Origin of the sequence: Bacillus cereus group sp. TH152-1LC, from assembly GCF_027710505.1 — a bacterium.
Taxonomy (GTDB): Bacteria; Bacillota; Bacilli; order Bacillales; family Bacillaceae_G; genus Bacillus_A; species Bacillus_A mobilis.
Map to the genome: position 1 here is coordinate 1 of NZ_JAQFNK010000020.1, position 57,671 is coordinate 57,671.

Genomic DNA, 57,671 nt, shown 5'->3' on the forward strand with positions numbered 1-57,671 from the left:
GAAATTCATGTAAAACCAGAAGAAGAGCAAGTTGAAGAAGAAATAACAGAAGAAATCAAAGAAGAAAAACCGGAAGAGCCAAAGGTGACAGAAGAGCCGAAAGAGCTAGAGAAGCCAGAAGTTACGGAGAAACCGGAAATTCATGTAAAACCAGAAGAAGAGCAAGTTGAAGAAGAAATAACAGAAGAAATCAAAGAAGAAAAACCGGAAGAACCAAAGGTGACAGAAGAGCCAAATGTACTAGAGAAACCAGAGGTAAAAGAGAAGCCGGAAATTTTAGTAACACCAAAAGAAGAAAAAACTAAAGAAGAAACAACAGAAGAAATCAAAGAAGAAAAACCGGAAGAGCCAAAGGTGACAGAAGAACCAAACGTGTTGGAGAAACCAGAGGTAAAAGAGAAGCCGGAAATTTTAGTAACGCCAAAAGAAGAAAAAACTAAAGAAGAAACAACAGAAGTATTAAACAAACAAAGTGTACAAGAAAAAGTAGAAGTAGAAGTACAAAAAAAACAAAATGTACAAGAACAAGTACAAAATAAATCTGAAGTATCATCAAGTGAAGAAAATAATAAGAAATCAAAACTTCTTCCTCAAACAGGTGGAGCATCAACAGAAGCTACTTCTGTTATGACAGGTATGTTCTTATTACTTTTCGGAGCAATGTTGTTTAGACGTCAGAAAAACTAATGAACATGAGAGTTTGTTTGGAAACAAAATGTATGTAAAAAAGCGGAGACTATAGATCTCCGCTTTTTTATTTTCGTACGTAGCTAATCCGAACTTTACTTATTAAGTGTTGTTTTAATTGATACGTTTTAAAATCATATGCTTTATGTTTTTACGAAATCGGGTGATTAGCGTAATGATAATTATACCGAAGAGAATTTTCCATATGTGTTGCCCGAGTATTTGGAAGATCACATCTAAATTTTCACCTAACCAATAACCGCCGATCAAGAAGAAGGATACCCAAAATAGAGCCCCTGAGTAAATTGTCATCGCAAAGCGACGAAATGGTAAGTTGATAATGCCTGCAAAGTACCCTGTGAAATGACGGACACCTGGGATGAAAAAGGCGATAAAGATTAGAAAGTAGCCGTATTTATTGAACCACATTTTTGTTAAATTAATTTTCTTTTGAGTTAAAAATACATATTTCCCGTACTTCTGAATGAAGGGCATGCCTAGTTTATTTCCTACAAAGTATTGGAATGTCATACCAGCGCTTGTCCCGATAAAAGATAACACAATTAAAATTGGTAGACTCAAATCACCTTGGTGCGATAAAAATCCTGCATAGGCTAATGTAGGCTCCCCTGGAAATGGAAGCGCAATATATTCTAAAAGTAAACCGACAAGTACTACATAATACCCGTATTGCTGAAATAATTCATGAATCCATTCCATATTGTGCGCTCCTTTTTAAGTGAGTTCTCTCTATTTGAATCGACTTGAGGCCATACTCAATATAGCTCTTTGCTAAGTAGCAAAGAGCATTGAAGTGTACATGTTACTATGAGTTAAAGTTATAGCGGTACAAAAATACGTTGAAATCTTCTTCTGTTGGTCCGAAATTAACGGCCTTTTCTTGTATGCGCTCGAAGTTTTGTCTGTCATAAAATTCATAGTTACATTCGTTATCTGTATATAAATATAAAGATGTTACGTCTTCTTTTTTCATGTATTGGAATAGATGACTTAGTAAAGACTTTCCAACCCCAAGACCTCTTGATTCTTCGGATACGATGAATAATTGTATACAGCCTTGAAATTGCTCTTCTTTTCCTTGAATGAGTTCTTTATATGTTTTTTGTACTCGTATAAATGCTTTTAAAAATTCTCTATTCTCTTTATTCGTTATGAATAGCTTTAGCGTGTTAAAGGCAAAGCTAATCGTATTATGGAATCTTTTTAAACGGTTTTTATCTTTTTCAGAATCGCCTAAAATGACACCAATCACTTTATTATCTTTTTCAGCTACTTTACTGAAGGAACTCCCTAAAATACAACTGTGTAAATAAAAGTTTAATACGGAGTTTAAGAAGTTTTTATCGGAAATGAATTCATTAAATCCAAATGCTTCACCGATTAAATGTTTTATAGGCTCATAGTCTTCCTTAACAAGACTTCTATATTTTACTGTGTTCATAATTGTATACTCCCTTTATTAATGTAAATGACTTATTATAAATAGTAAGGTCTCCTCTAAGGGGAGAGTCAATGGTTGCATACGAAAAAATATAAGGGAAGAGATGCAAATGAAAAAGTTATTTTCTATTGGAGAAGTTGCAAAAATAAAGGATATTACGATAAAAGCGCTAAGATACTATCATAAGATGGGGATTCTTATTCCAAAACATGTTGAGGAATCAACGGGGTATAGATATTATTCGATAGATCAATTTATTCACATTGATATTATAAAAAGCTGTAGAGAGTTGAACACGAGCATAGTAGAGATGCAAGAGATTTTTTAAGGAATGTAATACGGATAAATTGCTACGATTTTTACAAGTGAAGAGAGAAGAAGCAGAAGAGCATATAAAGAAAATGAAAGAGGTAATGGAAACGATTGATGACTTACATGAGAAAGTAGGGAGTTCACAGGAAATATTAAAGAATGATGGAATCTCTATTAAATTTTTTGAACAGCGTTATGTCGTCGTTGCGCCTTGTAAAGAAGTAGGGAGTTTACAGGAGTTACTGTATTATTCCGATTTAGAGAAAATCGTGCAAGATTATGAAGAGAAGATGGAAATGGAGATGGGGATTCTCTACAATGTAAATGCAAATTGGGATGTAGAACCGAAGTATGTTTTTAATAAAGTACGAGATGGTGTACATATGGAGGATATGCAAAATATAAAAGTATTACCAGGCGGGGAATATATAACGTTAGCGTATAGCAAAGAAAATGAGGAAGAACGTCGAAATACCATAATGAAATACATAAAAGAAAATAATATAGATGTAGAGAGTTTTATTGAAGTGGAGCTAGTTAGTGATATTTTTAATGCGGAGACGTATAGTTGTCAAATTCAAATTTTGATAGGGGATAGTGAGAATAAGAAGTTTTGATGCTATACATGCCTACTTATTAATAAGAAAGACCATCCCCAAAAAAATGGGATGGCCTCCTTAAATCGTATTATTTACGTGAAAATCCTTCTTCATCAAGGTATTCCGCAGCTTCTGGATAAGAGTTGAATGTACCGTCTAAGTTTACACCAGCGTACACGTTCCACATGTCATCCTCTTGAATAAGAGTTAGGATATGACCGTCTTCGTTCTTCCATTCTTCTTCAGCAGCAGGTTCCATTGGTGCTACAATTTCCTCTGGCTCCTGTGATAGACGTTCAATTACTTTTTCAATTAATGAACGTAGTTCTTCTTCTGAAAACTCACGGATGTTAATCATACCTTTATCATCTGTTTTATAACCTTTAATGAAGTTTGCATATACAAATCCGTTTCCATTTGGGTGTAAATGATATACAACGTTCTTTTTATCTAAACGACTTTCTTCAAAGTGAAAGTTTACGCGTTTTAGTGATACGTTCTTTCTTTCTAATTCTGGGAAAGATTCAATAATCGATAATTTTTCTTCAAAAGTTAGCATAGTGCCTCCAAATATATAATAAAAGATTTAATTTATCTATTATAGCATAGTTATAATGGTTTCCAAAGGTAAGGAGGGGCTTATAATTGAATGCGTTTACGTCACGATACTGTAAAAAGTGGACTAACGAATATATTCTTTTAGGTGTACAATGGAAAATGGACTTTATACGAAGGTGGTTATTATATGTTTCAAAAAATAGCAAAGGAATGTTTAGCAGGTTTTACTGTTGCGATTGTTGCGTTGCCACTTGCCATTGCATTTGGTATTGCTGCAACAGGAACGTCTGAGGGAGCACTAGTCGGATTGTATGGTGCGATTTTTGCAGGTTTATTTGCGGCTGTATTTGGCGGGACACCTGGGCAAGTAACGGGGCCAACTGGACCGATTACGGTTATTGCAACAGGAGTTATTGCGACGCACGGATTAGAGGCGAGTTTTATAGCCTTTATGATGGCGGGACTGTTTCAAATTTTATTCGGTGTATGTAAGCTTGGTTCTTACGTTCGATATATTCCGTATCCTGTCGTTTCAGATTTATGAACGGAATCGCATTAATTATTATTTTAGGTGAAATGAAGCATGTGCAAAATAGTTTTCTACTTGTAGTATTAACGATTATTGTAATGATTGTTTCTGGAAAATGGATTAAGGCTATTCCATCTAGTTTAGTTGCATTAGTCGGTGTGACTGCATTGCTTCCTTTATTTTCTTCTGCGTTAGAAGGGCTTACAGTGAAGTTACCGATTATCGGAAACTTGTCATTAAATAAGATGATTGAAAAGATCGGGACGATTCCAGAAGCGATGCCGACGCTTCATATTCCATCTTTAAGTGGAACAGGCATCGCAGAACTTATTTTACCAGCGCTTAGTATTGCTTTATTAGGATCGATTGACTCGTTGTTAACATCGGTTGTAATGGATAATGTGACGGGTACACGTCATAAAAGTAATAAAGAACTGGTCGGACAAGGTATCGGTAATATGATGAGCGGATTGTTTGGCGGATTAGCAGGGGCAGGAGCGACTGTACGGTCTATCGTTAATATAAGAAGTGGCGGTAAAACGGCGCTTTCAGCAAGTATGCATAGTGTTATATTATTTATTTTCATTATGGGACTTGGATCAGTCGTGCAATACATTCCACTTGCTGTATTGTCAGGTATTTTAATTTTAACTGGTATTGGCATGTTTGATTGGGAAAGCATGAAAAAGATGCATGTAGCACCAAAAGGTGATGTCATTGTTATGCTCGTAACGATGGTTGTCACGGTGAAGTTTGATTTAATGATCGCTGTTGCGTTCGGAATTATTCTTTCGTTCATTATATATATGGTGAAATGTAAAGAACGTAAAGCTTCTATTGTAAAAGAAAAGGGAGCAACGTATAAAATTAAAGGCCCACTTTCTTTTTTAACAGTGGATCGTATTTTTTATGCTTTACAAGACGTAAAGTCTCCGGTTGTTTTACGTATGAAAGATGTGCGCTATATGGATGTATCAGGAGCGATGGCGTTGTTAAACTTTGTTGAGCAGTCGGATAAAGTGGGCGCGAGTGTGACGCTAGAACATGTACATCCGCACGTTGAAAAGACGATAGTGACGTTGGCGAGTGATGAGCAAAAAGAGAAATTAAAATTCTTGGGAACTGAAGCTGTGTAATAATAAAAAACTTTCACACGGAATGTTTTGTAGAGTGTGAAAGTTTTTTATTATTTTTCCTGTGTTTTTAATATGTGAAATTTGTATATCCAGATGTAGCACGTTTGTTGATAATTGATTTTCTACACAATATAGTAACATCTTAGATTAGCAATGTGCTATTATAAAAAGGTATTTGAATTTTGAGATTCCTTTATATTCAGAAGGAAGAGCTTTAAGCTGGAGGGAATATTTGATGTACAAACAGTTACCACATGGAGTGAAGATCGGGATTACGCGATCAATTGTTGTTTCTTTTGAGAAGTATATGAAAGAAATTGAATGGAATGAAGAGAAATTTGATATGCAGCAATTTGTTGAACAGTGGAAACAATATTTATACACAAAATCAACTTGGATTAATAAAGTAGACGAAGAGTTGAAAGGACATCCAGATTTCCATCAAGCATTAGCGATGAAAGTGAATGAAAAAATTAACGAATTTATTAATGAAAAACCGAGCGAAGAGCAAGTAGAGCAATTAAAGAGGCATGAAATGAAACACGCAGATGAAATGTGCAAATTAGAAGCTGAATATCATATTGAACGTTTATTAGTAACGAAGTAAATTTTACATAAAGAATAGGCCTGTCCAAGGAGATGTGATGACCATCTTTTTGAACAGGCTTTTTGTATGAAAAAGAATAAGAGAGGCTGCTTTGGAAGCAGCTTCTCTTATTAGTCTTGTGGTACAAACGCTTTCCAAGAAGATAAATCCATATCTCCTTTTAATATAGATGAAGCAGGGAAGACAAATGACCACGGTTTTGTAGTGTTCGCTTTAATCTCAAGATTTGGTAATGTGAAAGCTCCTTTCACAACAACTGCACCTGAAGCATCTTCAATATGCAGAGGAAGCTGCTCTAGTTGAATAGTGTCTTTGCAACCGTTACGAATAAGAAGCGTTGCATGTAAATCACCGTTTTCTTTTCTTGCAGCTTGCAGACCTAGGAAGTTAATTTCACCATCATTTGGAGGTGTTAAATTGTCTACAAAATTACGTAAAGCTTCTTTGCTTGCTTCAGGTAACTGAGCTTCCCAAGATGGATCTAAATCTAATGCGTGCTTACTTTCAAGTTCAAATGCTAATTCCCAATCTGTTTGTGATAATTCAGTATCTGTAATTGTTTCTTGCTCAAATGTAAAGATGAATGGCATATTTACATTTGCAGGAATATCTCCTAATGCAGAAAGGTTAAATGTTTTGCGGGCACACAGTTTCTTCTCTTTATTTAGAAGGACTAATGTAACCTCTTCGAAAGAAATTGGTTTTGGAACAGTGCTGCGAATAAATACAGCTACGTCATAACCATTATCACGTTTTTCAATCTCAATTCCAGATAAAGAAATTTGATATTCTTGTAAACGTGTTAGTTCTTTATGTAAAAATTGATAAATGTATTTTTGTTCTTGTGCTACTGCACCCCAGCTGGGGTGGAAGTAAAGCGTTGGTTTTATAGTTTTATTTTCAGTGTTTGTTTCTTCTTGTCCGAATAATTGATTACTAGAGACAGTCGTATCTTTTCCGCTTTTCTTAGCTCTTTTTAGGAATGATAACATTATCTTTCACCTCGTTATTGTACGTTTTCAGGAACACCTAAATGTCTTGCAACATAGCGGCACATTTCTTTTTCGAAATTACCATATGTGTATAAAAAGATATCTAAACCTTCTTTTTGATAAAGACGAGTAGGGTCTTCTTGTTGATATTGTCTTAGCCCGATGCCTTCTTTTAAGTGGGTCATCGCATCTAAGTGATTTACCCAGTTCTGATCTAGGAAATGAATGGCAACATATCGTAGCGACTGCTGTAAATCAGTATGGCTATTTAGTTCATGTACGCGCTCTTTATAAAGAGATAATGTTTCTTTCAAAACGGATTGTAAATCTTCTGGTGAATGTACATTATTCGCTGATAGTGATGGCATGTTTGTTACTGGTAAAATTTCGTTTATGTTTTCTGTTAAACGAGTGAAATCCCATTCTTCCGGAAGCATACCTTCTAAAAGATATTGCTTAGAAATGGCTTCTACAGCATGATCAATCATTGGAATAATAATTTCAATCATATTTATATCTTCTTGTAACAAGTTATTACGTAAATTATAAATAACGTTACGTTGGTCATTTATTACATCATCTAACTTTAAATTGTACTCACGCATTGAGAAATGGCTACCTTCACAAATTAATTGTGTACGGTTCACGAAATCATGGACTTTAGAAGTTAGAATAAGTCCTGTTTCATCTGGTTTCAGTGATTTATTTAATTTCTCGACTTCTTCTTGTGCGAAACGTTTTAGCATTTCATCTTCTAAAGAAAGGAAGAACTGAGAGCTACCTGGATCTCCTTGACGACCAGCACGACCTTTTAGCTGATTGTCAACGCGTCTTGATTCATGGCGTTCTGTTCCAATTACATGTAATCCACCAATTTCATGGACACCCTCACCTAGTAAAATATCAGTACCTCGTCCAGCCATATTCGTCGCAATTGTAATTTGTCCTTTTTGTCCAGCTGTTGCGATTAAATCGGCCTCTTGTTCTGCACTTTTTGCATTTAATAATTGATATGTAATATGCGCTTCATCTAAGTAACGAGCAACAGTTTCTGATTGTAAAATTGACATTGTCCCAATTAAAATCGGGCGTCCTTGTTTATTGTGTTTTAGAACATCTTCACGTACGGCTTTATATTTAGCATCGGCTGATACGTACACGACGTCATTTTTGTCTTCACGAATGATAGGACGATTTGTCGGAATCGGCATAACTTCCATGTTATATACACGGTTAAATTCTTTTTCTTCCGTTTTTGCTGTACCTGTCATACCAGATAATGCTGGATACATACGGAAGAAGTTTTGAATTGTAATGGACGCTTGTGTTTGGTTTTCTTCTGTGACTTCTAAACCTTCTTTCGCTTCAAGAGCTTGGTGTAAGCCGTCACTTAAAGAGCGACCATCCATAACGCGGCCAGTGAAAATATCTACAAGTAGAATTTTTTCATCATGTACAATATAGTCAACATCACATTGGAAAGCGACATGAGCTCGTAATGCTTGAATCATATAATGATATAAAGTTTGATGTTCTAAATCATATAGGTTATCGATATCAAATAAATCTTCTATTTTTGTAATACCGTCTTCTGTAAAACTAGCAGATTTCGTTTCTGCATCGTACGTGTAATGAAGAGTATCTTGGAATGACTTAATAACTTTTGCACATAAATAGTGTAAATCAGAGCTGCTTGATTTCTTACCAGCGATAATAAGAGGTGTCTTCGCTTCATCAATTAAAACGCTATCAATTTCATCGATAATAGCAAAATGATAGGGACGTTGTACCTGCTCATTTTTTGAAGAGGCCATATTATCACGTAGATAGTCAAAGCCAAATTCTGTTCCAATACCATATGTAATATCAGCTTCGTAAGCAAGTTTCTTTTCGGAAGGATCGATTTGAGGAATATTCAATCCAACCTTTAAACCTAGAAATTCATGAACTTGGCCAATTAATTCTTTATCTCGTTTTGCTAAATAGTCGTTTACAGTAATAACGTGAACACCTTTTCCTTCAAGAGCACGTACGTATGTTGGAAGAGAAGAAACTAATGTTTTTCCTTCACCAGTTGGCATCTCTGCAATATTACCTTCTAATAGTACAAGGCCACCAATTAACTGCACATCGTAGTGACGTAATCCAAGTACACGCTTTGCAGCTTCACGTACAACAGCGAACGCCTCTACTTTTATATCATCGACTGTTTTTCCATCGTTTAGCATGTTTTGAAATGTGATAGTTTTATGGCGTAAGGATTCATCAGATAAATCAGATATTTTTTCTTCTAGATTATTAATTTCTTGAACAAGTTGTTCATATTTTTTTAGTTTTCTCTTTTGAGAATCTCCTAACAGCTTTTTTACCGAATTCAGCATGTTGTAAACACTCCTCTTACTGACAATAGCTACATTATAGCACATGTTTATCCGGAATAAGTAGAAGTAGTAAATTGAAGAAAAAACTGGATATAAATAAGGTGTTATTACATATGATATATTTAAAAGCCATAAAGAAAGAGAGTATTCAATGTATAATAAATTTGGTATGATAACTAAATGAGATAAAGTGAAATTTTTCAAAAAAGAGAAGAATATAGATATCTCGTTTTATGATGTAATAGGTATGAAAATTATATATTGAAAGAAAAGAGCAAGAAGATGAATAATAAGTTTGTGAAAGGCGCTGCGATTTTAACGATTACAACGTTTCTATCGAAAGTGTTGGGAAGTTTTTTTCAAATCCCATTACAAAATATAGCAGGAGATGAAGTGCTTGGGATCTTTCGCCTTGTTTTTCCTGTATATATGATAGCTTTAACTTTATCAGTAGCGGGAGTACCGCTAGCTATATCACAGTTAATCGCTGAACTTCATGAGAAGAATGATAAAGATGGGATTGCCAAACTATTTACGTCAGCATCTATTATTGGAGTAATATTTGGGGTACTTGGATTTTCGGTTATTATGATTGGATCAAGTATGTTTGCAAATATGCTTGGTGGACAAGATACGAGACTCCCATTAATTGTTACTTCGTTTGCTTTATTAATTGCACCATATATGGCGGTATATCGAGGGTATTTCCAAGGTTTTGGAGATATGATTCCTACCGGGGTGTCACAAGTAATTGAGCAGTTCATTCGTGTTTTCTTTATGTTAGCAATTGCATTCTTATTTGTATCTTGGAATAAAGATAGTGATGTTGTAACAGGTGGTGCAATGATTGGTTCTTGCCTTGGGGTAATTACGTCACTTATCTATTTGAGATTGAAGTATGTAAAAAGTATATATCGTTATAAAAGTAATACATATTCACTGCAAGACTTTAAATATAATGCAAAAAAAATACTTCGGGTTTCGATTCCAATTGCGATTGGAGCATTATCGATGCCGTTGTTAAATTTAGTTGATTCTGTAACGATTCCACATATGCTACATGAATCCACTACAACGATTCAAGAACAATTTGGTATATATAGTCGTGGTTTTGCCTTTACGCAATTAATTGTCGTATTTGCAAGCGCGATGGTATTTCCATTAATCCCGTTGTTAACTGCTGCATTAACCAAGAAAGATATAGCGTTAGCAAAACACACAATTGAACGAACAAATGAGCTTGCTCATGTTTTAACAACGCCGATAACAATCTGGCTCATGGCACTTACAGTCCCGTTAAATGTTGGATTGTTTACAGATGCTAAAGGGAGCGGCATGTTAGCTATTTTAATTGGTAGTTCGTATTTCACATCACTTATGGTATTATCAATAGGAATTTTGCAAGGAATTAACCGTTCTCAGCAAGCGGCGTGGATAGTTGTTGGAGCGAGTTTTGTAAAAGTCATATTAAATATAGTACTCGTAAGTCAATTTGGCATAACTGGTGCGGCTTATAGTACACTTATCATATATATCATGATTTGTATCGTAAATTATATATACATTCGAAAAGAATTGGCTTATTCGATTCGAATGGGTAGATTTTTTGCTGTAATTGGAGTATCTAGTATAGTAGGTATAGGATTATATTTCACATCTACTGTAATAAATGTGGCAGATTCTAGACTTATTGCAGTAATATATAGTGGTTTAGCATTTTGTGTGGCCTTGTTCATATATGGCATATGCGCATTAAAGTTGAACTGGATATCCAAAAAGCAAATTCCATTTTTGCGTAAGTAAATTTGTCTATAAATGAGTATGGTTATGTATATGTTTGTGAAAGAAATCAATTTGAAGTTATCCAACTTTTCTTATTAAAGAGTTGATAGCAATTTGTTGAATGACAAAAAGTTGATTGCGAAATGTTGGAGGAGATTAAGAGTGCGGTTAGTTTTATCAGGATATTATGGTTTTTATAATGTTGGGGACGAAGCAATTTTGCAATCAATTATTAAAGCGCTACATGCAGAGAATCCTACTCTTGAGCTTGTTGTACTTTCGAATGACCCCGACTATACAAGAAAAATGTACGGTGTAGAGGCAGTAAATCGCTGGGATATAAGAGCAATTTATAAGGAAATAAAGAAAAGTAATGGTTTAATTAGCGGAGGGGGAAGTCTCCTTCAAGATAAAACGAGTATTAAAAGCATTTTGTACTATACAGGTATTATGCGGATTGCGCGTTTTTTGAAGAAGCCGTATTATATTTATGCGCAAGGAATTGGTCCAATTACGAAAAGGCAAAATCGTTTATTAGTGAAATGGCAAGTATCAAAAGCGGCATATATATCAGTTCGTGATGAAGATTCATTTTTGTATTTAAAAGAAATGGGTATTAAGAAAGATATCGAACTAGTTCCAGATCCAGTATTGGCATGTCAACCAGAAGGAATAAAATCGGAGTGGCTGCAAAAACATTCGATTCAAGGGAAAGTAATCGCAGTTAGTGTGAGGTATTGGGACGCGAAAGAAGATTATATGAAAAAGCTAGCAGATACGCTGAAAAAATTTAAGCGTGAGGGATATCATATTTTATTCGTACCAATGCATGGACCATTTGATCAAAATGCATCACGCGATATTATTAACTTAATGGGAGAAGAAGCTCATATGCTTCCGTATAAGCTGGATATCCATGAGAAAATTGCAATTTTGTCGGAATGTTCGCTTTTAATAGGTATGAGACTTCATGCGCTCATACTATCTGCGGTTGCTAATATTCCTATGGTCGGTATTTCATATGATCCAAAGATCGATTCATTTTTACAACAAATAAATCAGCCAATTATCGGAAACGTAGATGGTGACTGGACGGCTGAAACTTTGTATAATGTGGCAACGAAGCAACTAGAACAAAAAGAATATGTACAAGCAACATTGGAACAAAGAGTAGAAGAATTGCGAGAACAAATTTCAACAGCGTCTCGCTACATCATAAGTGACTTGAATACAAAAGAGTTTGAAAAAAGGGGAATGGAATCTTAATTTAAGAGGACATCCTCTTTTTTATTTTTGGAAAAAAGAAAATGTCGAAAGTAAATAAATATTTGTAGAAAAACGTCGAACTGTATGAATTATTTAAAATATATGCTCATAAAAAGAAGTTTGAGAGATAAGATGTATGTTTGGTAATTCTAACATTAATATATATATATTATGTTAAGATTTTACGTTTTAGTTAGTGAATTATAAGAAAATAGGTATGGTAATTTCGGAAAATTGGACGGAAGGAAAACTGTCGATTAATGTCGCAATATCTTTATAAACGGATATTGAAATTGCAAACGTTTTTCTGCTATAGTTGTAAATGGTTATGGAAAATTATTTGAAATGCAATTCTGACGCGTTTTTCTGTTCGTTTAAAATATTCTGATTTTATAATCTGGATTTTTAAAATAAAAGTCGAAAAAACGAACAGTCAGAATTTCGAAAATTCACTTTTTTGTCGAATTTCAGATTTTTGATTGGATAAAAATGGTGTGTAATTTCTTTGTGATTCTATACAAAGAATACTTTAACCACATTTATAGCTACTAGTTTCAAAAATAAATAGAATATCTATTTAAAAACTTATGGAACTAGTATTACATTCCTAAGGAGGAAATATATAAAATGGCAAAGACTAACTCTTACAAAAAAGTAATCGCTGGTACAATGACAGCAGCAATGGTAGCAGGTGTTGTCTCTCCAGTAGCAGCAGCAGGAAAATCATTCCCAGACGTTCAACCTGGTTCTTGGAGTGCAGAGTACATTGATTATTTAGTAGCAAAAAAAGCAATCGAAGGTAAACCAGACGGAACATTCGCTCCAACTGAAGCAATTGACCGTGCTTCTGCAGCGAAAATTATGGCAATTACATTAGGCTTAGAAGTTAAAGAAGGTGCAAAACCATCTTTCAAAGATGCTCAAGATTCATGGGCTGCTAAATATATCGCAGCTGTTGAACAAGCTGGTGTAATTCAAGGGGATGAAACTGGTAAGTTTAATCCAAACAACCAAATTAATCGTGCTTCTATGGCAACAATGATCGTAAAAGCATACAAATTAGAAGGTAAAGTAAACGGGAAATTAGAAACTACATTCCCTGATTTAAAAGATCACTGGGGTGAAAAAGCTGCAAACATTTTAGTTACTTTAGGAATCACTAATGGTACTGGAAATGGTTGGGAGCCAGATAAATCTGTGACTCGTGCAGAAGCTGCTAAATTTATTGCTAAGACTGATAAAGAGTTCGGTAAAGAAGCAGCAACAGTTGAATCTGCTAAAGCAGTTACAACTCAAAAAGTAGAAGTTAAATTCAGCAAAGCTGTTGAAAAATTAACTAAAGAAGACGTTAAAGTAGCTAACAAAGCTAACAACGATAAAGTATTAGTTAAAGATGTAAAATTATCAGATGATAAAAAATCTGCTACAGTTGAATTATATAGCAACTTAGCTGCTAAACAAACTTACACTGTAGATGTAAACAAAGTTGGTAAAGCAGAAGTAGCTGTAGGTTCATTAGAAGCAAAAACAATCGAAATGGCTGACCAAACAGTTGTAGCTGGCGTAGACAGCGAATTAAAATACACAGTTAAAGATGAAAACGGTACTGAAGTTGTTTCACCAGCTGGTATTGAATTTGTATCTCCAGCTAAAATTACAGATGGTAAAATCAAGTTAGAAAACGGTACTTCAACTACTGTAAAAGCTGTTTACAAAAAAGACGGTAAAGTAGTAGCTGAAAGTAAAGAAGTAAAAGTTTCTGCTGAAGGTACTGCAGTATCTACAATCTCTAACTGGACAGTCGTTTCTAATGAAACAGATCCTAAATTTGATGCAACTGACTTCAAACAGAATAATAAAGTATATGAAAATGATGACGCTGTGTTAAAAGTTCAATTAAAAGACCAATTTGGTACTGTAGTAACTGACTTAAATAAACTAAAAGTTGAATTTGAATCTTTAAATACAGAAGCGGTAGTAGTGGATAAAGCTACTGGTAAAATCACTGTATTAGGTACAAGCGGAACAGCTCCAGTAAAAGTAACTGTTAAAGATGAAAATGGTAAAGAACTTGCTACAAAAACAGTTACTATTGAAGCATTTGCTAAAAAAGCAATGAAAGAAATTAAATTAGAAAAAACTAACGTAGAACTTTCTACACAAGATGTAACAAAGTTAAAAGTAAAAGCTCCAGTTCTAGATCAATACGGTAAAGAGTTCACAGCTTCTGAAAATGCTCCTTTAACTGTAGATGTGAAAGTACTTGATAAAGATGGCAAAGCAGTTGCAAACAAAGACTTTGCTAAATATGAGAATAAAGAATTAGTTTTAGATACAAAAGGACAAGCTGCTGGTAAATACACAGTAGAATTAACTGCAACATCTGGTAAAAAAGAAGCTAAAGCTACATTAGCTTTAGAATTAAAAGCTCCAGGTGCATTCTCTAAATTTGAAGTTCGTGGTTTAGAAAAAGAATTAGATAAATATATTACTGATGAAAACAAAAAGAATGCAATGACAGTTTCTGTTCTTCCAGTTGATACAAACGGTTTAGTACTAAAAGGTGCAGAAAAAGCAACTTTCGAATTAAAAGCAACAGATAAAGATGGTAAAGAAATTAAAGATTTAACTAACCGTGTTTCTGTAAGCACTAATGTTGAAAATGAAAACACAATCACTTTAGGAGCAGAAGCGAAAGCTGGAGATACTTACACTGTATCTATTTCAACTGGTGGCAAACTAATCACAACTCACTCATTCAAAGTTGTTGATACAGCACCAGCTGCTAAAGAATTAGCAGTAGAATTTACAAGTACATCTCTTAAAGAAGTAGCTCCAAGTGCTAATTTACAAGCTGCACTTTTAAATATCTTATCTGTTGATGGTGTACCTGCAACTACAGCAAAAGCAACAGTTTCTAATGTAGAATTCGTTTCAGCTGATACAAATGTTGTAACTGAAACTGGTACATTCGGTGCAAAAGGCACAACATCTATCTACGTGAAAAGCATGACAGTTGTAAAAGATGGAAAAACACAAGAAGTAAAATTTGATAAAGCTGTACAAGTTACAGTTTCTATTAAAGAAGCAGCACCTGTAGCAAACTAATTTAAAATCATTTGATACATGAAATGATTAAGAGAAGCCTATGAGAAAATAGACAAAAGTCTATGAGTATCATAGGCTTTTTGTTTGGATTTTATTTCATGTGTATTTGAGGTTGAAAAGGAATAGTTTTATTGAGAAATAAATAGAGAACGCTTTCAAAAATAGAAGAATACTCCATCGATATGTAAATTATTTGTAAATTAACACCTTTTTTTGTTAAAAAAACATTCGAAAAGAAGAATAAAATGTCGAAATGCAATATTTTCAGTCGAATGTAGTCTGAAAATTGCATTTATTGTAAAAAATATTTAAATGATGAAGTGGAAATATGTGCTATAATTCCAATTGTGTATTCGATATGAAAAATATACGAAGCGCAGTGAGAGTGGTTTATAGGAAAACAGTTTGTTCATTTCTATATTTGAGTATTATTGATATGCTAATAATGCGATTGAAAGACTGAATTATCAGAATGTGTCGAATCTTCTTTTGAGAAAGTTCTTGATAACGAATAGTTTTGTATAGTATGATGAACTTGTTTCAAAAAATGGTATTTAAACCTTATATTTACATCTAACGGTTTGTATCATTTTATTATGTGAACTACTTTTCATTATATATAAGCTCCGATAGAGTTTTTAACATTGGTTTATGGAACTGAATTAACCGGATTGTTTTAATTAAAGAAAAACATATTCGAATCCAATTTTTGGTGGTGTTAATGCATTAAACGGAACATATATAGTATTTTTGTTTGTGTTTTTATTGTTTTATGGCTTTTCTAACTAGCTAGTTTTTAAATTTAATAAGATATGAAACTAGTAGCATATTCCTGAAGGAGGAAATTTATAAAATGGCAAAGACTAACTCTTACAAAAAAGTAATCGCAGGTACAATGACAGCAGCAATGGTAGCAGGTGTTGTTTCTCCAGTAGCAGCAGCAGGTAAATCGTTCCCAGACGTTCCAGCTGGTCATTGGGGATTAGATTCTATCAATTACTTAGTAGATAAAGGTGCAATCGAAGGTAAACCAGATGGTACATACGCTCCAGCTGAAGAAATTGACCGTGCTTCTGCTGCGAAAATTATGGCAATTACATTAGGTTTAAAAGTTGAAGAGGGTGCACAACCATCTTTCAAAGATGCTAAAAATCATTGGGCTTCTAAATACATTGCAGCTGTTGAAAAAGCGGGTGTTGTTAGAGGTGATGGTAAAGAAAACTTCTCTCCAGATAAAAAGATTGACCGTGCTTCTTTCGCTTCTATGATAGTAGGTGCTTATAACTTAAAAGATAAAGTTAACGGCGAGTTAGTTACAAAATTTGAAGATTTATTAGATCATTGGGGTGAAGAAAAAGCAAACATCCTAATCAATCTTGGACTTTCTGAAGGAACAGGCGGAAACAAATGGGAGCCAAATAAATCTGTATCTCGTGCAGAAGCAGCTAAATTTATCGCAGTAGCAGATAAAAAATATGGCAAAAAAGATAATGCACAAGCATATGTAACTGATGTGAAAGTTTCTGAACCAGCGAAATTAACATTAACAGGAACTGGTTTAGATAAGCTTGCTGCTGAAGATGTAACTCTTGAAGGAGACAAAGCTGTTACGATTGAAGCAAATGCTGACGGTACTTCTGCAGTTGTAACACTTGGTGGTAAAGTAGCTCCAAATAAAGATCTTACTGTAAAAGTGAAAAATCAATCATTCGTAACGAAATTCGTATACGAAGTTAAAAAATTAGCAGTAGAAAAACTTACATTTGATGATGATCGTGCTGGTCAAGCAGTTGTCTTCAAATTAAACGAAGAAAAAGGTAACGCTGATGTTGAGTATTTAAACTTAGCAAACCATGACGTCAAATTTGTAGCAAATAACTTAGACGGTTCACCAGCAAATATCTTTGAGGATGGAAAGTCAACTTCTTCTACAGGTAAACTTGGTGTTGGGCTTTCACACGGTGACTATAAAGTAGAAGTACAAGTTACAAAACGCGGTGGTTTAACAGTTTCTAACACTGGTATTATTACAGTGAAAAACCTTGATAGACCAGCTTCTGCAATTAAAGATACTGCATTTGCAGTAGATGCTGATAAAAATGGTGTAGTATACGGTAATAAACTTACTGGAAAAGACTTCAAGTTAAATAGCCAAACGTTAGTAGTTGGTGAAAAAGCACAAATCCATAACGTAGTTGCTACAATTGCTGGAGAAGATAAAGTTGTTGAGCCAAACTCAATCAGCATTAAATCTTCAAACCACGGTGTTATTTCTGTAGTAAACAACTACATTACTGCTGAAGCTGCTGGTGAAGCTACACTTACTATTAAAGTAGGCGACGTTACGAAAGATGTTAAATTTAAAGTAACGACTGATTCTCGTACATTAAAATCAGTAAAAGCTAACCCAGATAAATTACAAGTTGTTCAAAATAAAACATTACCTGTTACATTCGTAACAACTGACCAATATGGCGATCCATTTGGTGCAGTAAAAAAAGATATCAATGAAGTCCTTCCAAAAACTGGTGTAGTTGCTGAAGGTGGATTAGATGTAGTAACAACTGACGCTGGTTCAATTGGTACAAAAACTATTGGTATTACAGGTAACGAAGTTGGCGAAGGTACAGTTCACTTCCAAAACGGTAATGGTGATACTTTAGGTTCATTATATGTGAACGTAACAGAAGGTAACGTTGCATTTAAAAACTTTGAACTTGTATCTAAATTAGGTAAATACGGTGAATCACCTGATTCAAAACTTGACCTAAATGTTTCTAACAAAGTTGAGTATCAATTATCTAAGTACACTTCAGATCGCGTATACTCTGATGCTGAAAACTTAGAAGGTTATGTAGTTGAGTCTAAAAATCCAGCTGTAGCTGAAGCTAAAATTGTTGGAGATAAAGTTGTTGTAACTGGTAAAACGCCAGGTAAAGTTGATATCCACTTAACGAAAAATGGTGCAACTGCTGGTAAAGCGACATTAGAAATCGTTCAAGAGAAAATTGCTATTAAATCTGTAAACTTCAAACCAGTTCAAACAGAAAACTTCGTTGAGAAGAAAATTAATATCGGTACTGTGTTAGAACTTGAAGGAAGTAACCTTGATGATATCGTTAAAGGTATTAACTTAACGAAAGAAACACAACATAAAGTACGTGTTGTAAAATCTGGTGACGACCAAGGTCAACTTTACCTTGATACAAATGGTAATGCTCACTTCGATATATTCGATCAAAAGCTTGGTCATGTAACAGTATCTCAAACAAGTGATTCTGTACTTCCAAACTTCAATCCAGACATTTACAATACTTTAACTACTAAGTACACTGACAAAGGTACATTAGTATTCAAAGTATTAGGAGATAAAAACGTTGTAACAAGCGAAATCGGTTCACAAGCTGTACACGTGAACGTGCTTAATAACCCAAATCTATAAGTTGATTATAGATAGAGTGAAAAATCAGTGGGGATTCATCCCCACTGATTTTTTTCGTAAATATCGAAAAGAAGCCTCTTGTAATTTTTACAAGAGGCTTCTTTCTATTTCTTAAATTTAAACATATCCCCACTCAAATTCGAATCACTATACACGAACAATACCATGTTAATGTTGTTGTCTTTCAAGTATTGATATACATCTTTTTCGTGATAGTGACGCAGGTCGAGGATGGATGTGTGTTTAAAGCTTTGTGCTAAGTGTGGCACGATTGCGTTCGCGAATGAGTCTTTTAGGACTAAGGCGCGTACTTCATTTGGTGCATTGTTATTTTCGATGACGATTTCTGGATAGTCGTCTGTATAATAACCTGCGTATGATGTTGTATCTTTTTGTTTTTCGACGCCGTATATGTCATCTAAGTTTTGATGAATAGTACCTTTCACATCTTTTGCGGTTACGCTTGTGAAGTTGAAACCGCCTTTCGGTGTGTAGTAGCACAATTTTTCACCGTTTGCATCGATGAGTTGGTATAGTTGGTTGTTGAAGCTTCCAACTAAATGTTTATTTTGCGCACATGTACGAGTGTAGTCTTCTTTTTTTATTTCTTTTCCTTTATATATAGAAGACTGTTGCCTGATTGTGTTCATGATATATTGGTAGCCTACAAAGGCACCGTCCATATTCCAATGATGATCTGTTTTGAAATACATGTCTTGTATTTCTTCGTTCTTATAGTTCTGTTTAAATTGTTCCATCAGTTTTATTGGCTTTACGTCCGCTGGAAGTTTCGTTAGAAAGTAATTTAAATTTTCCTGTGCATATGTGTGAATATGAGAAGGTAATTTAAATGATAATGCATTCGTTTTTGACGGTGGTAAAGCAAAGTAAAACTCAACGTTTTGTTCTTTTAAAAACTGAGATAAATCGTTTATAGCGGGCATGGATTGGTCAATTTCGTTATATTTTGTCGTCCACGCCGGGTTCTTTAGGAGCCATTTATCATCAGTTAAAATAATGTCGTTAATAAGAGATTTACCCATATTAATTTGGGCAATTGTATAGTTTTTAATAAGCTCATCTCGTCCGATTAATTGATCATTTGTGTATGTTTCAAAATCTTTAAAGAAGCTACCAGTTAAAAGGGCTTCTTTCGTAAGTGCTGGTTTTTGAGCGAGCGGCCGATTTTCAACTGGTGAAATGTCACGGTCTGTTTTGAGTAACGATAATATGCCAAATGAAAAGATAATGGTGAGAAAACCGATAAACAGGATGAGGTTCCCCAATTTTTTCATAATAACTTTTCCTTCCTACATCAGTTAAAACCTGAAATAAATAAATGGATTATATGTTGAGTTAATCAAGTACATAACCGAAATCATAAATAATGTTAGTAATAATATAGGACGTACAAATTGCATCGTGAACATATACGTTTTTGGCGCAAGTTCTAGTATGTTTTTCATTCGTTTTAAAATTGGTGTCGCTGCGATAAAGGCAATGAGAAATACGATAATGTATTCATGTACGTATAACATTGTATTGTCATCGATGAAAGATTGTCCTCCTATGCCGAACATCGCTTTTAAATATTGGAACGAGTAAGCGAAGTTGTCAGCTCGGAAGAAGACCCAACCGATCATAACGATTAGTAATACGTATGCATGTTGCAGCGGTTTCCATAGTTTGTTTAATATTTTTTCGAATCCAGCTTTTTCAATTGAAATAATAAAGCCGTAATATAAGCCCCACGCGATAAATGTCCAGCTCGCCCCGTGCCATAAACCCGTTAATCCCCATACGATGAAGAGGTTACGATAATTCGCTAGTTTTGAAACGCGGTTTCCGCCGAGCGGGATATATATGTAATCGCGGAACCAAGAACCAAGTGTAATATGCCATCTTCTCCAAAACTCTGAAATAGATTTAGAGATGTACGGGTAGTTGAAGTTTTTTGGGAAATCAAATCCGAACATTTTTCCGAGTCCGATTGCCATATCAGAGTATCCTGAGAAATCAAAATAAATTTGCAGGGTGTAAGCGATAATACCAATCCATGCCGTTCCAACACTTATTTCAGATGGTGGTAAGGCAAATATTTTATCGGCCACAAATCCGACTTGGTTGGCAATTAATATCTTTTTTGCTAGTCCGAGAACGAAAATTTGAATACCTTCTGTGAATCGTTCAAAAGAATGGATGCGCGTTTTAATTTGCTCAGCAACGATATTGTAACGAACAATTGGTCCGGCAATAAGCTGAGGGAAAATAGATATATATAGCGCTAAGTTAAGTGGGTTTTTTTGAACATCCCCATCTTTACGGTATATATCGATGACATAGGACATCGCTTGGAATGTATAAAACGAAATTCCAATTGGTAGTGGAATAGGTTCCACATGAATAGATAAGTGCAATACGTTGTTTAACATGTCTGTGAAAAAGGAAATATACTTAAAATAAGAAAGTAATAAAATATTTCCGACCACAGCCATAATTAAAAATGTGACTTTCATATTTTTTCGTTTATCATAATGATGCACGAGTAGGCCGAAGCAGTAGTTTAATACGATGGAAAAGAGCATTAAAAGAACGAAACGCGGTTCGCCCCATGCATAGAAAATTAAACTAAATGCAAGTAATACGAAATTACGTAGCTCGGCACGCACTATAAAATAGAAAAATAATACGAGAGGTAAAAAGATAAATAAGAAAATCGAACTACTAAATACCAATGGACTCTCCTCACTTTTTCAAAATACATTTCGTGCAAAAAAACCGACATATCTATTATATATTCTTTTATATAATGATGCCTTTAATATTTTAGCATGTTAATAATTCGATTAAAATAATTATTCTATATAAGTAGTTTCTAATTTCATACGTAAGAAAGGTGTGCCATTAAGTGTTTTTTTAATGGAAAAGAAGGTATTTGAGTGATTTATGAGAATTATTAATTTTGAAATAAGAGAAGTGGCATAATTAGGGGGAAAAGAATGAGTAAATTTGGGTTGTATGGTAAGTTTATTGTGGAAGAAAGTAACCGGGAAGAATTAACGAATATTTTGCTAGAGGCTGCGGAATCGATGAACTCACTTCATAGTTGTGAGGTGTATATTGTAAGTACTTCTGATGACGAGCCGAATGCTGTATATGTTTTTGAAGTATGGAGTAATGAAGAAGCACATAAAGCATCTTTAATGTTAGAGTCTACACAAAATTTAATTAAGCGAGCAAAACCAATGATTACTGGAGCAGAAAGAATTAGCACTTTGAATGCTAGAGGCGGTAAAGGGTTGGAATAAAAAAGAAGCAGCATCCATCTGGATGCCGCTTTTTTTTATTCTATTTCTAAATCAACAATTAAGTAAGCGAGTATCACAACAAAGAAAATGCTAACGGCTGGTGCTGTTAATACGTGTCCAGACATAAAGCCGATACCGAGCGATAAGACGAGTGTGCTAGCTAGTAGCATATGTTTTACGCTAAATAGTTTCTTGAAGTTTGTGATCAAGCGAATGAATATTTTTATACCGAAATAAAGAAGCGGCAGTAAGTACATAAGGAAGCCGACAATTCCGAATGCGAAGAATAGATCGTGGAAATCCATTTCGACTAACTTCATTTTCGTTGTATAGTTACCAGCGTAGCCCATTCCAAATAATTTTTGAGATAGTGGTGCGTCTTTATAGTATTGTTTATATACTTTTAAAAACTTGTCGCGATCACTGTAAATTAAACTCTTCATTTCAGAGTCCGTTAGTTCGCCTTCTTTATGTTCTTCTTCTGTAATTACTTTTCCTTCTTTTCGGTCTTTTTCTTCTTGTACTGATTTTTTGTATTCATATATTTGTAAATGGATGGTCATGTTTTTTGCGATAGGAGTTTGCGGTGTAAGTACGAGTAATCCTCCTAATACGACAGCGACAACAATTGTGTTTACAAGATATGTGAATCCTTTTCCTTCTTTTTTACGATGTATCATATATTCAATGAATAAGAAGAAAAGGGCGATACCAAGTGTAATAACGATGGCACCATAGCCTACTTTTGTTCCAATCATAATGCTTGCATACATCGCAAGTACTGTCGGAATCCAGTAATACGCTTTTGAGAAAGAAGTTGTTTTATGAACCGAGTATAAGACAACGATTGGGAACATAATTGCGAAAATGGAACTTAAATCATTCCCAGCAAAGAACCATCCTCTGGAACCGATTTTTGAGTTCGGATAGCTTGGAAAATCTGTACCAGTTGCCATAGCTGCGATGATTGAAATACTTAAAATCAACGTTGCATATAAGAAATACGTAATGATTTTATGAAACGCATATTCGTTATTTTTTAATTCTTTTAGTGCGATAATATATCCAAACAGTAGTACAATTGGATATACACTTTTCAAAATAAATTTCACTTCTTCTCCAAATGAAACTGGAGATTTGACCATTAAATTATTCACAAGGCCGATTGCGAGTACGATGCCCAATACACATAAATAAAGAATATATTTTTTCGCGCCTTGTTGTTTATGATGAAGAAGTAGATAACCTAATGCAAGAAGCATAAAGGCGAAACGGACTACAATTCCGACTGTTGCGCTCATGTGTAATACATAGATTGAAAAAGACGTTAATAAATCTAAAATTGGTTGAAACACAATGAATAGCAGTAGGAAATGCGGGAAGTAGTTATCCGTTTGTTTAAACTTAGTAACCATATATTCCTCCATTTCTTCATTCCGTTATTTCAGCACCCCTCTATATAATAGGAAGGGGAATGAATTTCTATATTTGTTTTTTATATCAGACTTAAGAATACACCATTTCATTGTAATGGTAAATAGATGAGAAGAGGCGATAAACCGACTTTAATTGCTATATTTTTTAACGAAATTGTTTGTTTTATGCAAGGATATATACACATTGCGAGATTATTAGACAGAAAATTAAGAAAAAAGAAGGATTTTTTACCTCCTTTCTATAATTATATAAGTATAATCTTTATCCCACTTTAATGGGCAGTAAGATCCCCACCTCAAAATGCAGCGAAAGCAAAGAAGTTAGGTAGGGGTCGGGCTGTCCATAAAAGTCCGATTGGTTCAACTAATAATCAGTGGGGGATGAAGAAAACCCCCACTGATTAAAGTTTCACTTTATGTAGAAAAGAGGGGTATATAATGGAAGTAACAAGTAAAACAGAATCTGTTGTTGTGAAATATGAAGGGCGCGTTGCAACGGTTATGGTCAATCGCCCAGAGGTGTTAAATGCATTAGATGAGCCAACGTTAAAAGAGCTATTACAAAAACTGAAAGAAGTAGCGGAGAGTTCTGCGCATATTGTTGTGCTGTGCGGGAACGGCCGTGGTTTTTCTGCGGGTGGAGATATTAAATCGATGCTTTCAAGTAATGATGAAAGCAAGTTTGATGGTATTATGAATACTATTTCTGAAGTTGTTGTAACTTTATATACGATGCCGAAGCTTGTGATTAGTGCGATTCATGGACCAACTGCTGGTCTTGGATTAAGTATTGCCTTAACAGCTGACTATGTGATGGCGGATATTTCATCCGTTATTGCGATGAACTTTATTGGAATCGCTTTAATTCCAGATGGCGGCGGCCATTTTTTCCTTCAAAAGCGCGTCGGTGAAAATATGACGAAGCAAATTATTTGGGAAGGGAAGAAATTATCAGCAACAGAATCGCTTGATATCGGCCTAATTGATGAAGTAATCGGTGAGGATTTCCAAACGGCTGTGAAGCAAAAAATTAGTGAATGGTCACAAAAACCGATTAAAGCAATGATTCAAACGAAGCAAATTTTATGTGAAGTAAACCGCTCTAATTTAGAACAAACATTGCAGCTTGAAAAACGCGGCCAATATGCGATGAGACAAACAGCGGATCATAAAGAAGGCATTGCTGCATTTTTAGAAAAGCGTTTGCCTGCATTTAAAGGAGAATAAAGTGAAATTTTGATTAATGGTAGGTTTACTGCCGGTTAATTTAAGGTAAAGGGGAGAAAGTGCTAACACATTTTAGTATAATTGTGTTAGCACTTTTTTTTAGGAGTAATATATGAAGAAATTTATTGGTGTTATCGGCATAATTGTAATAGCGTATTATGCGTTGCATAGTACACCATCTATGGCGGTGCGAACTGCTTTGTTTTTTGAAGGACATCCAAGCGTTGCGTTCTCTGGCGAAGTGACGAAAGAAAAAGATGTGAAAAAAGAAGCAATTCCAGCTGAGTACCAAACTTTATATGGTAAGGAAGAAGAATCAGAACACTATTTTTTTCCACACGTAAGGGCACATGGATCAGGAATTGATATGCTTAGTGCATGCGTGAAGAAAAAATGGTTTTTCTATACAGCAGAGCTCGGATGTTATTAAACATAGGAGGATGGATGATGTCAGCATATAACAAATTAGTAAGAGATCGTGTTCCAGAGAAGATTTTGATGTCTGGAAAAACATATACAGCACAAAAATTAACAGGACACGCATACATACAAGCTTTAGCGAAAATTGGTACAGAAGAAATTCGTGAATTTGCTTCTATGAAAGAGCGTGAACATGCGCTTGATTCTCTTGCGGATGCACTGGAAGTAATCATCTCATTAGCGCGTGCAGAAGGTGCAACAATTGAAGATATAGAACGTCTTCGTAAGAAAAAAGAAATAGAGCGCGGTGGATTTGAAAGAGGCATTTATTTATTAGATGTTTCAGAAGAATAGTTTCGTAGGGAAAGCGTAGCGTTAGTGAGTAACGCTATGCTTTTTTGTTGCAATTAAACTAATAATGAAGAAGATAGCTGTTAATACCCAGCCAATTGTAATAGAAGTAGTAGTGTGAACGGCATAAGAAACTTGTAAACAAAATAATGATGCTAAAAACCAAATGAGTGCAATGTGTATATATTTTTTTGATATATTCATAGTTTATATCTCCTTTTGTATACTAAAAAGAATTTTACCGCAATTTAGAAAATTAAGCTATATGAGTAGAGGATTTATAGTAAATTCGGTATACTGAATAGTAGAGAAAATGAGGAGGAAACGACAATGGCACATCATACGAAAGAAACGATGGAATTGATTAAGGAGCTTGTCTCTATTCCAAGTCCATCTGGAAATACAGAGAAAATCATCCGTTTTATTGAAAACTATGTAAGTGAGTGGAACGTAGAAACGAAGCGTAACAATAAAGGCGCTCTTATTTTAACGGTAAAAGGAAAAAATGATGCACAACATCGTTTATTAACGGCACATGTTGATACGTTAGGTGCGATGGTGAAAGAAATTAAGCCTGACGGTCGTCTGAGTCTTTCTATGATTGGTGGATTTCGCTGGAACTCTGTAGAAGGGGAATATTGCGAAATTGAAACATCGAGTGGCAAGACGTATACAGGAACGATTTTAATGCATCAAACATCTGTGCATGTATATAAAGATGCAGGTGAAGCGAAACGCGATGAGAAAAATATTGAGGTTCGTATTGATGAGCGTGTCTTTTCAGCTGATGAAGTACGCGAATTAGGAATTGAAGTAGGAGACTTCGTTTCATTCGATCCGCGCGTTCAAATTACAGAGAGTGGATACATAAAATCACGTCATTTAGATGACAAAGTAAGTGTTGCGATTCTATTAAAATTAATTAAGAGATTACAAGATGAAAATGTAACATTACCATATACAACTCATTTCTTAATTTCTAATAATGAAGAGATTGGATACGGTGGTAACTCTAACATTCCAGAAGAAACGGTTGAGTATTTAGCGGTTGATATGGGAGCGTTAGGTGATGGACAAGCATCTGACGAATATACGGTATCTATTTGTGCAAAAGACTCTAGTGGCCCGTATCATTATGCACTGCGTAAACATTTAGTAGAGCTTGCGAAAACGAACAATATTGAATATAAAGTAGATATTTATCCGTACTATGGATCGGATGCGTCAGCTGCGATTCACGCCGGATTTGATGTGAAACATGCATTAATTGGAGCGGGTATTGATTCTTCTCATGCATTTGAGCGTACACATGAAAGTTCGATTGCTCATACAGAAGCACTTGTTTATGCATATGTATTATCAGAGATGATTGCAGAATAAGAAAAGAAATAGGCTACCTCTAGTAGCCTATTTTTTGTTTGCGGAGAAATCGGCTTTATTTAACAAAAAGTAAATTGATTGTATTTTATTTTACGATATTAAGAAAGTAGGTTTACTACATAATTCGAGTATTATAGAATAATAGAGGCGCACTAATTTTTTTTGTTCGAATTTACCATAATTTATATATTAAGATTACGCGTTATTAAAAGATGATTGTCGAGAGGAGTATTATTTTTTATGAAGTATCGTGCAGTCGCGGCAGGTATTTTAGCCGCAAGTTTATTATCGTCTCCAATAAGTAGTTTCGCAGCAGCGAAGAAGTTTTCGGATGTTCCTACATGGGCGCAAGAATCAGTTAATTATTTAGTAGAAAAAAAAGCGCTTGATGGAAAGCCAGATGGAACGTTTTCTCCATCTGAAGCAGTAGATAGAGGATCAGCTGCAAAAATCATAGCAGTCGTTCTTGGTTTACCGATTGATCCAAAAGCAAAACCATCTTTTAAAGACGCACAGAGCCATTGGGCAGCACCGTACATTGCTGCAGTGGAAAAAGCAGGTGCAATTAATGGAGATGGTACTGGTAATTTCAATCCATTCGGAAAAATGAACCGTGCATCTATGGCATCTATGTTAGTACAAGCGTACTCATTAGATAAGAAAATTATTGGAGAACCTCCAACACAGTTTAAAGATTTGGAACCTCATTGGGGTAAGAAACAAGCTAATATTTTAGTAGCCTTAGAGATTTCTAATGGTACGGGAAATGGCTGGAATCCTGAAGGAACTGTAACTCGTGCAGAAGCAGCTCAGTTCATTGCGAAGGCTGATGGAAATAAAACAAATACATCAAAAAGAATGTATATGAACAGAAACTTTATTACATATCATCAACCATCATTATCATCTGGTATTACTGACGTTCAGCATAAGCCACAAATGGTTGAAGTGAAAGAGCAAAGAGCAGACGGCTGGTTAAAAATTGTAACAAGTAAAGGTGAGAAGTGGACACCTCTACAAGAAAAAACAGAAACGATTAACCAAGACTTTACTGCATATGAAACAGCTTCACATGGATCTAAAGTGCTAGGTACATATGGTGCACAAACAGTAACGATTATGGAAGAGAGCGGCAGCTGGATTCGTATCCGCGTAGGCGCTGGATTCCAATGGGTTGATAAAAATCAATTAAACCCAGTGAAGCAAGGTAACTTCCTAGAAGATAAAGCGATTATTATTGATCCAGGTCACGGTGGAATGGACTCTGGTAATCCTGGTTATTATGAGAAAGAAAGTCAAACCGTATTAGATGTATCATTGCGATTAAAGAAAATATTTGAGCAAAGAGCACCATTTACTGTGATGTTCACTCGTACAGATGATACACGCCCAGGAACAAGTGGTCCTGATTCATTAAAGAAACGTGTAGAATTTGCACAGGAACATAATGGAGATATTTTTGTAAGTATCCATGCTAATGGTTCTACAGATAAAGATGGACAAGGTACAGAAACATTATATTATAAGTCAGCAGCGCCAAGAGCAACGAATCCACATGTACAAGACAGTATTTTATTAGCAAAGAAAATTCAAGCTCGTCTTGTAGCGGCACTTGGAACAAAAGATCGTGGTGTGAAACATCAGGACTTATATGTAACTAGAGAAAATACAATGCCAGCTGTACTAACAGAATTAGCGTTTGTAGATAATAAAAGTGATGCAGATAAAATTGCTACACCAAAACAGAGACAAGCTGCAGCAGAAGCGATTTATCAAGGTATTTTAGATTATTACGAAGCAAAGGGTAATAGCGTATCTTCTTTCCGTTAATAAATAAAAAGAGATTGCCGATAGGCAGTCTCTTTTATTTATCCCGCTTTAATGGGCAGTAAGCCCCCCACTGATTAAAGTTTCACTTTATTAGGGTTTCTCTTTATTTACGGCATGTGATATCATTTAATTTTACGTTAAAAAGATATTCGAATAATTGTAATCATAATAATTTTAAACGATAAAGGATGATAATAGATTGAGTAATCATAGTACAACACCTGCATGTATATATACGTATGCGTTTCGTGAGGAGGAACGTGCTTTATGTTACTTGGAAATGCGCTCGTTCTTTGGAATGGAGTCTCACGTTAATATTTTGAAAAGTGATGTCAAAATTGAACCGAGTAGAAGTGCGTTTATAAAAGAGCGCGTTGAGGTTATGTATGAAGGGGACGACTTAGAAAGTATTCTAAAACAAGTGGAACAAATTGATTTGGCGGGGGCGTCATTTAAAGTTATCTTCGTTAAAATCAATGACCTTGGGAAAGAAAATAAAATTGAATATGGGGAAAGACGTCTCATTGAACGCGACCTCGGTATGCATATTGAAGGAGAAGCGGATGTGCGTAATCCAGAGCGTGTATTCGGGATTGTTCCTCTTGGAGGACGCTGGTACTTCGGACACTATGTAGAAAGTGAGCCAATTTGGTATCATCACATAAAAAAACCGCATAGTTATTCGACATCTCTTAGCACACGTGTTGCGAGATCTGTTGCCAATATTGCTGTACCAAATCCAGATGGAGTACGAGCAATTGACCCGTGCTGCGGTATTGGAACAGTAGTAGTAGAAGCACTTTCTATGGGGATTAACATCGTTGGTAGAGATATAAATCCACTTGTAGTGCTTGGAACGAGAAAAAACATTGCACATTTCGGGTTTGAAGGAACAGTAACAAAAGGTCCAATCGAGGAAATTACTGAGAACTACGACGTTGCAATTATCGATATGCCGTACGACTTATTTACGCATGCAACACCAGAAGACCAGTTCTCTATTCTTTCAAGTGCGCGCCGCATCGCTAAAAAGGTAGTCGTTGTCACGATGGAAACAATGGACGACATGATCCATGAAGCAGGATTCGAAATTACAGATCGCTGTGTTACAAGAAAAGGATCATTTACTAGACAAATTCTTGTTTGTGAATAAGAAAGGAAGGTCACCCATTTGGGTGACCTTTTTTGTTTGGTATTGATGTGTGATTGGTTGGTAGTTTAGATAGATGAATTAGCGAGATTTGTCGGTAAGTCGATATTCCAGTTACATTAGTATATTACTGTTCTTTTAATTTTTCTTGTTGTGCAAGTAATAAATTGCGTAAGACGTGCCCGCGGTAACTTTCTAGTTTTCGTCCTTCAAGATAGCGCACGCCTAATTTTTTTAATTCAGCTACGTACCAGCCCTTTGTCCCGTAGTACATTGGATCACTTCCTTTTGCTTTTGAACAGTATATGTGGCGGGGGAAGAGAATTTTCTTTTTTATTTAGCATTAGGGCAACAAATTTGAAAAGCATGTAAGAAGAATACGATATCACTTCTATTTCTAGTTTATTAAAATAGGATTTATAGTAAGAATTTCGAAAAATATAAAGGGGGAATATGCTTGTTTCCAGGTACTTTATATGAAACACACGTTAAAACAAGAAATTTAGAAGTGGCAAAAGAGTTTTATACGAAACTTGGGTTATTTCATGCTCATACGATTGAAGAACGCCGTGTAGCCTTTTTTTGGTTTGATAAAGATAATAAGAAGGAACAAATGCTGGGCATTTGGGAGGTATCGGAAGAGGCGTTTCATACAAGTCACTTTGCATTCAAGGTTAACTATGAAGAGATCATTCATGCAAGAGAATGGCTTCTTAATAAAGGAATAAAACCAAGAGCCGCTTTCGGTCTTGAACCGTCTGAGCCTATGGTTCAGACGTGGACACCTACTGCAAATCTTTACTTTTATGATCCGGACGGTAATTTTTTAGAATTTCTATGTTTACTTCCTGAAAAGAAAAACGTAAAACAAGATGTCATGCATTTAAGTGAGTGGGAAAAATTGCCGAGTGACATATAAAGTGAAACTTTAATCAGTGGGGGTTTTGTTCATCCCCCACTGATTATCAGCCCTCACCAATCGGGCTTTTACGGGCAGTTGATCTCCCACCTAACTTCTTTGCTTTCGCTGCATTTTGAGGTGGGGGTCTTACTGCCCGTTAAATGCGGGATAAATTCGATTTTGGTACAAATCCTGCAAAATAATTAAAAAAGGAACCATAACTTTGCTCAAGTAGTGACGTTATGGCTTTTTTGTTTTGTGCGGGCTAATAATCACCCAATGTCTACTGTATAAAAAAATAGACAGTAGTGTATGCTTTTTTACACAATGTATACAAATTTATACCCTATGCGTTGGCATGATATTTGCAATAAAAAGAGTATCAACATATAGGGGAGAGATAGGAATGAAGGTTAGTAAAGTGTACACGACAATTGATGCTCACGTAGCTGGGGAGCCGCTTCGAATTATTACAGGTGGCGTGCCAGAAATAAAAGGAGAAACGCAGTTAGAAAGACGCGCATACTGCATGGAGCATTTGGACCATCTTCGCGAAGTTCTTATGTATGAACCGAGAGGACATCACGGTATGTACGGTTGTATCATTACGCCGCCTGCAAGTGCACACGCTGATTTTGGTGTATTATTTATGCACAATGAAGGCTGGAGTACGATGTGTGGTCATGGCATTATTGCTGTTATTACAGTCGGAATTGAAACAGGTATGTTTGAAGTGACAGGTGAAAAACAAAAGTTCATTATCGACAGTCCTGCCGGGGAAGTCATTGCGTACGCAACATATAACGGGAGCGAAGTAGAGTCTGTATCATTTGAAAATGTTCCTTCATTTGTATACAAAAAAGACGTTCCTATTAAAATAGATGACTATGAATTTCAAGTAGATATCGCGTTTGGCGGAGCATTTTATGCGGTAGTAGATAGTAAAGAATTTGGTTTGAAAGTCGATTTCAAAGACTTATCTGCTATTCAAAAGTGGGGCGGTAAAATTAAGCACTACATCGAGAGCAAAATGGAAGTAAAACATCCACTTGAAGAAGGGTTAAAAGGAATATACGGTGTTATTTTCTCAGATGAACCGAAAGGGGAAGATGCAACTTTACGAAATGTAACGATCTTCGCTGATGGGCAAGTAGATCGTTCTCCTTGCGGTACAGGAACTTCCGCAAGAATCGCAACTCTTTTTGAAAGAAATGCTTTACAAAAGGAAGAAATTTTCGTCCACGAATGTATTACTGACGGGAAATTCGAGGGGGAAGTATTGTCGGTAACCACAGTAGATACATATGAAGCTGTCGTTCCAAAAGTAACGGGGCATGCATTTATTACAGGATTCCATCAGTTCGTTGTAGACCCGAGAGATGATTTGAATCGGGGATTTTTGTTAGGATAGAAGGAGGAGGTGGAGAAATATGCTAGTCATAAGCGCGAACGAACAACGAAACTTAGTAAATATGAACGAAGTCATTGAATACGCGGCGCTTGCTTTAAAAGAATTTTCCGCAGAAAGAACAATCACACCAATACGCGGCTCATTACCATTTGCGAACGAGAAAAATACGGCATTAATTATGCCTTCAGTAGCGGAAGGACTTGAGGCACTTGGCTTAAAAGTAGTAACAGTAGTCCCCGAGAACAGAAAGCTAGGAAAGAAAACGATAAACGGAATTGTGATGCTATCAGACTTTCAAACGGGAGAACCGCTCGCACTATTAGAAGGATCCTACTTAACGATGATTCGAACAGGCGCCCTATCAGGAGTAGCGACAAAACATTTAGCTCGTCATAACGCAAAAACGTTGTGTATTATCGGGACAGGCGAACAAGCAAAGGGAATTGCTGAAGCTGTATTTGCGGTGAGAGATATTGAAAAAGTCATTTTATACAATCGAACAGAAGAAAAAGCGTATGCATTTGCACAATATATACAAGAGAGATTCAATAAACCTGCATATGTTCACACAAATGCAAATGAAGCAATAAGCGAAGCAGACATCATCGTCACAACTACGAATGCATCCACACCAGTCTTCTCAGAAAAACTACAAAAAGGCGTCCACGTAAACGCCGTCGGCTCATTCAAACCGAACATGCAAGAACTACCATCTCACGCCATTGCGGGCGCAAACAAAGTAGTAGTCGAATCAAAAGAAGCAGCACTAGAAGAAACAGGTGACCTTCAAGTTCCAATACAAGAAGGTTTATGCAAAGCAAACGACATCCACGCTGAACTCGGCCAAATCATAAGCGGAGAAAAAGCCGGCCGCGAAAATGAGGAAGAGATTACTGTTTTCAAATCAGTTGGTTTGGCGGTAGTGGATATTATTGTTGCGAAGTATTTGTATGAGAGAGCGGTGGAGAGTGGGGTTGGGAATAGGATTGAATTTTGAGGGACTGCCTTTTGGTGGTCTTTTTTTGTGCTGATATCAAATCATGAATTCAATGGGCGTATGAAAAAAACTGCACCTCTAACAAGTAGAGGTGCAGTTTTTTTACCATTCCCGCCATTCTTCTGTTATATCTTCTTCGGATTCTAAGCCAGCTATTCGTGCAGCTGAATCGATAAATTCATAGAGATCTTCTCTTTCCATTGTTTCGATAAAATGGTCATGTTCGATATTTAGTTCATTTATTTTAATAACGACCTCTTTAACAACTCGCATTACTTCGACTTCGGTTGGGTTCTCCCCTAATTGCTGCAAATTGTTAATGTAAGTGTCAAGAACCGTATTTGTTGCACTTATATTTTCTTCAGTGAAAAATTCCCCATCTTCATCATACTCAACCCATGAGGTTGTTGGTTTGTTTTTTTTCAATTCATCAAATGTCATGATAACCTCCTAAAAGTGTTTTTTGTCTTTAATTTCATTCTACATTTTCGATCATATAAAACAATTATTTTAGAGGGGTTTTCTGTAAGTTGATAGTTTTTTAACTCATTTTATGAGACTACTTATTAGTGGTCTTTTTATTTTCCCCGCCGCATAAATATAGTTTACCCCGCATTAACGGGCAGTAAGACTCCCACCTCAAAATTCGGCGAATGCGGAGGAGTTAGGTGGGAGATCAACTGCCCGTAAAAGCCCGATTGGTTCAACTAATAATCAGTGGGGGATGAACAAAACACCCACTGATTAAAGTTTCACTTTATCGCAAGAATGCATTAATAGATTATAAACTTTCTATCTTTGCGAAAAAGTTTGACTTTATATACGGGTAGTGGTGATTTAAAACCTATAAGAAAACTCGGTATTAATTCCGAGTTTTCTTATAGGTGTAAATAGTCGAGAGGGGTCGAAATATGAAAAAGAAGTTGTTTGCATTACCATTTGTCCTACTATTACTTATTGCATTAGCGGCTTGTTCTGGGGAGAAAGATTCTTCAAAGCAAGCAGGAACTAATACGTCGGGGACTCCGAAAGATGGAGGGGCGTTAACGATTGGTGTTAGTGATAATCCAGATACGATGAATCCGCTTTATGCGAATGATCGTGTGTCGTTAACTTTGCAGCAAGCTTTATATGCGCTGCTGTATCATATGGAAGACGGTAAGAAAAAGTTTGTTCTTGCTGAAAGCTTTACGCCTTCAGAGGACCAATTAACATGGACTTTAAAACTAAAGGATAATTTAAAATGGCATGACGGTAAGAAGATTACATCAGATGATATCGCATTTACATTCCAATCTATTTTAGATGAGAAGCAAAATAGTTCAAGTCGTGAAAACTTTATTTTTAAAGGAAAGCCGCTTGAGGTGAAAAAAGTGGATGAGCTAACGACTCAATTCGTATTACCACAAGTAAGTGCATCTTTTGAAGGTGTAATGAATGATTTCTTCCCAATCCCGAAACATGTATTTGAAGGGGAAGCAGATTTAGCGAAGAGTAAGAAAAACTTACAGCCTGTAGGATCAGGTCCATTTAAGTTTAAAGAGTATAAATCAGATGAGTACGTTGCATTAGATCGATTCGATGATTATGTCGGCGGTAAAGCTAAATTAGACTCTATCGTATATCGCGTTGTAAAAGACCGTAATACAGCAAATGTTTCACTGCAAAATGGTCAAATCAACATGAAGATGATTGAGCCACAAGACTTTAAAAAATTAGATAGTACGGGAAAATTCTCAATGGTGACATTCCCTGAAGGTAGATTATTCTACTTATCTTATAACCAAAATACAGATCTTATGAAGAAAAAAGAAGTGCGCCAAGCAATCGCGCATGCGTTAGATAAGAAAGAAATGATTAACTCAGCATTCGTTTCTAGTCAATTTGCAGAACCAGCAAATTCAATCTTAACGCCAGACGCTATGTATTATGCAAAAGACATTAAAGATTATAAGTATGATAAGAAAGAAGCAAAAGATTTATTAGCGAAAGCTGGCGTGAAAGATAAAGAAAAAGTACGCGTGATGTATGTAACGAATAATAAAATTATGGAAAGCTTAGCGCTTTATACACAACAAAAATTACAAGAAGTTGGTTTAGAAGTTGAACTGAATGCATTAGATGCTAGTGCAGCAAGTGAAAAAAGCTTAGATAAAGCGAATAAAGAATATGATATTACATTCGGTGGTTACATAATGGGACCTGAGCCAGATTCATATAAGAGCTTATTCTTAAGTAATGCTGAATACAATTACGCACGTTATAAAAACGCTGATTTCGATAAGTTATGGGAAGAAGCTGCAGTTGAAACAGATAAAACAAAACGAGCAGAACTATACCATAAAATTCAAGAGACAGCTAGAGAAGACTTACCTTATCTACCAATCGCATATCCGAAAGCAGTTATTGCAGTAGATAAAAAGTTTGATGGATTGAAAGAAGCAAAAGCAATTCCAGTTACAATGTTTGAAGATTTATCTAAGATTTATGAAGTGAAATAGGAAACAGTAAAGAAGCTGGTGAAAATCAGCTTCTTTATCCCGCTTTAATGGGCAGTAAGGCTCCCGCTTTCAAACTCGGCAAATATGAGAAAGCGAGGCGGGAGCTCTGTTGATTAAAGTTTCACTTTATCCTGAGGGGGGAAGTTTGTGTATAAAGTAATTGCGAAGAGGCTTTTAAATGCAATTCCGCTTTTATTTGTTATTTCTATTATTTCTTTTCTATTAATAAAACTAGCACCGGGCGATCCGGTTCGAAACTTTGTCACGCCGAATATGAGTCCAATTGATGTCGAGCGTATTCGCACAAGTTTAGGACTAGATCAACCAATTTATATGCAGTATATTTTATGGTTAAAAAATATTTTAACAGGAAACTTTGGTTATTCACTTCAAAACCATCGTCCTGTTTTAGATCTTATTGTAGAAAGGTTACCTGCGACAATTGGGTTAATGGGATCATCTTTACTCGTCTCATTTGTAATCGCGATACCACTCGGACTATTAACAGGTGTGAAAAAGAATTCTATCTTTGATCGTGTTGTAAACTTTATCTCTTATGTAGGAATCTCAATGCCAGTCTTTTGGTTCGCTTTACTATTAATCTACTTATTCTCTTTAAAGTTGAACCTTCTTCCGAGTATGGGTATGCGTACAGTCGGTCAAGATTCCGTCTGGGATATTGTCCAGCACGGCATTTTACCTTGTATGGTATTAGCGTTCCAAAACGTTTCTGTTTATATGAGATATATTCGTTCAAGTACAATTCAGCAATTAGAAGAAGATTACGTACAAATTCAATATGCGTACGGTGCTTCGAAGAAAACAGTTTTATTTAATCACGTACTTCGAAACGTATTAATACCGATCATTACAATTTTCGGATTATCTATTCCGAGTTTAGTAGGCGGAGCGTTCATTACGGAAACAGTATTCTCATGGCCGGGACTTGGTTCGCTTGGAGTGAATGCTATTTTTAGATTTGATTATCCAATTATTATGGCAATTACATTACTATCATCCTTCATGTTAATTCTCGGTAACTTAATTGCTGATATTTTATATGGCGTAGTAGATCCGCGCATTCGAATGAGGGGGTGATTTGGAATGAATAATAGGAGATTTCAAACGATAAAAAGTAGTTTTACGAAAAATAAGTTTGTACTAATGGGAGTTATTATACTTGCGGTTTTAACGGTTGCATCGATATTCGCATTCGTATCACCGTACGATCCTAGTAAAATGTCGATTCCAGATCGTTTACAAGAACCGGGTATGAGCCATCCTTTCGGTACGGATGATTACGGAAGGGATTACTTAACGAGGGCGTTATATGGGGGACGCGTTTCGCTTGCGGTCGGTTTCCTGGCAATGGTTGTTTCTATTACAATCGGAACTGCGGTCGGAACAATTAGCGGATATTATGGCGGAAAGTTAGACAACTTCTTAATGCGAATTGTTGAAGTACTTATGTCAATTCCATCATTTTTCTTAATGCTGTTATTAAATGCTTATTTAAAACCAGGAATTACGACGTTAGTTCTTATTATTGGATTGCTAACATGGATGGACACTGCTCGTATTGTAAGGGCAGAAACGCTATCTGTAAAAGAGCGTGAGTACGTTTTATATGCAAAAGTATCAGGACAGAAATCACTCACAATTATTGTAAGACATATCATTCCAAACATTTTATCAACTATTATTATCGCTGCGACATTAACAATTGCGACATCGATTTTAATGGAATCATCACTTAGCTTTTTAGGTTTAGGTATTAGAGAACCAGATTCTTCTTGGGGTAGCATGCTAAACAATGCGCAAGGGTATATTGGCGAAGCTTGGTATTTAACACTCTTCCCAGGGTTCCTTATCCTTTTAACGGTACTTAGTTTTAACGTAATTGGTGAAGCATTGAAGAAAGCTTTCGCGCCAAAAGGAGCTGGAAATGAAAACTAAAGTGTTAAGTGAAAGGAGTGAGAAGCGTGTCTGAAAAACTGTTAGAAGTAAATAATTTAAAGACTTCTTTTTTCATAGAAAGCGGAGAAGTAGAAGCGGTTCGCGGCGTTACATTTCGTTTAAATAAAGGAGAAGTAGTCGGTATCGTTGGGGAGTCTGGAAGTGGAAAGAGTGTGATGGCGAAGTCTGTTATGTCTCTCGTTACATCACCAGGGAAAGTGAAAGAAGGGGAAATCCTTTTTCATAATGAAAATATCCTTTCTAAATCTGAAAAAGAATTGCGTTCTATTAGAGGAAATCAAATTTCACTTATCTCCCAAGATCCAATGTCTGCGCTAAATCCAGTCGTGAAAATTGGAAAGCAAATGACGGAAGTAATTATACGGCATCAAAAAGTGAAAAAGAAAGAAGCAGAGCAGATTGCGGTCAGTTTGTTAACACAAGTCGGTCTTTCTTCACCAGAAGAAAGGGTAAAACAATATCCGCATGAACTAAGCGGCGGAATGAAGCAGCGAGTTATGATCGCAATGGGGATGTCTTGTAACCCAGATCTTCTCATTGCGGACGAACCAACGACAGCGCTTGATGTAACGATACAAGCACAAATACTAGATTTAATGAAAAACTTAAAAAACGAAACGAACATGGCGTTACTTCTTATTACGCATGACTTAGGAATAGTCGCACAAAACTGTACACGCGTTATCGTTATGTATGGCGGGCTTATTATGGAAGAAGGACCTGTACTTGATATTTTCCAATCGCCGAATCATCCATATACGAAAGGGCTATTAAACTCTCTGCCGAAAATATCGAATGGCGTAAAAGAAAGACTCGCGCCAATTCAAGGTGTAACGCCAAACTTATTAAACCCGCCACAAGGTTGCCCATTCGCAGAGCGTTGCCCGCATGCGATGGACATTTGTGAAAAAGAGCGTCCGCCATATTTTGAAATCGGAAACGAAAGACGTTCTATGTGCTGGTTAAACGATAAGACAGTAGGTGAATCACATGCATGAAGAAAACTTAATTGAAGTTCGGAACTTAAAAAAATACTTTCCTATTAAAAAGGGGCTATTCGGCAGAAAAACAGAGCAATTAAAAGCAGTCGATGACTTAAGCTTCACAATTAAAAAGGGTGAAACATTCGGATTAGTAGGCGAATCAGGCTGCGGAAAATCAACGACAGGAAGAAGCATCATTCGTTTACACGATGTCACTTCAGGTAACATCCTATTCGACGGAAAAGACATCGCAAGTTTAAAGGAAAGTGAACTAAAAGAGTATCGGAAAAGAATGCAAATCATTTTCCAAGATCCATACGCATCATTAAATCCGTCGATGAACGTATTCCAAATTATTAGCGAGCCAATGAACATTCACGGTTCTTACGAAAAAGAAGAACAAAAAGAAATCATTTTAGACCTTCTAAAAAAGGTAGGTTTAAAGGAAGAACACTTATATCGCTACCCGCACGAATTTAGCGGAGGTCAGCGCCAGCGCATCAGCATCGCGCGCGTACTATCTGTAAAACCAGATTTCATCCTATGTGACGAACCAATCTCAGCACTTGATGTCTCAGTCCAAGCACAAGTCGTAAACATGCTGCAAGACATCCAAGAAGAAACAGGCGTCACATACTTATTCATCGCACATGACCTATCCATGGTAAGACACATATCAGACCGAATCGGAGTCATGTACTTAGGAAACATAGTAGAAATTGCCGACAGCGAAGACCTATACACAAAACCGGCACATCCATACACACAAGCACTACTCTCATCCATGCCAGAACCAGATCCAACAAACATAGGCAAAGAACGGATTATCCTAGAGGGAGAAGTACCGAGCCCACTCAACTCACCATCCGGCTGCAAATTCAGAACGCGCTGCAAATTCGCCACTGAAAAATGCGCACAGGAAGTACCGAAGATGGTTGAGATTGCGAAGGGGCATGAGGTGGCTTGTCATTTGTTTTAGATTTGAGGAAAAGCATTGGGGGACCTGGTGCTTTTTTTCTTTGTAGGTGAACGTGATGTGGGATTGGTTGTTAGTTTAGGAGATAACGCGCTCGAAATTTGTCGGTAAATCGATATGTTGTGTCGAAACGTTGATATGTTCGGAGTTACGATCGATATAATCGAATAATCGTTGATATATTTTTTTAAAGAGTGGGATTGGTTGTAGATTAATGTAGAAATTTAATGTTTTCGAAAAAAAGAATTGACTTCTATATCAGTTGTAACTAAAATGGTTACATAAAGATGTAATCAATTTAGTTACAATTAATATCTGCTAAAAATATGATTTATATATTTAATTAAGGATGGTGGTCCATACGTTGCCACCCGGTGTAGAAAGTTACTAACACATTCAAATCAATGCATATTCTAAGCTTTAGTATTTTCTGTTACGGGGCAATAAGGTGCAACGTTATCTTTTGTTAAAAACCTTGGTGGATCTTTCTTTGGAAATATTAGTTTTGGGGAAATATAGTAAGGTATCTAAAAAAGAACAAGGTATAAAAAGATGTACTTATATAAACCAAAAATTTAGTTGAGCTGGATAATAAAAAAAGGTAGGAGATTTAAATGGAGACGAAACAAGATAACCTTATTTACGTATGGGATGCATATTGTGGATGGTGCTATGGTTTTTCAGAAAGTATTAAAGGATTTTACAAAAACCACACTGAAGTGCCATTAACGGTTTTATGTGGAGGGTTATTTTTAGATAATTTACCAATGAAAAACTTCTCATATATAGAAGAAGGAAATAAAAGAATTAATCAACTTACAGGTGCTGAATTTGGTCCTTCATATCAAAAATTGGTGGAGGAAGGGACTTTTAAAATGAATTCGAAAGATGCTGCAATTGGCTTTTCAGCTTTACGCTCATTAGCGCCAGACCGTTTATTAGAATTCACTTCGGCTATGCAAAAAGCGTTTTATTATGAGGGCCAAAGTCTGAGTGATCCTGAAACATATCGCAAAATTGCAATCGAGCATGGTTTGGACCCTGAACAAGTATTAGAACGTTTAAACGCTCAAGAAATAATAATAGATGTCCAAAATGATTTCAATAAAGTTCGACAGCTTGGTGTTAATAGCTATCCTTCCTTACTTTTACAAAAGGATAATCAAATTATTCCTATTGGTGGTGGCGTAATGACGCCGGATAAAATTGAAGCGCGTTTTAAAAATTTATATTAAGAAAATTTAGGATATAGTAGCAAACATGTTATCTTAGGCCACCTGACATTCATCTCCGTAATATTCGCCAGTACTATTACACTTTCAGATAAATGGGAGTGGGAGATTTTATCGGAACAAGATAAAAATATGATAATTAGTTAATAACTTTAACAAAAGGAGAATAACATACTATGTTTAAAACAATCGATACAAATCAAAAAGATGTGAAATTAACGGTGTTTAGTTCGGACGAAAAAAGCTTTATGGTCACAGCAACATTAGTTGAGAAAGCAGGACATGCATTTTTAATAAACTCAAAATTTACTCAATCTGATTCGAAAGAAATTGTAGAGTATTTGAAAAAAAACAACTTATCTCTAGATAAAATCTTTATTATTCATGGGGATCCAGACTACTACTTTGGATTAGAAAATATTAAAGCTGCTTACCCAGAAGCTATAGCGTATGCTACGGAGTCTACTGTTGAACATATCGTTCATTCTGTCTTAGGGAAATTAAAAGTTTGGAAAGACGCCCTTGGAGAAAATGCGCCAAGTAACGTGGTATTACCTCAAGTGTTTAAAGAAAAAGCGATTGATTTTCAGGGGTTAACATTTGAACTAGTAGGCTTAGATCATTACAGAACTAGCTTATTTAATAAAGAGCTGAAAGTATTAATTGGTGGTATTGATGTATTTAACGAAATACATGTATTCTTAGCGGATACTAGCTCAAAAGCGGCGATGGAGGCGTGGATTGAGAACTTGAAAGTGTTACAAGCATTACATGCTGACATAATTGTACCAAGCCATGGATCAATCGAAAAATCTCTAAATAATCAAGCACTTACTGCGACAATGGATTATTTAAGAACTGCGGTTCAAGCTTCTGAGGAAAGTGGAACTTCAAAAGATTTTGTGGCAAAACTTGAAGCAGCATATCCAGACTATGCAAATAAAGGTGTATTAGAATTAAGTGCAAAAGTTGTAACAAAAGAAATGCCTTGGGGTTAATGATATGAATAAATATCAAAAACTATTACATGAAACGTATGTGTTAACTGGCGAAGGGAAATTGGATGCGTTCAAAACGTATTTAAGTGAAAATGTATCTTGGACAGAAGCTGCTGGGTTTCCATATGCAGGTACTTATATAGGTCCAGGTGAAGTAGTGAAAAACGTACATGAACGTCTTGGCACGGAATGGGATGACTATAGCGCTAAAGATGAAATTTATACTTTTAATAACAATACTGTTATTGTGTATGGAAAATATAGTGGAACATATAAAGCTACAGGGAAGTCATTTGTAGCAGATTTTTGTCATCTTTATAAGTTTGATGAGAACGATAAGGTTAAGAAGTTTATTCAAATTGTGGACAGTGCAACTGTTAATGAGGTATTAAGTTAGAGTTAATCGTTTCTAATATGCCTTGTATAGGGGGAGGATAAATGAAATTCCTAACATTACCCCTGACATTACATTTTTGGGAAGGTTTCTCCTTCTTCAAACTTTTTATAGAAGAAAACTTATTTAAGTAGAAGAGGTAGGTATATATGAAATTAGAGAAAAGTTTAATCATAACAATTATTTCTGTATTTATTTTAGGAGTAGTTTCGACTTTGGTATATCAAGCTTCCACCGGTAATAACAAAGGGAACTCAATAAAGAGCGAGAATGTTGCTTCTGTATCAAAAGAAGTGAAAGAAAATGAAAAGAATAAAAAGATGGTAGTTGATTTCTATAATGAAGTTTTTAACAAACATAATATCGATATTATCCCTAAATATGTTAGCGAAGATTATAAGCAACATAATCCTTTTGTTGCTGATGGACGAAAAGCCTTCATGGATTTCTTTAAGGAGGATTTTGTTAAAAATCCTAATTCCTCTGCAGAGATTAAACGTGTAGTAGCTGAAGGGGATACAGTTGCTCTTCATGTACATTCTCGTACTAATTCTCAAGATAAGGGAGTTGCTATAGTGGATATATTTCGTATCAAGGATGGAAAGATTGTCGAACACTGGGATGTAATTCAAGAGATTCCAAGTGAAGCAGCTAATGATAATACGATGTTTTAGATAGAAGATATATTTAATAATTGTTTAATTGATAGTGCTGTATAGAATTTAGAAATTTAGATAAGTAAAGGAGATGTCCTAGTACCATGCCTGGGACATCTCCTTTTTGTTTTAACGAGATTTAATTTATTGTTACTTGTATTTTTTTATGTACTACTATTCGATTACACATCATTTCAGGCGGTTTTCTTTTATCCCGCATTAATGGGCAGTAAGATCCCCACCTCTTTTAATTCTTCAATTAATAAAAAGTTTGCTTTCAAATTAGAAAGGGTTAGTCCCTTACACCCAAAAACAAAGGGGAACTCAATTATTCAAATTCATATAAAGTTTCAATCTTGTCTAAGCATCCATTAGGATATACAATGGATCATCTATTTTTCTTTACATAATCTCCAGATGCAGTCCATATCAACTATAGATTCTTGTCTTATGCTAAATGTAATCAAAAAGCAAGTAGATAAAGATAATGACTAAAACATTAACTCTAGATACTTTTTTGATGAATATTACAAATAAACAGGAGGTAATGAAAAATGATTAAAACATTATTAGCAGGAGCACTTTTAAGTACAGGATTGGTAGCGGGAGGTGCAGATGATGCGAAAATGGACAATTTAAAGTCAAATGAAGGTAGTTCAAATCAAGTAATTACACAGAGTGTAGATGGAACAACGTCTTTCTCACAAAACTTTGATTTACCTAAAGATGCAGTGCCAGCAACTCCTAAAGGAAACGCAAAAACAGTTGAAAGAACAGAGGGTACAGGTTCTCAAGAAGGAAAAATGGTACCAACAAAAGAAGGTACAGATTCTCAACCAGGATTTGAAATGGGATCCCCTGAGAAACCAGAATATGCAAAAACAGTTGAAAGAACAGAAGGTACAGATTCTCAAGAAGGAAAAATGGTACCAACAAAAGAAGGTGCAGATTCTCAATCTGGATTTGAAATGGGAGCCCCTGAAAAACCAGAATATGCAAAAACTGTTGAAAGAACAGAGGGTACAGACTCTCAAGAAGGAAAAATGGTACCAACAAAAGAAGGAAATTAAATAATATATAGTTATAACGAAGAGCATCCAAAAAGTGGTGCTCTTTTTATATTATAGGGATTAACTAGTTTTACTCAATATAGAACTGTAGGAGGAATTCAAACTAGAATATGGGTTACTGTCTCTTCAAATCATGGTGTTTGAAGCACTAGTTTTGGTGGTAACGTTACAACATAAACATTTTATTAGAGATTTTTTAAATTTACATACACTCTAGATAAACTACATATCAACTTCAGATACTTGTTTTATGATACAAGTAATCAAACAAAAGGAGGGCAATACAAAATGATTACAACAGTATCAACAGGGCACTCTTTTAAGTACAGGAGATTATTAACAGGTGGAGAAAATGTTGAAGATGTACAGACAGATAAACATATTCCATATGAACAAAATGAATTGCAGCAAACTCTAGAAAAGTACAATTCGAAGAAATTTGAGTTATAAAAAGAAAATAGATAAATGAACAAGAGAAAAGTATTTTTATTTTCATTTGGATATAGGACTTGAATCAAACTTTTATACTAAAATATATAGGGCAAAAAGGAGGGAGTACATTGCACAAAATTATTTATGGAATATTAATTTTAATATATACTTTTTATTCATTTTTTGTAAGTGATGGAAGTGAAGTAAGGTTTATTATGCTGTTAACTATAGTACTTATCTTTTCTGTGGTTTTAGAAAAAGGAAATGCAAACCAAACGACTGATTAAGGGGCGTTTGGTTTGCATTTTTTATTGGCTATTACAGTCTAGATGTTTTAGGGGTAGCACCAAATTTCATTTTGGGGGCACTATCAAATTTTTAGTTGATGAAAATACGGTGCAACTCCTACTAGAGAAAACACCGCCTAAAATAGAAAACTTTTAACCTATTATCATTTATTCCGTAGCTTTTAAGGTATTTAACACGACTTTGGTTGCATCTGCAATAAGTTTATCGTCATATTTAGCATCTTCTTTATCATGATTAGAAAGTATAGCAAGAACAATCGGCTTTTGATTTGGTGGCCAAATAATTGCGATATCATTTCTTGTTCCGTAAGATCCCGCGCCTGTTTTATCAGCTACTTCCCATCCTTTTGGTACGCCCGCACGAATCAATTTATCTCCAGTTGTATTTCTCTTCATCCAATCTACTAATAGTTCACGTTTTTCTGTTGGAAGTGCAGTCCCTAATGTAAATGATTGAAGCGTCTTAGCTATTGCTTCTGGTGTACTGGTATCATGTGTTTCTCCTGGATGCACTTCATTTAATTCAGGTTCAAATCGTTCTGAAGTAGTAACAGTATCTCCCATTTCTCTCAAGATTTTTTCAAATTCAGAGGGACCTCCTAACTGTTTAAGAATCAAATTATGTGCTGTGCTGTCACTATATCGAACTGAAGCATCTGCAAGTTCTTTTAACGTCATTCCTGTATCAACATGCTTTTCAGTAATTGGATTATAATTAGAAAGATCTTCATGAGTATACGTAATCCTTTGATCAAGAGCTTCTAATGAGTTCTTGCGTAAAAGAGCGCCCACAGCTAATGATTTAGATGTAGATGCAAATGCAAAACGATTATCTGAATGATAGGCAACAGTTTGATTTGTACCTGTGTCCAGTGCATAAATACCAAGCTTAGCATCATATTCTTTTTCAAGTTTAGCGAAAGATTGATTACCTGTATTTTCTTGTTTAATTTGATTAGTTTGATTCGTTTGTTTAGGTGGTTCAGATTGAGTATTACTATTGGAACAGCCTATAAGTGATACACATGAAATTAATACTACAGGCACAATCTTTTTGTAATGTAAAATGTTAAAGAACTTGTTTAAAACGAACATAAATTTTCAACCTCTTTCAAGCATATATGGATTTTGTCTAGGTATTCTAAATACCAATGCAATTAAAGATGGCATAGGGTAACAATACTACTGTAGCTAAAATTTCACAGGTTAAAGGACATCCAAAACGTTTATCCCGCTATTTGCCGGGCAGTAAGACCCCCGCTGATTAAAGTTTCACTTTATATGATTGATAAGTCACAGTTTGCGTTATTTCTTTTTTGTTTCCACTTGTAATGGTTCACCTGTGAAAGTATTACAATACATGTTTTTTACTTTTGGGAATAATAAGTCCTTTCATTTTTTTGTAATACATAAAAATAGATGTCAAACGGGATATGTTGTATCCAATCTGGACAACTCATATTAGAAATACACTTATTAGACACTCTAAGTAATAAATTTGTTCCACTTTAAGATGAGGAAGAATTTGGGGTTTGTAAAATAACAATGGAACTACGCGTTTTTTCGTCATACAAAAACCTCTACATATAAGTAGAGGTTTTTAAATTGCATATGAATGAATTATGCTTTTTCAGATAAACGAAGATTATAGAATACATCATTTTAACTAGACTTATTATTAACTAATGTATCCCCACCACCAAGCTCCGCCTCAATCTGCGAAGTCTTCGATGACTCATCCATGCGCCAATACGTAATAAAGCTGATCGCGATACATCCAGCTACGTAGAAGTAGAATAATGATTCCATTCCGATACTCTTTAGCCATAATGCGATGAACTCGGCAGTTCCGCCGAATATCGCAACGGTTAGTGCATACGGTAAACCTACGCCTAATGCGCGAATTTCAGTTGGGAAGAGTTCTGCTTTTACAATTGCGTTAATGGAAGTGTAACCAGTAACGATAATGAGACCGACCATCATGAGTAAGAATGCTACCAATGGTTCTGTTGTTTTTTCCATGAAGAAGAAGATTGGTGCTGTTAGTAATGTTCCGAGAATACCGAAAGCCATTAATAGTGGGCGGCGTCCAATTTTATCGGATAATAGCCCTGCAATTGGTTGAAGTACGACGAAAATAAGTAGTGCGGCAAAGTTAATCCAGCTTACAACTTCTTTCGGCAGACCGATTGTGTTTACCATGAATTTTTGTAAATATGTTGTGTACGTATAGAATGCGACAGTGCCTCCTAATGTTAGGCCGACTACTGTTAATACTGCTTTCGGATGTTTCATAAGCGCGCGAACGGTTCCTGCGTTTTCGCGTTTTTGTGATTTTATGTTTGCGAACTGCTCCGATTCATCCATTGTGCGGCGAAGCCATAATACAGCTACTGCGCCCATCGCTCCAATAATGAACGGAATGCGCCAGCCCCAAGCTTTCATATCTGGTTCGCTTAGTAATTGTTGAAGAACAATTTGAACGCCTAACGCAACCATTTGCCCAGCAACGAGCGTTACGTATTGGAAGCTTGAATAAAAGCCTCGGCGACCACTACTAGCCATTTCAGATAAATACGTTGCCGAAGTTCCGTACTCTCCGCCGAGTGATAATCCTTGTAGTAAACGGGCAAGAACTAAAATAATTGGCGCCATAATCCCAATGCTTTCGTAACTAGGTGTACAGGCGATAATTAAAGAACCACCGGCCATAACCGTAATCGAAAGCGTTAATGCTGCCCGGCGTCCGTGCCGATCCGCATAGCGTCCCATTAATAAACTTCCGATAGGGCGCATTAGAAATCCAACTGCGAAAATAGCTGCTGTGTTCAGTAACTGACTCGTTGGATCTCCTTTAGGAAAGAACTCTGCTGAGAAGTAAACAGCGAAAGCAGAGTAAACGTACCAGTCGTACCATTCAATTAAATTGCCGACTGAACCTTTGAAAATATTGCCGGCGACTCGGTTAGATTTTGCTTGAGCCATAATCATTCCTCCTATTGCTTAGAAATAAAAGTTAAATATGAAAGCGTTTTTATTGTAGTTGAATTGTACTGTCTATAGAATAAAATCTCAATATTATGACAATTTTATTCTTTTTGTACTTTATGTACATGGAGAGTTTTAATAGTTGCTTCATTATTCGTTTTGTCATAATAATAGAAAAAGGAGATTGATAGTTTCGAATATTTTATCAAAGGATATGAAGTATGAAGAAATCACGCAAAGTGTCATTACAAACGAAAATAGTAAGCTTAATTATCGCGTTAATATTATTTGTCGTTCTCCTATTAGCGGGAATATTTGTTTACATTCAGTCCGTTGATACGAAGCGTCAAGTGGAACAGTTAGCACTGCAAACAGCTAAATCTCTTTCTTTTATGCCAGCTATAAAAGATGCTTTTCAAAATAACGAGCATAAAAGTACAATCCAATCCATTGCGGAACAAGTTCGCGAGCAAGCTGGTGCAGATACTGTCATTATAGAAGATCGCTTTGGGGTGATGTATTCCCATTCTAATTCGGAGTTAATTGGCACAAAGAGTAACAATCCATATAACTATGAAGCACTTACTTTTGGAGGATATTATACGCTCGAAGGAAATGGGGAAAGTGGTCCTGCTTTAATGGCGAAGGCACCTATTATTGTTCATAACGGAGACTACAATCAAGTAGTAGGTGTTGTGACAGTAGAGTTTTTAATAAAAGGTATTGAATCTAACATACTGAGCAGAACGAAAGAAATTATACTCTTTTCCTTAGCTGTATTACTAGCTGGCATTGTTGGCGGTATTCTTTTAGCACGTAGCATTCGTAAAGATACACTCGGTTTGGAACCGAATGAAATCGCGGCGTTATACCGGGAACGAAGTGCGATACTACTATCTATAAAAGAAGGGATTATCGCTATTGATCAAAACGGTTTTATTACGATGATGAATACGTCGGCAGAAGAGATGCTACATGTAAATGGTGATTATATGCAGCAACACATTTCAAAGGTTTTACCAAATTTTAATATGGAAAGAGTGCTAGAAACTGATCAAGAAATCGCGTTTCAAGATAAGGTGTTTATTTTAAACATGACACCGATACTCGAAAATAACAGTACGGTAGGAGTTGTATGTAGTTTTCGAGATAAAACAGAACTGCAAAACTTAGTGAATACAATATCCGAGGTAAGAAAGTATTCAGAAGACTTACGCGCTCAAACACATGAATTTACAAATAAACTTTTTGTCTTGTCAGGATTACTTCAGTTAGGACATTACAAAGAAGCGATTGAATTTATCCAACAAGAATCTAATATTCATCAAAGTCAAAACCATATTTTATTCCATCAAATTCATGATGCGAAAGTACAAGCTATTTTATTAGGAAAAATCGGAACAGCGTCTGAGAAGAAAATCGATTTTCATATTGAAGGAGATAGTGCGCTTCATCCGTTACCAGACCATATAAAAGTTTCGCACCTTATTACGATCCTTGGAAATATAATCGACAATGCGTTTGATGCGGTGAGTGAGCAAGAGGAAAAGAATGTTTCCTTCTTCGTTACGGATATTGGGCACGATATTGTGTTTGAAGTGATAGATAGCGGGATAGGGATAACGGCAGAAAAAATAACGACCATTTTTCAAAAAGGTTTTTCAACGAAAGGAAACAATCGTGGTTACGGACTAGCAAACGTGAAAGAAATGGTAGATGTACTAGAAGGAACAATTGAAATTCAAAACGAGAAAAATGGGGGAGCTATTTTTACAATTTACCTTCCGAAAACATTGAGAGAAAGTACATGACAAACAGGGGGATGGGCATATGTTGAAGGTTGCAATTGCAGAAGATGATTTCCGTGTCGCACAAATTCAGGAAGAGTTTTTATCAAAAATAAAGGACGTAAAAGTGATTGGAAAAGCATTGAACGCGAAAGAAACGATGGAACTACTACAAAGGGAAGAAACCGATTTACTTCTATTAGATAACTATTTACCAGACGGAATCGGAACAGACTTATTGCCCAAAATTCATGCAGATTTTCCAAACGTTGATGTCATTATGGTTACTGCGGCAAATGAAAACCATATGTTAGAAAAAGCAATTCGAAACGGCGTAAGCAACTACCTTATAAAACCGGTCACGCTTGAAAAATTTGTTCGCACAATTGAAGACTATAAAAGAAAGAAGCAATTATTACATAGTAACAATGAAGTGAATCAAGCACTTATCGATAACTTCTTTGGCATTTCACAAACGCAAGACATAAAAAATTTACCGACAGGTGTTGATCCGTTAACACTGCAAAAAGTGAAAGGGATTATAAAAGGATTCGAAGAGGGAATTACAATAGAAGAAATGGGGGAACAAATGGGAGCCTCCAGAACAACCGCAAGAAGATACTTAGAATACTTAGTAGCGACAAATGAATGCACAGTAGAGTACACATACGGCATTATCGGACGACCGGAACGAAAATATCGAATAGGGCGAGGACTATGAAAAAGGGATTATTACTATGTATATGGATCATGACAGGAGTAATAGCTGGTTGTTCTTCGGAAAAATCCCATACGAATACAGTGAACATCGACAAAGTAGAAATCGTTGCGCCGAACGTTCAAGGAGCAGGATGGGACTTAACAGCACGAGCGATGCAAAAAACACTGACAGAAGAAAAAATCTTCACAAAACCAATCACTGTCACAAACAAAGTAGGTGGCAGCGGTGACGTCGGATGGAAATATACGAAACAAAAAGGCGGTCACGTACTGGCGATTAACTCAAGCTTACTCATAACGAACAACCTACTAGGCCACAGTAAACTAACATATAAAGACTTCACACCGCTCGCAACACTCGCATCGGACTGGGAAGTCGTTGTCGTATCAAAAGACTCGAATATAGAAAATGCAAAACAACTAATGGAACAACTAAAACAAGACAAGAAAAACTTCAAAATCGGTGTTGCCCCAGGCCTAGGAAACGACGATCACCTATCCTTCGTACAAGTAAGCAAAGCCTTCGGCATAAACCCTGCCGAACTACAATTCTTCGTCTACGAAAACAAAGAAAAAATCATAAACGCCCTAACGAACAAACAAATAGGCGCCGCAACCATGACCCTATCCGAAGCCGAAAAACAATACAAAGCCGGCAAAATAAAAATACTAGCCGTATCCGCACCAAAACGACTAGACCGCCTACCAGAAATTCCAACATGGAAAGAACAAGGAATCAACGTCATCTTCCAGCACTGGAAAGGAATTATGGGCCCGAAAGATATGACGGAGGAAGAGGTTGCTTATTGGGATGGTGTGATTAAGAAGATGGTGGAGAGTGATAGTTGGAAGGGGATTTTGAGGGAGAGAGGGTGGGATTCTTATTATAAGGATAGTGGGGAGAGTAGGGAGTTTTTGGAGGAATGTCATTTTAGGTATGAGGAAATGGTGAAAAAAGAGGCTTAAGAGGGAAGTATTCAATCAGGCTTTATTTTTGTAGTTACTTCTATATAATATAAAAGAGATGAGGGTGTTAGGCCAATTATATTAAAAGGGCTAGATAGGGATAGATAAAATCTAGCTTACTGATTAAAAATATATTAGTCGTTTAAAGATATAAAAGGCATTTTTCAGTCTATAAAGTGTGGAAACATAAAGTATAGAGTTTCTGTGAGATTTAAGGAGGATATAATGAAGAAAAATATTTATGTTGTTGGAGCAGTAATTGTTCAAGATGAGAAAATTTTATGTGCACAAAGAGGGCCATCTAAATCGCTACCTCTTATGTGGGAATTTCCAGGTGGGAAAATAGAAGAGGGAGAAACACCTCAAGAGGCGTTAAAGCGTGAAATTGATGAAGAAATGCATTGTAGCGTGCAGATTGGTGAGCAAATTGATTATACAGCCTATGAGTATGATTTTGGTATTGTTCATTTGAAAACTTTCTATTGTAAACTTGTTGAAGGAAGTCCAGTTCTAACTGAGCACGTAGCAATTAAATGGTTATACCCGAATGAACTAGCAGCTTTAGAGTGGGCACCTGCGGATATCCCAACTATTGAGAAGTTATCAAAAGAATCGCTTATAAAGTAATTTGATAAAAACTATCCGTTTTAGGCGGATAGTTTTTTATATTGTAATAAATTTGCACTTTAAATCAGTGAGTAATACAATTAATATAAAAATTTGTCATAAATGGTGATCATATGGAGAATTTTATTCAAAAATTAGAGGGCTCTTTATATAAAGGGTTTATTAATCAAAAACATAATCATCCTGGAATATATAAGCCTAAATTATTAGTAAACAATACGAAGAAAAATGAAAATGTTTTAAGTTCATTGTTGGAGGAGCTAGAAAATAGTACATCCTTTATTTTCTCAGTGGCTTTTATTACGGAAAGTGGACTGGCGACTTTAAAATCGCATTTCCTTGATCTTAAACAAAGAGGGGTTAAAGGACGTATATTAACATCTACATTCTTAAATTTTAATACACCAAAAGTGTTTAGAGAATTAATGAAACTTGAAAATGTAGAAGTAAGATTAACAAACTTATCTGGTTTTCATTCAAAGGGGTACATATTTGATAATAAAACACATTGTTCATTAATTGTCGGTAGTTCAAATCTGACTGCACATGCTTTGAAGGTAAACTATGAATGGAACGTCAAGTTAACATCGCATGAAGATGGAGAGATAGTACAGCATTTTAAAAATCAATTTGAAGAAGTCTGGGAGCACTCTCAAGTATTAACTGAAGAGTTAATTGCAAATTACGAAACAATATATGAACAAGCTGCAGAAAATAAGTTGCTAGATCGAGTTATAGAATTACCTGGTCAATATCATAATGCAATTGAAGAAGCGTTGAAAATTACGCCAAATAAAATGCAACAAGCTGCGTTAAAAGAAATACAAGCTATTCGAGACGCTGGAAAAGCAAAAGGCTTAGTTATTTCCGCAACAGGAACGGGTAAGACATATCTTTCAGCATTTGATGTCAGAAATTTTGCACCTAAACGGATGCTATTTATTGTTCACCGAGAGCAAATATTAAATAAAGCAAAATCAGATTTTCAAAAGGTTCTTGGTGGAGCCGATGAGGACTTTGGCGTTTTATCAGGATCAAATAAGCAAATAAATGCTAAATATTTATTTGCGACAATCCAGACTATTGCAAAGGAAGAAAATTTACATCAATTTGATCCTGGGCTATTTGATTATATTTTAATAGATGAAGTTCATAAAGCTGGTGCTAGTTCTTATCATAGAGTTATTGATTATTTTAAACCGAAATTTTTAATGGGAATGACTGCTACACCTGAACGTACAGACAATTTTAATATTTATGAGCTATTTGATTACAATATTGCTTATGAAATTCGTTTGCAAGAAGCGCTTGAAGAAGATATGCTTTGTCCTTTCCATTATTTTGGAGTAACTGATTTTGAATATAATGGTGAAAAGATAGATGATACTACAGTTTTATCTAAACTTGTTACGGAAGAGCGAATGGATCATGTAGTTGAAAAAGTAAAATACTATGGTTATTCTGGTGAGAAAGTAACAGGATTAATGTTTTGCAGCCGAAAAGATGAGGCAGAACAATTATCATATGCCTTAAATAATAGAGGTTTTCGCACATTTGCATTAACCGGCGATCATTCCCAAAAGGAAAGAGAACTGCGGGTGAATCAATTAGAAAATGGCGTACTGGATTATATTTTAACAGTAGATATTTTTAATGAAGGAATTGATATTCCAAGTGTTAATCAAGTTGTCATGTTAAGACAAACTCAATCAAGTATTATCTTTATACAGCAGCTGGGGCGTGGACTTCGAAAACACGATTCGAAAGATTTTGTTACGATCATTGATTTTATTGGAAACTATAAAAATAACTATTTAATTCCGATCGCTCTTTCGGGGGATAGATCACAAAATAAAGATAATATACGTAGATATACAAATGACACGAGTTATATTAAAGGTATTTCAACAGTCAACTTTGAAGAGATAGCGAAAAAACAAATCTTTAAAGCGATTAATAATAGTAATTTAACAGCAATGAAAGTATTAAAGGAAGCTTTTGCTGAGTTGAAAAATAGAATAGGAAGAACTCCATATCTATATGACTTTATAGTAAACCATTCTATTGATCCAGTTGTACTTGTAGAAGGATATTCGAACTATTATCAGTTCTTATTGAAAATGAAAGAAGACGTCCCTGCATTAACAGAGTACGAAAATAAAGTTTTAACGATGTTTTCATTGGAAGTATTGAATGGAAAACGTAAAAACGAAATTGTTTTATTAGAATTGTTACTAAAGCAAGAAAAAGTTGATAAAGATGAGTATATAAAACAACTTGAAAAATCTAATTGCTTAACAGATGATGACACGATTACTTCTGTGCAACGAATTTTTGAATTAGGATTTTTCTTGCAAAACAGCCAAAAGAAATATGGAGAAAAGCCAATTCTCTCTTTACAGGCCGATAAGACGTATATGTTTAATGATTCTATCCGAAAAAGCTTAGAACAAAATGAATACTTTAAGCGTATGGTTATGGACATTATTAAAAGTGCAAGGGAAAAGAGCAAAAACTATGAGTGTGATAGTAACCTTACTGTATATAAAAAATACTCAAGAAAAGATGTTTGTAAACTTTTAAATTGGCATAATGATGAGAGCTCAACTATGTATGGTTATAAGACAAAGTACTATACTTGTCCAATATTTATCACATACCATAAAAATGATGAGGTAGAATCCAGTGTGGACTACGGTGATGAATTCCTTAATCAAGATGTTCTTAAATGGTATACAAGAAGTAATAGAACATTAAAATCAAAGGAAGTTCAAACAATTATTGATGCTAAAGAAAATAATATTGATGTCCATATTTTTGTGAAAAAAGATGATGACGAGGGAAGTGACTTTTACTATTTAGGAAAAGCGAGACCTGATAAAGCAAGTGTAGAACAAACTGAAATGCAAGATAAAAATGGAAAAGAACTACCTGTTGTTACGATGAATATGATTATGGAGAAATCGATGGATAATAAGCTTTATGATTATTTAAAGGATGGTAATGTTTTGTAGGTGGGTTAAGTATTTAATGCCAGCATGTCCTTACAATGATTAAGAAGTAGTATTGGTAGAAAAGATGAGGCTGTATCAAAATGACATTGGAGTATGCTTTTGATATGGCCTTCTTTATTGGGGGGGGAATGTGTTTTTTGCTGGTTTTCATGCGTCCATTTCAGTGGTGTGAGCAGAATGTAGTGAATCTTCTCCTGTTAAGAGGTAGTGTGTGCAGGATGTTTAGATTTGGATTGATTATGAGAGTTGGCTTGTTAGTATTCGGAGAGATAGACGGGGAAAGAAGTTTTTTTAAAGTTGGTCGTTATGGATTTTTTAATGTTTTTATAACCTTGGAAATTGATAAAATAGAAGATAACGATATTTGTATTATGAAAGAGGAGAGAGAATAATGAAAAACGTTTATGAAAAAATTATGGAATTCCGCGATCAAAGGAATTGGAAACAATATCATGATGAAAAAGACTTGGCAATTTCGATTTCATTAGAAGCAAATGAGCTTTTGGAAAACTTTCAATGGAAAAGTAGTGAAGAAGCATTAGCTACCTCTCGTCAAAATATAAAAGAGGAGATGGCTGATGTATTTATATATTTAATTCAAATGGCAGATAAAATGGATGTGAATTTAGAGGAAGAGGTTATTCGAAAGCTAGAGAAAAACGCAAAGAAATACCCTGTATCACAAGAAAGAGAAGGGGATATTAAATGATTATATATAACGAGACATCCAAAGATTTTTTGGAGCATATTCGTGATAAACAGATTGGATATGTCTTGAAAAATAATTTGTTAAATAAAATGAATAAAGTTGTTTCGGATAGTGAAATAAGATCCTGGGAGAGGTCTTTGCCGCAAATGGCAAAATTACTCCGTGATGTGGAATTAAAGGATGATACACATGTACTGTTAGAGTATAAACTGCCTTCTACAGAGAAAAGAATCGATTTTCTTATTACTGGTCAGGATGAAACAGGAACAGATAATGCATTGATTGTTGAACTGAAACAGTGGGAAAAAGCAATAACTGCTGAGGGCGATGGAATTGTAAAAACGTTCTTAGGAGGGCGTGAGCGCGAAACAGTTCACCCTTCATATCAAGCGTCATCGTATAAAAGATTTCTCCAAAATTTTAATGAATCTTTATACGATGAGTCAGCTATTAGTTTGCATTCCTGTGCATACTTACACAATTATATTATGGATCGAGATGAGGAACCTTTATTAGATAGTAGATACGAAAGGTATCTTCAGGAGTCCCCAATATATTTTCAATTTGACGATAGGGTTTTAGCTGAAAACATAAGCAAACTAGTCTCTAATGGGAATGGTGGGGAAATTGCTGCAGCCATTGAAACAGGGAGAATTCATCCTTCAAAAAAGCTTGTAGAAAGAGCTAAGTCTTTAATTGAAGGGAATGAGGAATTTATCTTATTAGATGAGCAAAAGGTTGCTTATGAAAAAATTGTTAATATGTATGATCAAATGAAAACAAAAAAAGATCAAAAGCAAGTGATTTTGATAAAAGGTGGTCCAGGTACCGGAAAATCAGTGATTGGATTACATGTGATGAGTCACATGCTAAAGGAAGAGGCTTATGTAGAATATATTACGCCGAATCAGGCTTTTAGGGAAGTTTTACGAAAAAAAATGATTGGTACATCAGGATTTGTAGAATTAAGGGATTTATTTAAAGGATCTGCTTCTTATGTTGATACGCCAGAAAATTATTTTGATGTATTGATTTGTGATGAAGCACATCGTTTAAAAGAACATGGACATATGAAAAAGAAAATCGTGGGGGAAAATCAAGCTACACAAATCATGCGATCTTCTAAAATAAGTGTTTTTTTTATCGATGACTCCCAAAAGATATCGAAAAAAGATATTGGAAGTGTAGCTCTATTGACAGAAGAAGCAGCAAAATTTGAAGCTGAAGTTCATGTTGTAGAATTGGATTCACAATACCGTTGTTCGGGATCAGGTAATTATATTGAATGGCTAGACAGTATTTTTGGTGATGAAAATAATAATGTAGTACTTGAAGGAGATTTTGATTTTAAAGTTATATCTGATCCCCATATATTAAGAGAAGAGATTGTTAAAAAAAGAGGTGGGAGGTTATTAGCAGGTTACGCTTGGGAATGGACTAAAAATACTAAGGGAAAAGAATTGGCACATGATGTTGTAATTAAAGAACATAACTTCACTCTACCATGGAATGATCCGAATCGAATTGATTGGGCTATACATCCAGATTGTGCAGATCAAATTGGATGCATACATACAGTACAAGGCTTAGAAATGGACTATGTTGGTGTCATAATTGGTAATGATTTGGGATATGACAAAGAAAATGGCACTCTAATTATTAGAAGAGATGAATTTAAAGATAAAGGGGCAAAACCAGCTAAACCGAAGAAAGGCCGAATAGATCCGTTAATTACTCTTGTTAAAAATACATATAAGACTCTTATGACACGTGGAATGAAAGGTTGTTATGTGTATTGTTGTGATAGAGAGTTAGAAAAATTTTTAGTAGAATGTAATAGTAGATATAGCAATGAGAAATAGTTTGAATTCTTAAAAGTATTACGTAGCAATAATTGGATGATTTGAGGTGGGGTAATTAAATAACCTATTATTTGGCTATTGATAATATGGAGTATATAATGTTTATTAGATTTCGGGAGGGTTATAATGGATACAAAAGGTTTTAAAAATGCAGTTGAAACATTAAAACTATATCACAGAATTAAGAATAATGACTTAA

49 protein-coding genes and 3 pseudogenes (1 of these 52 running past the window's edge) are annotated in these 57,671 nt (G+C 35.4%); 39 read left to right on the top strand and 13 right to left on the bottom strand.

Features of this window, described 5'->3' with window-relative positions:
- On the top strand, positions 1-687 hold a 687-nt coding region (locus PDL00_RS27705), incomplete at its 5' end, for an LPXTG cell wall anchor domain-containing protein (RefSeq protein ID WP_270732571.1).
- A 114-nt stretch (positions 688-801) separates the two neighbouring features.
- Here PDL00_RS27705 and PDL00_RS27710 read toward each other — a convergent pair.
- Together PDL00_RS27710 and PDL00_RS27715 are read right to left on the bottom strand one after the other, a co-directional pair.
- On the bottom strand, positions 802-1,407 hold the full coding sequence (locus PDL00_RS27710; protein ID WP_242257223.1) for a DedA family protein: 606 nt from the start codon (positions 1,405-1,407) through the stop codon (positions 802-804).
- A gap of 106 nt (positions 1,408-1,513) precedes the next feature.
- Positions 1,514-2,149 (bottom strand): GNAT family N-acetyltransferase, encoded by a 636-nt coding sequence (locus PDL00_RS27715; RefSeq protein ID WP_270732575.1) that lies wholly within the window; start codon positions 2,147-2,149, stop codon positions 1,514-1,516.
- Positions 2,150-2,258: 109 nt separating this feature from the next.
- Between PDL00_RS27715 and PDL00_RS27720 the strand changes: the two are divergent.
- Positions 2,259-3,078: pseudogene (locus PDL00_RS27720) on the top strand (MerR family transcriptional regulator).
- A 70-nt stretch (positions 3,079-3,148) separates the two neighbouring features.
- Here the strand turns inward: PDL00_RS27720 and PDL00_RS27725 are convergent.
- Positions 3,149-3,619 (bottom strand): hypothetical protein, encoded by a 471-nt coding sequence (locus PDL00_RS27725; protein ID WP_061679992.1) that lies wholly within the window; start codon positions 3,617-3,619, stop codon positions 3,149-3,151.
- Positions 3,620-3,805: 186 nt separating this feature from the next.
- On the opposite strand from PDL00_RS27725, the pseudogene PDL00_RS27730 reads away from it, so the two are divergent.
- Positions 3,806-5,283: pseudogene (locus tag PDL00_RS27730) on the top strand (SulP family inorganic anion transporter).
- Positions 5,284-5,518: 235 nt separating this feature from the next.
- Entirely contained in the window at positions 5,519-5,890 is a 372-nt protein-coding gene (locus tag PDL00_RS27735; protein ID WP_242257219.1) for a hypothetical protein, read from the top strand.
- A gap of 110 nt (positions 5,891-6,000) precedes the next feature.
- Here PDL00_RS27735 and PDL00_RS27740 read toward each other — a convergent pair whose 3' ends face one another.
- Together PDL00_RS27740 and secA2 are read right to left on the bottom strand one after the other, a co-directional pair.
- Positions 6,001-6,882 carry an accessory Sec system S-layer assembly protein gene (locus tag PDL00_RS27740; RefSeq protein ID WP_270732579.1) on the bottom strand — a complete coding sequence of 294 codons (882 nt, stop codon included), beginning with the start codon at positions 6,880-6,882 and terminating at the stop codon, positions 6,001-6,003.
- Between the two features lie 14 nt (positions 6,883-6,896).
- A complete protein-coding gene (gene secA2 / locus PDL00_RS27745; protein WP_270732581.1) occupies positions 6,897-9,263 on the bottom strand; it encodes an accessory Sec system translocase SecA2 in 2,367 nt (788 codons plus the stop codon).
- Positions 9,264-9,545: 282 nt separating this feature from the next.
- On the opposite strand from secA2, the gene PDL00_RS27750 reads away from it, so the two are divergent.
- The 4 genes from PDL00_RS27750 (at position 9,546) to PDL00_RS27765 (ending at position 18,861) form a co-directional block, all read left to right on the top strand.
- The gene (locus tag PDL00_RS27750) at positions 9,546-11,066 is read left to right on the top strand and encodes a putative polysaccharide biosynthesis protein (RefSeq protein WP_242257216.1); all 1,521 of its coding nucleotides are present in this window, start codon (positions 9,546-9,548) and stop codon (positions 11,064-11,066) included.
- A 141-nt stretch (positions 11,067-11,207) separates the two neighbouring features.
- On the top strand, positions 11,208-12,311 hold the full coding sequence (gene csaB, locus PDL00_RS27755; protein WP_242257215.1) for a polysaccharide pyruvyl transferase CsaB: 1,104 nt from the start codon (positions 11,208-11,210) through the stop codon (positions 12,309-12,311).
- A 627-nt stretch (positions 12,312-12,938) separates the two neighbouring features.
- Positions 12,939-15,419, top strand: coding sequence for an S-layer homology domain-containing protein (locus PDL00_RS27760; protein WP_270732585.1), 2,481 nt, complete (start codon positions 12,939-12,941; stop codon positions 15,417-15,419).
- Positions 15,420-16,272: 853 nt separating this feature from the next.
- Positions 16,273-18,861: an S-layer homology domain-containing protein gene (locus tag PDL00_RS27765; RefSeq protein WP_242256645.1), complete on the top strand. Its 2,589-nt coding sequence runs from the start codon at positions 16,273-16,275 to the stop codon at positions 18,859-18,861.
- A 104-nt stretch (positions 18,862-18,965) separates the two neighbouring features.
- Here PDL00_RS27765 and patB1 read toward each other — a convergent pair whose 3' ends face one another.
- Complete coding sequence (gene patB1 / locus PDL00_RS27770) at positions 18,966-20,156, bottom strand: secondary cell wall polysaccharide O-acetyltransferase PatB1 (protein WP_242256643.1); 1,191 nt, start codon at positions 20,154-20,156, stop codon at positions 18,966-18,968.
- Between the two features lie 24 nt (positions 20,157-20,180).
- Complete coding sequence (locus tag PDL00_RS27775; RefSeq protein WP_242256641.1) at positions 20,181-21,596, bottom strand: MBOAT family O-acyltransferase; 1,416 nt, start codon at positions 21,594-21,596, stop codon at positions 20,181-20,183.
- Between the two features lie 264 nt (positions 21,597-21,860).
- Between PDL00_RS27775 and PDL00_RS27780 the strand changes: the two genes are divergently transcribed.
- Complete coding sequence (locus tag PDL00_RS27780) at positions 21,861-22,169, top strand: putative quinol monooxygenase (protein ID WP_270732592.1); 309 nt, start codon at positions 21,861-21,863, stop codon at positions 22,167-22,169.
- A 35-nt stretch (positions 22,170-22,204) separates the two neighbouring features.
- On the opposite strand, the gene PDL00_RS27785 is transcribed toward PDL00_RS27780, so the two are convergent.
- A complete protein-coding gene (locus PDL00_RS27785) occupies positions 22,205-23,584 on the bottom strand; it encodes an O-antigen ligase family protein (RefSeq protein ID WP_242256637.1) in 1,380 nt (459 codons plus the stop codon).
- A gap of 459 nt (positions 23,585-24,043) precedes the next feature.
- Between PDL00_RS27785 and PDL00_RS27790 the strand changes: the two genes are divergently transcribed.
- The 3 genes from PDL00_RS27790 (at position 24,044) to PDL00_RS27800 (ending at position 25,606) form a co-directional block, all read left to right on the top strand.
- On the top strand, positions 24,044-24,832 hold the full coding sequence (locus PDL00_RS27790) for an enoyl-CoA hydratase (RefSeq protein WP_242256635.1): 789 nt from the start codon (positions 24,044-24,046) through the stop codon (positions 24,830-24,832).
- Positions 24,833-24,944: 112 nt separating this feature from the next.
- Complete coding sequence (locus PDL00_RS27795) at positions 24,945-25,262, top strand: hypothetical protein (protein ID WP_242256633.1); 318 nt, start codon at positions 24,945-24,947, stop codon at positions 25,260-25,262.
- Between the two features lie 17 nt (positions 25,263-25,279).
- Positions 25,280-25,606 carry a nucleoside triphosphate pyrophosphohydrolase gene (locus PDL00_RS27800; protein WP_270732595.1) on the top strand — a complete coding sequence of 109 codons (327 nt, stop codon included), beginning with the start codon at positions 25,280-25,282 and terminating at the stop codon, positions 25,604-25,606.
- A gap of 21 nt (positions 25,607-25,627) precedes the next feature.
- On the opposite strand, the gene PDL00_RS27805 is transcribed toward PDL00_RS27800, so the two are convergent.
- Positions 25,628-25,807: a hypothetical protein gene (locus PDL00_RS27805; protein ID WP_063263308.1), complete on the bottom strand. Its 180-nt coding sequence runs from the start codon at positions 25,805-25,807 to the stop codon at positions 25,628-25,630.
- 126 nt (positions 25,808-25,933) lie between these two features.
- Here PDL00_RS27805 and PDL00_RS27810 point away from each other — a divergent pair, with 126 nt between their 5' ends.
- The 3 genes from PDL00_RS27810 (at position 25,934) to PDL00_RS27820 (ending at position 29,966) form a co-directional block, all read left to right on the top strand.
- Positions 25,934-26,983 (top strand): M42 family metallopeptidase, encoded by a 1,050-nt coding sequence (locus PDL00_RS27810; protein ID WP_064473733.1) that lies wholly within the window; start codon positions 25,934-25,936, stop codon positions 26,981-26,983.
- 240 nt (positions 26,984-27,223) lie between these two features.
- A complete protein-coding gene (locus PDL00_RS27815; RefSeq protein WP_270732602.1) occupies positions 27,224-28,813 on the top strand; it encodes an N-acetylmuramoyl-L-alanine amidase in 1,590 nt (529 codons plus the stop codon).
- A 199-nt stretch (positions 28,814-29,012) separates the two neighbouring features.
- Complete coding sequence (locus tag PDL00_RS27820; RefSeq protein ID WP_270732604.1) at positions 29,013-29,966, top strand: TRM11 family SAM-dependent methyltransferase; 954 nt, start codon at positions 29,013-29,015, stop codon at positions 29,964-29,966.
- A gap of 124 nt (positions 29,967-30,090) precedes the next feature.
- On the opposite strand, the pseudogene PDL00_RS27825 reads toward PDL00_RS27820, so the two are convergent.
- A pseudogene (locus tag PDL00_RS27825) lies at positions 30,091-30,272 on the bottom strand (YflJ family protein); the annotation flags it as partial.
- A 148-nt stretch (positions 30,273-30,420) separates the two neighbouring features.
- On the opposite strand from PDL00_RS27825, the gene PDL00_RS27830 reads away from it, so the two are divergent.
- The 3 genes from PDL00_RS27830 (at position 30,421) to PDL00_RS27840 (ending at position 33,272) form a co-directional block, all read left to right on the top strand.
- On the top strand, positions 30,421-30,882 hold the full coding sequence (locus tag PDL00_RS27830; RefSeq protein ID WP_270732607.1) for a VOC family protein: 462 nt from the start codon (positions 30,421-30,423) through the stop codon (positions 30,880-30,882).
- Positions 30,883-31,270: 388 nt separating this feature from the next.
- On the top strand, positions 31,271-32,275 hold the full coding sequence (locus tag PDL00_RS27835; protein WP_333563540.1) for a proline racemase family protein: 1,005 nt from the start codon (positions 31,271-31,273) through the stop codon (positions 32,273-32,275).
- Positions 32,276-32,294: 19 nt separating this feature from the next.
- Positions 32,295-33,272, top strand: a complete 978-nt coding sequence (locus tag PDL00_RS27840) for an ornithine cyclodeaminase family protein (protein WP_270732613.1) — start codon at positions 32,295-32,297, stop codon at positions 33,270-33,272.
- Between the two features lie 102 nt (positions 33,273-33,374).
- Here PDL00_RS27840 and PDL00_RS27845 read toward each other — a convergent pair whose 3' ends face one another.
- Complete coding sequence (locus PDL00_RS27845; RefSeq protein ID WP_242256619.1) at positions 33,375-33,713, bottom strand: hypothetical protein; 339 nt, start codon at positions 33,711-33,713, stop codon at positions 33,375-33,377.
- A gap of 470 nt (positions 33,714-34,183) precedes the next feature.
- Between PDL00_RS27845 and PDL00_RS27850 the strand changes: the two genes are divergently transcribed.
- The 12 genes from PDL00_RS27850 (at position 34,184) to PDL00_RS27905 (ending at position 44,778) form a co-directional block, all read left to right on the top strand.
- Positions 34,184-35,773 carry an ABC transporter substrate-binding protein gene (locus PDL00_RS27850; protein WP_270732615.1) on the top strand — a complete coding sequence of 530 codons (1,590 nt, stop codon included), beginning with the start codon at positions 34,184-34,186 and terminating at the stop codon, positions 35,771-35,773.
- A 147-nt stretch (positions 35,774-35,920) separates the two neighbouring features.
- On the top strand, positions 35,921-36,871 hold the full coding sequence (locus tag PDL00_RS27855; RefSeq protein ID WP_242256616.1) for an ABC transporter permease: 951 nt from the start codon (positions 35,921-35,923) through the stop codon (positions 36,869-36,871).
- A gap of 6 nt (positions 36,872-36,877) precedes the next feature.
- Complete coding sequence (locus tag PDL00_RS27860) at positions 36,878-37,729, top strand: ABC transporter permease (protein ID WP_097863324.1); 852 nt, start codon at positions 36,878-36,880, stop codon at positions 37,727-37,729.
- 26 nt (positions 37,730-37,755) lie between these two features.
- Positions 37,756-38,748, top strand: a complete 993-nt coding sequence (locus PDL00_RS27865; protein ID WP_270732620.1) for an ABC transporter ATP-binding protein — start codon at positions 37,756-37,758, stop codon at positions 38,746-38,748.
- On the top strand, positions 38,741-39,712 hold the full coding sequence (locus PDL00_RS27870; protein ID WP_270732623.1) for an ABC transporter ATP-binding protein: 972 nt from the start codon (positions 38,741-38,743) through the stop codon (positions 39,710-39,712). The genes PDL00_RS27865 and PDL00_RS27870 overlap by 8 nt, the downstream gene beginning before the upstream one ends.
- Before the next feature lie 611 nt (positions 39,713-40,323).
- Positions 40,324-40,944: a DsbA family protein gene (locus PDL00_RS27875; protein ID WP_270732625.1), complete on the top strand. Its 621-nt coding sequence runs from the start codon at positions 40,324-40,326 to the stop codon at positions 40,942-40,944.
- A gap of 173 nt (positions 40,945-41,117) precedes the next feature.
- Positions 41,118-41,939 carry an MBL fold metallo-hydrolase gene (locus PDL00_RS27880; protein WP_016082679.1) on the top strand — a complete coding sequence of 274 codons (822 nt, stop codon included), beginning with the start codon at positions 41,118-41,120 and terminating at the stop codon, positions 41,937-41,939.
- Positions 41,940-41,943: 4 nt separating this feature from the next.
- A complete protein-coding gene (locus PDL00_RS27885; RefSeq protein WP_270732630.1) occupies positions 41,944-42,336 on the top strand; it encodes a nuclear transport factor 2 family protein in 393 nt (130 codons plus the stop codon).
- A gap of 146 nt (positions 42,337-42,482) precedes the next feature.
- Positions 42,483-43,007: a nuclear transport factor 2 family protein gene (locus PDL00_RS27890; protein ID WP_000764214.1), complete on the top strand. Its 525-nt coding sequence runs from the start codon at positions 42,483-42,485 to the stop codon at positions 43,005-43,007.
- Between the two features lie 536 nt (positions 43,008-43,543).
- On the top strand, positions 43,544-44,059 hold the full coding sequence (locus tag PDL00_RS27895; protein WP_270732634.1) for a hypothetical protein: 516 nt from the start codon (positions 43,544-43,546) through the stop codon (positions 44,057-44,059).
- Positions 44,060-44,347: 288 nt separating this feature from the next.
- On the top strand, positions 44,348-44,509 hold the full coding sequence (locus PDL00_RS27900) for a hypothetical protein (protein WP_270732637.1): 162 nt from the start codon (positions 44,348-44,350) through the stop codon (positions 44,507-44,509).
- Positions 44,510-44,619: 110 nt separating this feature from the next.
- Positions 44,620-44,778: a hypothetical protein gene (locus PDL00_RS27905; RefSeq protein ID WP_270732641.1), complete on the top strand. Its 159-nt coding sequence runs from the start codon at positions 44,620-44,622 to the stop codon at positions 44,776-44,778.
- Positions 44,779-44,946: 168 nt separating this feature from the next.
- Here PDL00_RS27905 and blaIII read toward each other — a convergent pair whose 3' ends face one another.
- On the bottom strand, positions 44,947-45,894 hold the full coding sequence (gene blaIII / locus PDL00_RS27910) for a class A beta-lactamase BlaIII (protein ID WP_270732643.1): 948 nt from the start codon (positions 45,892-45,894) through the stop codon (positions 44,947-44,949).
- Positions 45,895-46,461: 567 nt separating this feature from the next.
- On the bottom strand, positions 46,462-47,784 hold the full coding sequence (locus tag PDL00_RS27915) for an MFS transporter (protein WP_270732646.1): 1,323 nt from the start codon (positions 47,782-47,784) through the stop codon (positions 46,462-46,464).
- A 224-nt stretch (positions 47,785-48,008) separates the two neighbouring features.
- Between PDL00_RS27915 and PDL00_RS27920 the strand changes: the two genes are divergently transcribed.
- From PDL00_RS27920 to PDL00_RS27960, 9 genes are all read left to right on the top strand, one after another.
- Positions 48,009-49,598 carry an ATP-binding protein gene (locus PDL00_RS27920; RefSeq protein ID WP_270732649.1) on the top strand — a complete coding sequence of 530 codons (1,590 nt, stop codon included), beginning with the start codon at positions 48,009-48,011 and terminating at the stop codon, positions 49,596-49,598.
- Between the two features lie 19 nt (positions 49,599-49,617).
- Positions 49,618-50,295 carry a response regulator gene (locus PDL00_RS27925; RefSeq protein ID WP_270732652.1) on the top strand — a complete coding sequence of 226 codons (678 nt, stop codon included), beginning with the start codon at positions 49,618-49,620 and terminating at the stop codon, positions 50,293-50,295.
- Entirely contained in the window at positions 50,292-51,260 is a 969-nt protein-coding gene (locus tag PDL00_RS27930) for a tripartite tricarboxylate transporter substrate binding protein (RefSeq protein WP_270732655.1), read from the top strand. Before PDL00_RS27925 ends, PDL00_RS27930 begins: the two co-directional genes overlap by 4 nt.
- Before the next feature lie 225 nt (positions 51,261-51,485).
- Positions 51,486-51,887, top strand: coding sequence for a (deoxy)nucleoside triphosphate pyrophosphohydrolase (locus PDL00_RS27935; protein WP_088057419.1), 402 nt, complete (start codon positions 51,486-51,488; stop codon positions 51,885-51,887).
- Positions 51,888-52,000: 113 nt separating this feature from the next.
- Positions 52,001-54,901: a DUF3427 domain-containing protein gene (locus PDL00_RS27940; protein ID WP_270732661.1), complete on the top strand. Its 2,901-nt coding sequence runs from the start codon at positions 52,001-52,003 to the stop codon at positions 54,899-54,901.
- 80 nt (positions 54,902-54,981) lie between these two features.
- Positions 54,982-55,293 (top strand): hypothetical protein, encoded by a 312-nt coding sequence (locus PDL00_RS27945; RefSeq protein WP_270732665.1) that lies wholly within the window; start codon positions 54,982-54,984, stop codon positions 55,291-55,293.
- Positions 55,293-55,610, top strand: a complete 318-nt coding sequence (locus PDL00_RS27950) for a nucleotide pyrophosphohydrolase (protein ID WP_044306416.1) — start codon at positions 55,293-55,295, stop codon at positions 55,608-55,610. Before PDL00_RS27945 ends, PDL00_RS27950 begins: the two co-directional genes overlap by 1 nt.
- The gene (locus PDL00_RS27955; RefSeq protein ID WP_270732668.1) at positions 55,607-57,472 is read left to right on the top strand and encodes a DUF2075 domain-containing protein; all 1,866 of its coding nucleotides are present in this window, start codon (positions 55,607-55,609) and stop codon (positions 57,470-57,472) included. The genes PDL00_RS27950 and PDL00_RS27955 overlap by 4 nt, the downstream gene beginning before the upstream one ends.
- A gap of 126 nt (positions 57,473-57,598) precedes the next feature.
- Positions 57,599-57,671, top strand: partial view of a hypothetical protein gene (locus PDL00_RS27960; protein ID WP_087985715.1) — the 5' portion only. The gene runs 2,027 nt beyond the window's last position; 73 of the gene's 2,100 nt are visible here — the first part of the coding sequence; the start codon lies at positions 57,599-57,601; its stop codon lies beyond the right edge, outside the window.

Bases quoted from the DNA above. Each gene is read 5' to 3' on its own strand.
- PDL00_RS27710 (WP_242257223.1), bottom strand. From the start codon at position 1,407: ATGGAATGGATTCATGAATTATTTCAGCAATACGGGTATTATGTAGTA.
- PDL00_RS27715 (WP_270732575.1), bottom strand. From the start codon at position 2,149: ATGAACACAGTAAAATATAGAAGTCTTGTTAAGGAAGACTATGAGCCT.
- PDL00_RS27725 (WP_061679992.1), bottom strand. From the start codon at position 3,619: ATGCTAACTTTTGAAGAAAAATTATCGATTATTGAATCTTTCCCAGAA.
- PDL00_RS27735 (WP_242257219.1), top strand. From the start codon at position 5,519: ATGTACAAACAGTTACCACATGGAGTGAAGATCGGGATTACGCGATCA.
- PDL00_RS27740 (WP_270732579.1), bottom strand. From the start codon at position 6,882: ATGTTATCATTCCTAAAAAGAGCTAAGAAAAGCGGAAAAGATACGACT.
- secA2 (WP_270732581.1), bottom strand. From the start codon at position 9,263: ATGCTGAATTCGGTAAAAAAGCTGTTAGGAGATTCTCAAAAGAGAAAA.
- PDL00_RS27750 (WP_242257216.1), top strand. From the start codon at position 9,546: ATGAATAATAAGTTTGTGAAAGGCGCTGCGATTTTAACGATTACAACG.
- PDL00_RS27760 (WP_270732585.1), top strand. From the start codon at position 12,939: ATGGCAAAGACTAACTCTTACAAAAAAGTAATCGCTGGTACAATGACA.
- PDL00_RS27765 (WP_242256645.1), top strand. From the start codon at position 16,273: ATGGCAAAGACTAACTCTTACAAAAAAGTAATCGCAGGTACAATGACA.
- patB1 (WP_242256643.1), bottom strand. From the start codon at position 20,156: ATGAAAAAATTGGGGAACCTCATCCTGTTTATCGGTTTTCTCACCATT.
- PDL00_RS27780 (WP_270732592.1), top strand. From the start codon at position 21,861: ATGAGTAAATTTGGGTTGTATGGTAAGTTTATTGTGGAAGAAAGTAAC.
- PDL00_RS27785 (WP_242256637.1), bottom strand. From the start codon at position 23,584: ATGGTTACTAAGTTTAAACAAACGGATAACTACTTCCCGCATTTCCTA.
- PDL00_RS27790 (WP_242256635.1), top strand. From the start codon at position 24,044: ATGGAAGTAACAAGTAAAACAGAATCTGTTGTTGTGAAATATGAAGGG.
- PDL00_RS27795 (WP_242256633.1), top strand. From the start codon at position 24,945: ATGAAGAAATTTATTGGTGTTATCGGCATAATTGTAATAGCGTATTAT.
- PDL00_RS27800 (WP_270732595.1), top strand. From the start codon at position 25,280: ATGTCAGCATATAACAAATTAGTAAGAGATCGTGTTCCAGAGAAGATT.
- PDL00_RS27805 (WP_063263308.1), bottom strand. From the start codon at position 25,807: ATGAATATATCAAAAAAATATATACACATTGCACTCATTTGGTTTTTA.
- PDL00_RS27810 (WP_064473733.1), top strand. From the start codon at position 25,934: ATGGCACATCATACGAAAGAAACGATGGAATTGATTAAGGAGCTTGTC.
- PDL00_RS27815 (WP_270732602.1), top strand. From the start codon at position 27,224: ATGAAGTATCGTGCAGTCGCGGCAGGTATTTTAGCCGCAAGTTTATTA.
- PDL00_RS27835 (WP_333563540.1), top strand. From the start codon at position 31,271: ATGAAGGTTAGTAAAGTGTACACGACAATTGATGCTCACGTAGCTGGG.
- PDL00_RS27840 (WP_270732613.1), top strand. From the start codon at position 32,295: ATGCTAGTCATAAGCGCGAACGAACAACGAAACTTAGTAAATATGAAC.
- PDL00_RS27845 (WP_242256619.1), bottom strand. From the start codon at position 33,713: ATGACATTTGATGAATTGAAAAAAAACAAACCAACAACCTCATGGGTT.
- PDL00_RS27850 (WP_270732615.1), top strand. From the start codon at position 34,184: ATGAAAAAGAAGTTGTTTGCATTACCATTTGTCCTACTATTACTTATT.
- PDL00_RS27860 (WP_097863324.1), top strand. From the start codon at position 36,878: ATGAATAATAGGAGATTTCAAACGATAAAAAGTAGTTTTACGAAAAAT.
- PDL00_RS27870 (WP_270732623.1), top strand. From the start codon at position 38,741: ATGCATGAAGAAAACTTAATTGAAGTTCGGAACTTAAAAAAATACTTT.
- PDL00_RS27875 (WP_270732625.1), top strand. From the start codon at position 40,324: ATGGAGACGAAACAAGATAACCTTATTTACGTATGGGATGCATATTGT.
- PDL00_RS27880 (WP_016082679.1), top strand. From the start codon at position 41,118: ATGTTTAAAACAATCGATACAAATCAAAAAGATGTGAAATTAACGGTG.
- PDL00_RS27885 (WP_270732630.1), top strand. From the start codon at position 41,944: ATGAATAAATATCAAAAACTATTACATGAAACGTATGTGTTAACTGGC.
- PDL00_RS27890 (WP_000764214.1), top strand. From the start codon at position 42,483: ATGAAATTAGAGAAAAGTTTAATCATAACAATTATTTCTGTATTTATT.
- PDL00_RS27895 (WP_270732634.1), top strand. From the start codon at position 43,544: ATGATTAAAACATTATTAGCAGGAGCACTTTTAAGTACAGGATTGGTA.
- PDL00_RS27900 (WP_270732637.1), top strand. From the start codon at position 44,348: ATGATTACAACAGTATCAACAGGGCACTCTTTTAAGTACAGGAGATTA.
- blaIII (WP_270732643.1), bottom strand. From the start codon at position 45,894: ATGTTCGTTTTAAACAAGTTCTTTAACATTTTACATTACAAAAAGATT.
- PDL00_RS27915 (WP_270732646.1), bottom strand. From the start codon at position 47,784: ATGGCTCAAGCAAAATCTAACCGAGTCGCCGGCAATATTTTCAAAGGT.
- PDL00_RS27920 (WP_270732649.1), top strand. From the start codon at position 48,009: ATGAAGAAATCACGCAAAGTGTCATTACAAACGAAAATAGTAAGCTTA.
- PDL00_RS27925 (WP_270732652.1), top strand. From the start codon at position 49,618: ATGTTGAAGGTTGCAATTGCAGAAGATGATTTCCGTGTCGCACAAATT.
- PDL00_RS27930 (WP_270732655.1), top strand. From the start codon at position 50,292: ATGAAAAAGGGATTATTACTATGTATATGGATCATGACAGGAGTAATA.
- PDL00_RS27935 (WP_088057419.1), top strand. From the start codon at position 51,486: ATGAAGAAAAATATTTATGTTGTTGGAGCAGTAATTGTTCAAGATGAG.
- PDL00_RS27940 (WP_270732661.1), top strand. From the start codon at position 52,001: ATGGAGAATTTTATTCAAAAATTAGAGGGCTCTTTATATAAAGGGTTT.
- PDL00_RS27945 (WP_270732665.1), top strand. From the start codon at position 54,982: ATGACATTGGAGTATGCTTTTGATATGGCCTTCTTTATTGGGGGGGGA.
- PDL00_RS27950 (WP_044306416.1), top strand. From the start codon at position 55,293: ATGAAAAACGTTTATGAAAAAATTATGGAATTCCGCGATCAAAGGAAT.
- PDL00_RS27955 (WP_270732668.1), top strand. From the start codon at position 55,607: ATGATTATATATAACGAGACATCCAAAGATTTTTTGGAGCATATTCGT.